This window comes from Vibrio sp. TRT 2004, from assembly GCF_050113735.1.
GTDB lineage: Bacteria > Pseudomonadota > Gammaproteobacteria > Enterobacterales > Vibrionaceae > Vibrio.
On sequence record NZ_JBNJOH010000033.1, the window covers coordinates 1 to 49243 of the forward strand.

A 49243-nucleotide genomic window follows, 5' to 3' on the forward strand; every position below is an offset into this window, starting at 1 on the left:
AATTACCCTGCTGGCATAACAGAAGCGTATGGGGTTAACTACCAAGAGGACTGGACCAGTATGATGCTGCCGTATGGTGGATTGCTGCAATCTCGATACAAGATGGAAAAATATCGAGAGTATACCTATCCAGACTACGATGGCTATGCAATACCTTTGGGTGTTCCGGTCAACTTCACCCCTGATCAACTTGGCTCAGGCATAAAGTCCTTACCCGATGAACTCTATCTCTATTGGGGGAGCCACGGTTTTCGCTACGCCACTGTCGTTAAGGTCACCGCGCAAATTAAAGCAGCGATGGTCACGCCATACCCTAGTGTCATATCCTCTAAGGAAGGAGCAACATGCTATCAAACCGTATTTATGTTTGGCTTTCTCCCTGATGGACGAACAAAACTATGGCTTGATGGATGCGGAATACTCACCTATGTCGGTGAATACTCGGCAACAAAAGCGGTGCCAGTCCCTCCACCGGCACCAAAAAAAGAACCAGAGCCACTGACGCCAGAACAACTCAAGGAAAGAGCGGAACGTTACGAGAGACTTGGCATTACCGAGTTGATGGCGGATAAACCTAAACAAGAGCCACCAAAAATTCATCCGCGGCCATCGCTTGATGACCCGATCCCGTGGGATAAAGTCAATCAAGTCTGGTATAACCCGGGCTACAAAGTACAGAATCTAGCCGATGTTGTTCCAAGCACACCAGAGTAGCCATCAACCACGAGGAGTACGACGGTGAATAAACGCTATCTCGCGATCACAACCATTGCCATACTCGCTCTAATCGCTGGCTTAGTCGGACGTACTAAGCCAAACTACCCTGATGACCCAAGGTTTAGGCCTTGGCGAATTGGCGCCGCAATCTCTTATAATTACCCTGCTGGCATAACAGAAGCGTATGGGGTTAACTACCAAGAGGACTGGACCAGTATGATGCTGCCGTATGGCGGATTGCTGCAATCTCGATACAAGATGGAAAAATATCGAGAGTATACCTATCCAGACTACGATGGCTATGCAATACCTTTGGGTGTACCAGTCAACTTTATCCCTGATCAACTTGGCTCAGGCATAAAGTCCTTGCCCGATGAACTCTATCTCTATTGGGGGAGCCACGGTTTTCGCTACGCCACCGTCGTTAAGGTCACCGCGCAAATTAAAGCAGCCATGACAAAACCCTACCCACATATTAGATTAGAGAATCAAAACTGCTATCAAACCGTATTTATGTTTGGCTTTCTCCCCGATGGACGAACAAAACTATGGCTTGATGGATGCGGGGTACTCACCTATGTAGGTGAATATTCGGCAACAAAAGCGGTGCCAGTCCCTCCACCGGCACCAAAAAAAGAACCAGAGCCACTGACAGCAGAACAGATCGAGCAATTTGGACACCTTCTGTTTGACACGAAACCCAAAAAGAGACCACAACCACCCAAGATGTACCCAAGGCCATCACTTGATGACCCGATCCCGTGGGATAAAGTCAATCAAGTCTGGTATAACCCAGGCTATAAAGTACAGAATCTAGCCGATGTTGTTCCAAGCACACCAGAGTAGCCATCAACCACGAGGAGTACGACGGTGAATAAACGCTATCTCGCGATCACAACCATTGCCATACTCGCGCTAATCGCTGGCTTAGCCGGACGTACTAAGCCAAACTACCCCGATGACCCTAGGTTTAGACCTTGGCGAATTGGCGCCGCGATCTCTTATAATTACCCTGCTGGCATAACAGAAGCGTATGGGGTTAACTACCAAGAGGACTGGACCAGTATGATGCTGCCGTATGGTGGATTGCTGCAATCTCGATACAAGATGGAAAAATATCGAGAATATACCTATCCAGACTACGATGGCTATGCAATACCTTTGGGTGTTCCGGTCAACTTCACTTCAAGACAAATTGGCACTGGCATAAAATCCTTGCCCGATGAACTCTATCTCTATTGGGGGAGCCACGGTTTTCGCTACGCCACTGTCGTTAAGGTCACCGCGCAAATTAAAGCAGCGATGGTCACGCCATACCCTAGTGTCATATCCTCTAAGGAAGGAGCAACATGCTATCAAACCGTATTTATGTTTGGCTTTCTCCCTGATGGACGAACAAAACTATGGCTTGATGGATGCGGAATACTCACCTATGTCGGTGAATACTCGGCAACAAAAGCGGTGCCAGTCCCTCCACCGGCACCAAAAAAAGAACCAGAGCCACTGACACCAGAGCAGATCGAGCAATTTGGACACCTTCTGTTTGACACGAAACCCAAAAAGAGACCACAACCACCCAAGATGTACCCAAGACCATCACTTGATGACCCGATCCCGTGGGATAAAGTCAATCAAGTCTGGTATAACCCAGGCTATAAAGTACAGAATCTAGCCGATGTTGTTCCAAGCACACCAGAGTAGCCATCAACCACGAGGAGTACGACGGTGAATAAACGCTATCTCGCAATCACAACGATTGCCATACTCGCTCTAATCGCTGGCTTAGCCGGACGTACTAAGCCAAACTACCCTGATGACCCAAGGTTTAGGCCTTGGCGAATTGGCGCCGCGATCTCTTATAATTACCCTGCGTCGGTTAACGAAGCCTACGGTGTCAATTACCAAGAGGACTGGACCAGCATGATGCTGCCGTTTGGCGGTTTGGGTTCACCGTTACGCTACAACATGGATAAATATCGAGAATATACCTATCCAGACTACGATGGCTATGCATTACCCCTAGCGCTACCAATAAACTTTACCTCAAGGCAAATTGGCACTGGCATAAAATCCTTGCCCGATGAACTCTATATTTATTGGGGGCTCAACGGGTTTCGCTACGCCACCGTCGTTAAGATCACCGCGCAAATTAAAGCAGCGATGGTCACGCCATACCCTAGTGTTATATCCTCCAAGGAAGGAGCAACATGCTATCAAACGGAATTTATGTTTGGCTTTCTCCCTGAAGGACGAACAAAGTTATGGCTCGATGGATGTGGGATACTCACCTATGTAGGCGAGTACTTGGCAACAAAAGCGGTGCCAGTCCCTCCCCTCCCAGAAAAAGAGCTAGAGCCACTGACACCAGAGCAGATCGAGCAATTTGGACACCTTCTGTTTGACACGAAACCCAAAAAGAGACCACAACCACCCAAGATGTACCCAAGACCATCACTTGATGACCCGATCCCGTGGGATAAAGTCAATCAAGTCTGGTATAACCCGGGCTATAAAGTACAGAATCTAGCCGATGTTGTTCCAAGCACACCAGAGTAGCCATCAACCACGAGGAGTACGACGGTGAATAAACGCTATCTCGCGATCACAACCATTGCCATACTCGCGCTAATCGCTGGCTTAGTCGGACGTACTAAGCCAAACTACCCTGATGACCCTAGGTTTAGGCCTTGGCGAATTGGCGCCGCGATCTCTTATAATTACCCTGCTGGCATAACAGAAGCGTATGGGGTTAACTACCAAGAGGACTGGACCAGTATGATGCTGCCGTATGGCGGATTGCTGCAATCTCGATACAAGATGGAAAAATATCGAGAGTATACCTATCCAGACTACGATGGCTATGCAATACCTTTGGGTGTTCCGGTCAACTTCACCCGTGGTCAACTTGGCTCAGGCATAAAATCCTTACCCGATGAACTCTATCTCTATTGGGGGAGCCATGGTTTTCGCTACGCCACCGTCGTTGAGGTCACCGCGCAAATTAAAGCAGCGATGGTCACGCCATACCCTAGTATCATATCCTCCAAGGAAGGAGCAACATGCTATCAAACGGAATTTATGTTTGGCTTTCTCCCTGATGGACGAACAAAGCTATGGCTTGATGGATGCGGGATACTCACCTATGTCGGTGAATATTCGGCAACAAAAGCGGTGCCAGTCCCTCCACCGACCCCAGAAAAAGAACCAGAGCCACTGACGCCAGAGCAACTCAAGGAAATAGCGGAACGTTACGAGAGACTTGGCATTACCGAGTTAATGGCAGATAGACCTAAACAAGAGCCACCAAAAATCCATCCTAGACCATCACTTGATGACCCAATCCCGTGGGATAAAGTCAATCAAGTCTGGTATAACCCAGGCTATAAAGTACAGAATCTAGAAGATGTCATTCCGAGCACGCCAGAGTAGCCATCAACCACGAGGAGTACGACGGTGAATAAACGCTATCTCGCGATCACAACGATTGCCATACTCGCTCTAATCGCTGGCTTAGCCGGACGTACTAAGCCAAACTACCCTGATGACCCTAGGTTTAGGCCTTGGCGAATTGGCGCCGCAATCTCTTATAATTACCCTGCTGGCATAACAGAAGCGTATGGGGTTAACTACCAAGAGGACTGGACCAGTATGATGCTGCCGTATGGTGGATTGCTGCAATCTCGATACAAGATGGAAAAATATCGAGAGTATACCTATCCAGACTACGATGGCTATGCAATACCTTTGGGTGTTCCGGTCAACTTCACCCCTGATCAACTTGGCTCAGGCATAAAGTCCTTACCCGATGAACTCTATCTCTATTGGGGGAGCCACGGTTTTCGCTACGCCACTGTCGTTAAGGTCACCGCGCAAATTAAAGCGGCTATAGTGAAGCCTTATCCCGAATATCCTGAAGAGCCCGAGGGGCCTACATGCTACCAAACTGATTTTATGTTTGGCTTACTTCCAGACGGGAGAGCGAAAATGTGGCTCAAAGGATGCGCTTATATCACCTACATTGGAGAATACTCGGCATCAAAAGCGGTGCCAGTCCCTCCACCGGCACCAAAAAAAGAACCAGAGCCACTGACACCAGAACAACTCAAGGAAAGAGCGGAACGTTACGAGAGACTTGGCATTACCGAGTTGATGGCGGATAAACCTAAACAAGAGCCACCAAAAATTCATCCGCGGCCATCGCTTGATGACCCGATCCCGTGGGATAAAGTCAATCAAGTCTGGTATAACCCGGGCTACAAAGTACAGAATCTAGCCGATGTTGTTCCAAGCACACCAGAGTAGCCATCAACCACGAGGAGTACGACGGTGAATAAACGCTATCTCGCGATCACAACGATTGCCATACTCGCTCTAATCGCTGGCTTAGTCGGACGTACTAAGCCAAACTACCCTGATGACCCAAGGTTTAGGCCTTGGCGAATTGGCGCCGCGATCTCTTATAATTACCCTGCTGGCATAACAGAAGCGTATGGGGTTAACTACCAAGAGGACTGGACCAGTATGATGCTGCCGTATGGCGGATTGCTGCAATCTCGATACAAGATGGAAAAATATCGAGAATATACCTATCCAGACTACGATGGCTATGCAATACCTTTGGGTGTACCAGTCAACTTTATCCCTGATCAACTTGGCTCAGGCATAAAATCCTTACCCGATGAACTCTATCTCTATTGGGGGAGCCACGGTTTTCGCTACGCCACTGTCGTTAAGGTCACCGCGCAAATTAAAGCGGCTATAGTGAAGCCTTATCCCGAATATCCAGAAGAGCCCGAGGGGCCTACATGCTACCAAAATGATTTTATGTTTGGCTTTCTCCCTGATGGACGAACAAAACTATGGCTTGATGGATGCGGGATACTCACCTATGTCGGTGAATACTCGGCAACAAAAGCGGTGCCAGTCCCCCCCCTCCCAGAAAAAGAACCAGAGCCACTGACACCAGAACAGATCGAGCAATTTGGACACCTTCTGTTTGACACGAAACCCAAAAAGAGACCACAACCACCCAAGATGTACCCAAGACCATCACTTGATGACCCGATCCCGTGGGATAAAGTCAATCAAGTCTGGTATAACCCGGGCTACAAAGTACAGAATCTAGCCGATGTTGTTCCAAGCACACCAGAGTGAAAGTGAGTGGCGAGTGGCGAGTGGCGAGTGGCGAAAAAACTAAAGGGTTGACTCTATAAGTCAACCCTTTCATGTCACTGTCAGTTAGTAAAAACTTGCGGCTCTTTTAGCGCGGCGAAATGTTGGATAAACATTGCACATGAACCGTGATCTCTTCACGGTCATGATACAGATGCTTAGCTTGCAGACGGAACTTAACACCGTTTTCAATCATAAATACTTTCAAGTTTTCAATATCTTGCAGTACTTCATCGTAACGGCCTTTCATCGGTAGTTTGAGGTTAAAGATGGCCTCTTTAGCCCAACCACTGATGATCCACTCACCCATCAATTGTGCTACACGTGATGGCTTTTCAATCATGTCACAGACTAACCAAGTAACGTTCTTACGAGCTGGCTCGAACTTGAAACCATCTTCTTGGTGATGCTTAACCTGACCCGTCTCCATTAAACTATCCGCCATCATGCCGTTATCAACCGAGTGAACAAACATTGAACGTTTAACGAGCTGATAGGTCCAGCCACCTGGACAAGCACCTAAATCAACACCCCACATACCTGCGGCTAAACGCTCATCCCATTCTTCACGAGGGATAAAGACATGGAAGGCCTCCTCTAGCTTAAGCGTAGAACGACTCGGTGCATCTGCCGGGAATTTTAAACGCGGGATCCCCATAAAGAATTGAGAGTTATTCTCTGGTAGAGAGTAACCTACAAAACAGTGCCCAGAGGCAACAAAACAGATATGCAGAACAGGTTTTTTAGGGCTATCTTTTGCAAAAAGAATACCTTTACCACGTAACGCCTGACGCATTGGGACAGTGAATTTACGACAGAACTTAAGCAATTCTTTGGCTTCATTGGTATCTGGTGTTTCAATGCGGATATCACCACAACGAGGCATACTAGCAACATCGTTCAACGCTTCAAGCATTGGAGAAATACGGTCTTCTCGTGGGAGATCTTCTATTTCAGTGGCTACCGCAAACATCTGACGAGCAAAAATCAGCGCTTTAAAATCCAGCTCTTTAACCAGTTTTTCTGCATCACCATCTTGGTAGCACTCAAACAGCACATAACCTGTATTCTTCTTGAGGCGTGGGAAACCAAACACTTCTAACTGAGTGGCTCTATCTTGGATTTCTCCGGCACACTCTTTTTCAAAGCCACTACGGCAGTAGAGCATTAACTGTTTCACTGATTCACCTCTTTAGTCTGTAGTGCTGCGTAGACAAACAGTCCCCACCCAAGCATAAAGGTTAAACCACCCAATGGCGTAATTGGACCAAACCATTTGATACCGGTTAACGCAAGTGCGTAGAGGCTGCCGCTAAAACAAAAGATGCCGATGATAAAGCAAATCGCTGCAAGGGCGAAATATTTTTGTGACTTTGGCTGCAATTTAAACTGCAGTAATAGACCACAAACCACAATCGCCAACGCGTGAATAAACTGATACTGAACGCCAGTGTTGAACACACCGATAAGATAAGGTGACAGTATCGACTTGAGGCTATGGGCCGCAAAAGCACCTAATCCAACCCCTACCCCCATTAATGAGCCACCGAATGCCAATAGGTATTTACTTTTCACCGTACACCTCAAGTATAAAAGCAGCGAGATTGTCCACTGCCAAAGCAATATTGCTTTGCTCGCTGTGGCCTGAACGTACTCGCGGCTTAAAGCTATGATCGCCATCTGGGATAAACACGGTCTGAACGCTTTGTGATAGACAAAAGTCTTTCAACTCCTCGCGTTTACCAAACGTATCTCGTTCTCCTTGCAAAACAAGGCATGGCTTAGACAGCGTTGCTAAGTGTTCGCCTTTGTAGTTTTCCGGCTTACCAGGAGGATGAAATGGAAAACCTAAACACGCGACGCCAGCCACCAAAGGGGCATCTGCGAGTAAACTTGCCATGCGCCCCCCCATCGATTTGCCGCCAATCACAACGGGAGTATCCCCAGCAAGCTCACCAATCACTTTTTGAAAGGCCTCAAGCAGCTTAGGCGCTCTATCTGGCGGACGCTTCTTACCATCTTCCGCTCGCTTGACCATGTATGGAAAGTTAAACCGTATAACCTGAATACCTTTGTCTGCAAGTCCTTTAGCAACCGAATTCATAAACTCATGATCCATCCCTGCCCCCGCACCATGGGCGAAAATAAACAGAGGATCGGATGACTTGCCATCACGTAAATAATCAGTCATCCAGCAACTCCTCTTGCTCACTCTGTGCTTTCGCTAACATCCAATCACGGAAAGTCGCAATTCGCCCCATATCGGCTTGTTTCTCGTGGCAAACCACATAAAACGCATTTTTAGATAGCAATACTTCATCGAATGGCGCAATTAAACGACCCGCTTCCAGCTCAGGTTGTGCCAGAACATTGTTTCCGAGAGCGACACCTTGGCCATGAGCAGCGGCTTGTAACACCATGGTTGAGTGACTGAATATCGGTCCGTGATTGACATTTACCCCTTCAATACCATTTTGTTTCGCAAACTGTTTCCAATCTTTACGAGATGTGTCGTGCAGCAAGGTATGCTGCTTTAGATCACTTAGAGTTTCTAATGGTTTGTTACCTAAAAGTAACGATGGTGAACAAAGTGGGATCAAGAATTCTTGGTAGAGTTTATCGGCACGTAAGCCAGGCCAGTTACCTCGACCATAATAGATAGCAACATCAACATCATCAGTCAGTGAACCCTCATCCATATCCACTGCCTTGATACGTACATCGATATCCGGTTCTTGCTGGTTGAAATCGGCCAGTCTAGGCACTAGCCACTGGATAGCAAAACTAGGTGGCAAACTGATTGTTAACGCCCCCTTCTCACTACGCTCTAGCACTTTGTCAGTAGCTTCTGCTAAAGATGTAAAAATATCCTTTATATCGAGAAAGTAGCTTTGCCCTTCTTCTGTTAGTAGTAACGAGCGATTTCGACGTCGAAACAGCTTTAAGCCGAGGAATTCTTCTAGCGCTTTAATTTGGTGACTAACCGCAGCCTGAGTCACAAACAACTCCTCTGCCGCACGAGTAAAGCTCAAGTGACGAGCAGCAGCCTCAAACACTTTCAATGAATTTAAGGGAGGTAATCTTCTAGACATAGCAGCCTTCTAAAAAGTGGATTAGTTTTTTTAATCTGAAACATTATAAAATGTCCATTGCCTGACGACCAGAGAAATTCTATATTTCACCCCGCAATGAGGAGTCAGAACGGCTTGGTTCCCTTTTGAATCAATTGACTTCTTGTTGCGATGTTGTGTTTGCAAACTCGTATTTCGAGTTAGGTAGGTTTCTACCAGTTTCGTTGAAAACAACGAAACATATACTTCCTGTATTTATTTTGACCTGTCTGTCAAATTTTTTAGCACCGCCTCTATGGCGGTGTTTTTTTATGCGCGAAATTTATAGATATAAAAAAAGCGCAAATCGAGTGACCGATTTGCGCTTTTTAATAACCTTGAATTTACCGAGATTAAGGGCGGTAAACCTTCACGTTATGGAAGCCCTGCTCTTGTAGGTAAAGAGCCTGTAGGCGGCTCATTACGCCTCGGTCACAGTACAGCAGGTAAGTCTTCGACTGGTCTAGATCACCAAACTGAGTGCCTAGTTTGAAGAATGGAATGTGCTTAACCTCTACCCCGTCAATTTCTAACGGGTTATCGTCTTCCTCTTCAGGGCTACGAATATCAAGTACAATCGCATGCTGTTCAATTGCTTGAACTTGCTCAACTTCAGGAGCCGCTTTTTCTGTCTCTTTAGCAATATCACGAATATCCATCACTCGCGCGTCACGGACAACTTGCTCAAGGATATCGAAATCGAATTTCTCTTCTTCAGCGTCCAGTTTCGCTTTAATCGCTTTAACCGTTGGCTTCTTAGAAATCACACCACAGTACTCTGGCATTGTTTTCGCGAAGTCTTCAGTGCCGATATCACGAGCTAGGTTAATGATGTCTTCTTTATCCCAGTTGATCAGTGGACGTAGGATTAGCGTATCAGTCACATTATCGATATGACGTAGGTTGGTCAGAGTTTGGCTTGAAACCTGACCGAGTGCCTCACCAGTCACCAAAGCTTCAATCTTAAATTTCTCTGCCACCATACCCGCAGCACGCATAAACATACGCTTAAGGATAACGCCCATTTGACCGTCATCCACTTTCTCTAAAATCTCGCCTACAACAGGCTCAAAGTTTACGGAAATAAAACGTACTTTTGCCGAAGAACCGTATTTGTTCCATAGGTAGTAAGCGACTTGCTTAACGCCAATTTCGTGTGCTGGACCACCTAGGTTAAAGAAACAGTAATGTACTTTAGAACCACGTTTGATGTGCAGGTAGCTAGAGACGCCCGAATCAAAGCCACCAGAGATCAAGCTAAGAACATCTTCTTGTGTTCCCAGAGGGAAACCACCAAGACCTTTGTGACGAGCGATTACTTGATTTAGCTTTTCATTTGCGACTTCAAGTTTCACGGTCACATCTGGGTTGCGTAAACGAACACTCGCACTTTCTACCGCTTGGTTCAGACCACCACCGACGTAACGCTCTAATTCAATTGAAGTAAAGTCATGTTTACCACGGCGCTTAGCACGTACCACAAAGGTTTTCCCTTCAATAAGTGGACGATTTAGCTCTAACACCTGTTCGTAGATGTCATGCAGATCTTTGAACTCTGACTGCTGAACTTCCAGTACATGGTGGATACCTGGAGTTTGCGTCAATACTTCAAGAGTCTCTTTGTAGTATTCAGATGACTCAGAAGTCACTTCAATATGGTCACGGCGGTTAAAGACAGCAACAGACTCTGTACGACTCTTGACGATGTTACGGATATTGCATTCAAGAATCTTTGTGAAGCGCTTACGCACAGACTCACTTTTTACAAAAATTTCTGGATGGGGCTTTACGATAAATTTCATAATTCACTTCACAAGTTAACTGTTTCGCTAGTTTAATGCTCTATTAGAGCGTAGCAGCGGTCTTTCGCCATGTACTGCCTCTAAGGGCGCAAGATTATACATGAAGCAATGCCCATAAAAAAGACGAGCTTTTTGCTCGTCTTTTTAGCTTGCTATTGTAAAGCAGGAACTTCGTCACTCAGAAGTGGTTCACCTTGCATAATACTGATTTCTACTCGTCGATTTCTTGAACGTTGAGCTTCAGTATCATTTGGCCCCAACGGCTCTGTATCTGCCATACCTCTCACTTGGAGACGTTGGTGATTAAAACCACGTACCTTCTCCATTTCTTGAGCAACAGAGACAGCACGCTGCGCCGACAGATCCCAGTTAGATCGGTAGAGTTCAGAATCAATACGTTGATTGTCTGTATGTCCTGATACTCTCACAACCCCCGGAATGTCTTTAACCAAATCCGCTATCTGACGCACCAAAGGTCGGAACTTAGGTTGTAAGAATGCTGAACCTTCTGGGAACGCACCTTTTTCTCTAATACGTATATCTATTTGCTGACCGAGATTTTCAACTTCAATCGCGCCTTGCTCTATCTCGCGTTCTAGAGCTTTCTTGATACTTTCCATTACAGTTTCAAGCTCTTGAGACATCTCAGCAGACTGTTGCTGCTCATTATCCGACTCAGAATTTTGATTGTTCTGCGTTGAAGTATCTGGTGATTGTCCACCAGTTAAGGAGCCTTGATCCCTTTGAGTACCACCAGCTCTATCTGATTCACCTTCGTGAAATTCAAGCGTCTGCTGAGTAATATCGATGGTCTGTTGCATAATCACGTCAATCGGTGTTGGCTCAGGGCGACCTGGCCTAAACTCTTGCGCAATGATACTGGTACCTTTAGGGATATCTTTCACTTCAAGACGGTTTTGAACACCAAATGCAAACTTCATCGAACCTGCGATCTGTTTGAACTTCAGTACGTCCATCTCCGAAAACGAAAGAAGCAGTACGAAGAAACACATCAATAGTGACATCAAGTCTGCAAATGTTCCCATCCAAAGCGGGAGGCCGGGCGGCGGACATTTGCAGTCGTTATCATCATCCATAACTGCGTCCTTACTCGTTATCTACGTCAAGAGCACGTTTACCTTCATTGAGGTAGTTTTTCAGATAACTATCTATCACTCGAGGGTTTTGGCCATCTTGGATTGCTAAGACGCCATCCATAATCAGACGACGATTCAATTTTTCTTGCTCACGGCGCAGTGAAAGCTTGTCGGCAATCGGGAAAAACAACATGTTAGACAAGATCGCACCGTATAAGGTTGTCAAAAGCGCAACCGCCATTGCAGGACCGATCGCTTTTGGATCGTCCATGTTAGACAGCATCGCAACCAGACCAACCAGTGTACCGATCATCCCCATCGCAGGCGCAACGTCACCGAATGCTCTGAAAACACTCGAACCAAAATCATGTCGCTCATCCGTCAGCGCGATGTCTTTTTGCAGCGCGGCACGAACAACATCAGCATCGTGACCATCGACGAGTAAGTCGATGCCTTTTTGCATAAAGCTGTTACTGATCTCCATCTCCTCAAGGGCGAGAAATCCACCTTTACGAGCTGCGTCAGCCATTTCAACCACTTTAGCGATCAAATCTTCAGGCTCATCAGCTTTGAACATAAAGGCTTTGCCGGCGATCTTGGCGGCACCAAAAAACTGCCCCATAGTGAACTTCATCAACACCACGAAGGTAGAACCACCCACCACGATAAGTATTGATGTGACATCGACGAACATCATAATGCTTCCGCCGAGTATCATCGCCATGACAACGAAAGCCAAACCGCCAATCAGTCCTATCAGCGTTGCTAAATCCACAGAGCACTCCTCATGCTATCTTTGAGCTTCTAACAAATTATATCGGCAACATCTTCAGATCTTTAGTATTTTATTGATACCGCATTCACATAAATATAGATGCTTACCCCATTCTGAGTACTAGGCCTTTAACCCTATTATTTACTTGGCTACATAAAATGAACGCTTCAACTCCATTTTTCTGACAAATTTACTCGGTTAAATTTGACCATCATTAATGGCTAAGGTAACTTTCGAGCATCTTTACCTGTGTAGAAAAGTTATGGCGAGCAAAAAACCGGAAAACATGACCTTCGAAGCGACGATTGAAGAGCTCGATGCGATTGTAGAAAACCTCGAAAATGGTGATTTAGCATTAGACGATGCACTCAAGAACTTTGAGCGTGGTATTACGCTTGCTCGCGCAGGCCAAGCCAAACTCAGTGATGCTGAACAACGTGTCAGTATCTTGTTACAAAACGATGACGAATCGCCACTGAGTGATTTCGATGCTCTACCAGAGTAATTGCACGAGAAGATGTCTGTTATGCAAGAGGCACTATCCTCACTACAACAACGAAACAATGCCCAGTTAGAAAACTGGCTGAAGTCATTGCCCCATCAAAACCTACCTCTTATCGAGGCGATGCGTTATGGCTTATTGCTTGGTGGCAAACGCGCCCGTCCGTTTCTGGTCTATATTACTGGCCAGATGCTCGGATGCGAACTTGACGACTTAGACACTCCCGCTTCCGCTGTTGAGTGCATCCATGCTTACTCGTTAATTCATGATGACTTACCGGCTATGGATGACGATGAACTGCGTCGTGGTCAACCAACCTGCCACATCAAGTTTGACGAAGCGACCGCTATCTTGACGGGTGATGCACTGCAAACCCTTGCGTTTACCATTCTCGCAGAAGGCCCTTTGGCTCCACATGCAGAAAGGCAACGTATTCAGATGGTTAAGGTGCTTGCCGATGCTTCCGGTGCCAATGGTATGTGTATGGGCCAAGCCCTAGACTTAGCCGCAGAAAACCGCAGCGTAACGCTCGAAGAGTTGGAAGAGATTCACCGCAACAAAACGGGGGCGTTAATGAAATCAGCCATTCGTTTAGGCGCGTTAGCCGCCGGTGAAAAAGGAGCGCAAGTCCTGCCGCTTCTAGATCAATATGCCGATGCTATTGGTCTCGCTTTCCAAGTCCAAGATGACATTCTAGATATCATTAGTGATACTGAAACCTTGGGTAAACCACAAGGTTCTGACCAACAATTAAACAAAAGTACCTATCCCGCTTTGCTAGGATTGGACGGAGCTATAAACAAAGCTCACACTCTGTTAAATGAAGCTCTTCAAGCTTTGGACGCAATCCCATACAATACAGAGTTACTCGAAGAGTTCGCCCGATACGTCATCGAGCGCAAGAACTAACACTATAAGCGCGCATTTATATGACTCTTGATATTTCGAAATATCCGACACTGGCTCTAGCAGATACTCCTGATGAGCTGCGCAGCCTTCCTAAGGAAGTGCTGCCAAAGCTGTGTGATGAATTACGCACTTACTTACTTAATTCAGTAAGTCAATCCAGCGGCCACCTCGCTTCTGGTCTAGGCACAGTTGAACTGACTGTGGCGCTTCACTACGTCTACAACACACCTTTTGATCAATTGGTGTGGGATGTTGGTCACCAAGCGTACCCGCATAAAATCCTAACGGGTCGTCGCGACCAAATGCCAACGATTCGCCAAAAAGATGGTTTACACCCCTTCCCATGGCGTGAAGAGAGCGAGTACGACACACTATCAGTCGGCCACTCTTCGACATCGATCAGTGCTGGCCTTGGTATGGCTATCAGCGCGGGTAAAGAAGGCAAAAACCGCAAAGTCGTTAGTGTGATCGGCGATGGTGCTATCACCGCAGGGATGGCATTTGAAGCCATGAACCATGCGGGTGATGTCCACCCTGATATGCTGGTGATCTTAAACGACAATGAAATGTCGATTTCTGAGAACGTTGGTGCTCTGAACAATCATTTAGCTCAAGTACTATCAGGAAGCTTGTACACCTCGATCCGTGAAGGCGGTAAAAAAGTACTGTCAGGTGTCCCCCCGATTAAAGAGTTGGTTCGTCGTACTGAAGAACATCTTAAAGGCATGGTGGTACCAGGTACCCTATTTGAAGAGTTAGGTTTTAACTACATCGGCCCTGTCGATGGCCATGACGTAAATGAGTTGGTCAAAACTCTAAAGAACATGCGTGAACTAAAAGGTCCGCAGTTTTTACATATCATGACCAAAAAAGGCAAAGGCTACGAGCCAGCAGAAAAAGACCCGATTGGCTACCACGGCGTGCCTAAGTTCGACCCGAGCCACAACTCTCTGCCAAAAAGCAGCGGTGGACTGCCAAGTTACTCGAAAATTTTCGGTGACTTCCTGTGTGATATGGCGGCTCAAGATCCTAAGCTTATGGCGATCACTCCCGCTATGCGTGAAGGTTCTGGGATGGTTCGCTTCTCTAAAGAGTATCCTGACCAATACTTCGATGTTGCGATTGCTGAGCAACATGCAGTGACCTTGGCTACAGGTATGGCCATTGCTGGCGATCACCCTATTGTGGCGATTTATTCTACCTTCTTGCAGCGTGGCTACGATCAGCTCATTCACGATGTTGCCATCATGGATTTACCGGTCATGTTTGCTATAGACCGTGCAGGGCTGGTTGGTGCGGACGGTCAAACTCACCAAGGAGCCTTTGACCTGAGCTTTATGCGCTGTATCCCGAATATGGTCATCATGGCGCCGAGCGATGAGAACGAATGCCGTCAAATGCTCTACACTGGTCATCAACATACTGGCCCATCGGCTGTCCGCTACCCTCGTGGTACAGGCATGGGCGTTGACATAGAGAAACAGTTTACGGCATTAGAAATCGGTAAAGGCCGCCTAGTTCGTCAAGGTGAGAAAATCGCTATCCTCAACTTCGGCACCTTCTTAGGTAATGCACTTGAGGCCGCACAAGCACTCAATGCCACGGTAGCGGATATGCGCTTTGTCAAACCACTCGATGAAGAGTTGATTAAACAGCTTGCCGCTGAACACGACGTCATCGTCACCATCGAAGAAAACGCCATCGCTGGCGGTGCAGGTTCTGGCGTAGTCGAATTTATGATGAGAGAGAAACTTATCAAGCCAGTACTCAACCTTGGCCTCCCGGATAAGTTCATTCATCAGGGTACTCAAGAAGAGCTGTATCAAGAGCTTGGCCTTGATGGCAAAGGTATCGAAGTTGCTATTCGTCAATATTTAGCAAGCTAGTTAAACAGCCCGCAACCTATCCAATGCCCTCTCAATGAGGGCATTTTTGTCTCCGCTCTCCTACGATCTTAGATCGCAATTACCAAAGTAAGCATTAACATTTGGGAATAATATTCCAGAACAATGACTGTAATTTGCTGCGTTGCCTACTTGTAGGCACACTTTTTTTGATATGTGAATCAAAACTATAACGAGGCAAAACCATGAATCACAAATACATTCTCACCAAACAGTCACAATACGCTGGTGAACACGAAATTCATAATGCCACAACGGGTTGTACATATATGCCAAGGGTGGAGAATCTCATCAAACTAGGGCTTCATTCCTCAAGTCAAAGCGCCTTAGAGCATGCAAAAAACACATTCCCTGAGCTTAAAATAAACGGCTGTTATTATTGCTGCCACGCCTGTCACACGTCATAGCAAACCATAAAGAAACCACTCACGTTGCTCAATACTGGCGCGTGCCACCTTTACTAGTCCATTAGGCTAGAATCAGCTCGTCATTACATGATGACGAGCTTTTTTATCGAGAAAGGTCAATCTCAACGTGATCAGTTTAAGGCGCTGACCAGCCAAACTCAGCACACAGTTTTTGCCACGTTTCATCTAACCCCGCTTTAATGGTAATTTCTCGCTGAGTAAATGGATGAACAAACTTAAGGGAAGAAGCGTGAAGCAAGAGTCTATGCGAGTCGTACACTTCTCTAAACAACTTGTTGTGTTTACCGTCACCATGTGTCGTATCACCAACGATTGGATGGCGTAGATGAGCCATATGGCGTCTGAGCTGGTGTTTTCGTCCAGTCAGTGGCTTCATCTCCATTAAGCAGTAACGAGTGGTCGGAAAGCTCCCCGTGGAATGGGGTATTTCGACTTGAGCCAGTGGTTGATAGTCAGTGATCGCTTCTTGTGCTTCTTTATCTTGGCTAGCATGCTTATCTGCAATTTTGTCCAACTCAACCTTAAGTGCATAGTCGAGACGACCGGATTCCATGATCCAACCGCGAACAATCGCATGATAGGTTTTTTCCATCTCGTGATTCGCAAACATCGGCATCACTTGAGACGCAACCTCACTTGATAATGCAAAAATAAGAACACCGGAAGTTGGTCTATCCAAGCGATGAAGCGGAAAGACATGCTGACCAATTTGGTCACGCAATGTTTGCATGACAAATTGAGTTTCGTGCTTATCCAGCCAGCTGCGATGAACTAACATACCAGCAGGTTTGTTGACAGCAACGAAATACTCGTCTTGATATACGATCTCCAGCACTAGCGGCATTCCTCATCTAACTTTTGAATAATTGTAACTAAAGGTGTTAATTGCGGCTGTTCTTTCCAGCACTCCTCAAAGTAAGGCGCAATTGAAAATCCGCTCGGTAGTGGCTGATTTTGTTCTATCAGCAAACGGATACGGGCAATGAAGATCCACTGCAACCACTCGCTTGGCGTTAAGGTGTCAATGGCAAACGGCTGCTGACTACTCAGTGCCTGTTTGCTTGGGGGTGTCGCTTGCCACTGACCAAGTTGTTGCATCAACAACTCTAACTCGTCGATAAGCTCGGTCAATTGTTTCACTTTTGTCATTAATCTTTGTTTGGAACCTTGAAAATTGGCAATAGAATACCATTTATAGAGTAAATAAAGTTAGGACAATTGCTTCAATGGAAACCATTCATACTCTCACTCAACTCCTTACCGACAGTGATTGCCAATATCAGGTCTTTGATCTTGGACGTCGTATTAAACAGATCGACGCAAAGGTCTTTGCTGACGCTGAAAAAGGCCAGCTTGCCTATCCCTATCCAATGCAGCGTAAGGCACACATCGCTATCGCCTACTGGAATCAAGAGCAGCAGCCTTGGATTTGGTTTCTAAAATTTGAATTAGATGAGCGTGGCTTACTTAAACAAGCAGATATTGGTAACTTCATCAAATATGTCATTGAAGCAATGGGCACGCGTCTTAGCCAAGAGCTAAGTGAAGAGCAACAAGACAAACTGGCAAACAATCCCTATACCTTTAAGCCGGCGGACGACAAAATGGCGGTCTTTCATAGCCAAGTCCGCGCGGTGTTGAATTTACCTTGCAGCCAGTACTACGAACATGCGCAATTATACTTTGCAGGCGGGTTGGAATGGGATAAATGGCACACAGTTGGTTTACAAGGGGTGACTGATATCTGTGCGCGACTTGGGCAGGAACAAAATGGCGTCAATGTCCGTAAGGCACTAAAACATCTGCCTTCCGAACCTCTCTATGCCTTGCTAGGTGCGCTTGAACATACCGAGTTACCAACAAAACTCGCACAAAACCTTGCCGAAATGGCTCAGACACAGATTGACAGTCACGATCCAGATCTCTTCCTACTCTCCGCGCTCACGAGAGCCTTATCCGGAGCAGAGGAAGCCATCGCTCAACCTATCATTGGTAAGATTCTTTCAAGTGCGCGTTTGAGTCATCAAGAGGTACTGATTGGTATCGCGGGACGATGCTGGCACTGGTTAAGAGAGGCCGATATTGCCGAACAATTCCTACTGCGCCTCGCACAGACGGGCAACCAGACACTGTTTAACCAGCTATTCGCCGATTTGGTGATGCTCCCTGAGCTGCGTATGGTACTGCTTCCTTTGCTTCACTCCAGCCCATCAGAAGAGTTAGCAAAAGCACTGATTAACCTACAGCAAGCCGCTAAGGCGTAATGATGATTTATGACCTGTTCGCCATCCTCGCACTTGCCATTATATGCCTAATTTTTTGGCAACAAAGACGGCAGGCAGAGTTAGCGAAAAGTATCGCCTCTCGAAAATGTAAAGAGCTCGATTTGCAGTTGCTGAGCGTGGCGCTTAAAGGTCACAAACTGAAAACGCCAGACGGTGTCTGGCGTTGGCATTCGGTTTATCAGTTCGAGTTTTCATCGCTTGGTGATGACTGCTATCAAGGCCACATCTTTATGCAAGGTTTCCAACTAGCCAAGGTGGAGTTGCCGCCACATCGGATGTAAAGACAAACTCATCATAGGGACCAAACGTATCTTGTTTGTGGGCATTCAATACGAAACCAAGTTTCTTGAGAATTCGAATCGACGCCTCATGATCGACATTGGCGGTAGCGATAACTCGCTCTAAGTTCAAATCTCTTGCTGCTTTGGAAAAGAAAGCCTGCACCACTTCACTGGCAATACCTCTGCCCCAGTACTCTTTGTCAAAGATATAACCAAGCTCAGGAAGCGTGTCTAAATCAGAAATAAACACGTGTCCCATGTACTCTCTTGTGTGACTATCAAGCACTGCCATCGCAAATATGGTGCGATCATTGAGTACTTTCTCAAACTGTTTTTTAGCAGAAGATACCGTCTGTGCTCCATTCATCTGAGCACGGTTAATAGCACAACAGTTGAGCATCAAAAATTCAGATTGTAGAGAGTCGTTATAAGGGATCAATAACGATCGGCGAGTCACTATCGTCATGACACATCCTTGTAAGCAGCAATAATTGTCTTTTAAAACAAAGCCGAGAAGTTAAACCAACTGATGGCAATCTTTATTGATCTAGAACGTTTTTTGGCACGTTGTTGTTTGAGTTTTTCTAAAGGTGAGATCTAAGAAAAGCCCCGATACGTTAGTATCGGGGCTATAGTCTTACTCGCAGCAGTCCGGCTACAAAAGTTGCTCCATGCATCTTCCATAATAGTTACTGAATCCTTCAGTATTGTCCTAACTTCGCCGTCCTAGCGGTGTCCTAATCATCCTGATAGCTAACATCCCCGTCAGCTCACTTCACTTGTTCCTTGAGCGGTGTCCTTAGTATCATCCTGATACTGTCCTGACCTCATCCTCGAGGTGTCCATTGCCTTTCCTTAGTCACCAACCATCCTAGCTAGTGAACGTATCCATACAATGTCCTTTCGCTCCATGCCTGATCAACTATCCTAGTCAACCATTCTTCTTCCTGAAGACTCCAATCCTTGGTTTTCCTGTTCCGAGTCAGCATCCTACCGACAGGTTCTAATTTACCCTATTAGCGTTTAGGTACAATCCATCTGTAAAAAATAATTTTTGACTTCGTTGTTCACAAAAGCACCAAAGCATTAAGTATCAATAGCTTATAATAAATAATCCATCTATCCGCCCGTTTAAAACACAGATTGTCTTACAACACTTGTAAGACATATCTCACACGACTTTTCTTAATTTTCCATTAGTCAATAAATCATAGGACCAGTATTATTACCCTTATCAGCACAATGGAGGTTTTATGCTTACTCAAGACGTTAGCCAAGAGCTAAGAAGTATCCTTGAACAGTTACAATCAGAAGGGAAAGAGCCAACGGTTGCTCTGGTGAAGGCTAGATTGAGCACGACTGTACCCATGCCAGCGTTGATCACAACAATCAAAAGCTGGAAAAGCGCAAACCACGTACCCAAGGTAGAAGTCGCCGCTCAAAGCTCAGGTTCTGAAATGGAGCGAATAGCTGAACTCGAAGTGCAAGTCGCGAACTTAACAGAAAGACTTATAGCGCTGGAGAAGAAGTTCGATATCTAAGTGGATATCACTGGACTGATTCATTTGACAGCGATGGAAGCCGTAAACCACTCTTTTAAACACAAACAAAAAAGGCTTGGCGTATTGCCAAGCCTTTTAGTATCCACGGTTGAATTACCAACCTGTTACTTCGCGTAGACCTTTACCGATATCAGCAAGAGACTTAACCGTCTTAACGCCCGCAGCTTCTAGTGCAGCGAACTTGTCTTCTGCTGTACCTTTACCACCAGAGATGATCGCACCAGCATGGCCCATACGCTTGCCTGGAGGAGCAGTAACACCAGCGATGTAAGAAACGACTGGCTTAGTGACGTTCTCTTTAATGAACGCTGCCGCTTCTTCTTCAGCCGTACCACCGATTTCACCGATCATTACGATAGCTTCTGTTTCAGGATCTTCTTGGAACAACTTCAGAATATCAATGAAGTTTGAACCTGGGATTGGGTCACCACCAATACCGACACAAGTCGACTGACCAAAACCTTCGTCAGTAGTTTGCTTAACTGCTTCGTAAGTGAGTGTACCTGAACGAGATACGATCCCCACTTTACCTTTCTTGTGGATATGACCAGGCATGATACCAATCTTACACTCGTCAGGAGTGATAAGACCCGGACAGTTAGGACCGATCATGCGAACGCCAGTTTCTTCTAGCTTCACTTTCACGTCGATCATATCTGTTGTAGGGATACCTTCAGTGATAGTTACGATTAGCTCGATGCCCGCATCAATCGCTTCAAGGATGGCATCTTTACAGAAAGGTGCTGGTACGTAGATAACTGTTGCTGTTGCGCCAGTTGTTTCTACTGCTTCACGTACTGTGTTGAATACAGGAAGACCTAGGTGTGTTTGACCACCTTTACCAGGAGAGACACCACCAACCATTTGTGTGCCGTATGCGATAGCTTGCTCAGAGTGGAAAGTACCTTGACCACCAGTGAAACCCTGACAGATTACTTTCGTGTCTTTATTAATTAGTACAGACATTATTTGCCCTCCGCAGCAGCAACAACTTTCTGAGCTGCGTCAGTTAGAGACTCAGCTGCAATGATATCAACATCAGAATTAGCAAGAACTTCGCGACCTAAGTCTGCGTTAGTACCTTCTAGACGAACAACAACAGGTACGTTTACACCTACCTCTTTAACCGCACCAATAATACCTTCAGCGATCATGTCACAACGTACGATACCACCGAAGATGTTAACGAGTACTGCTTTAACATTGTCATCAGAAAGGATGATCTTAAATGCTTCTGCTACACGCTCTTTTGTCGCGCCACCACCTACATCTAGGAAGTTCGCTGGCTTACCACCGTGTAGGTTTACGATATCCATCGTACCCATTGCTAGGCCAGCACCGTTAACCATACAGCCAACGTTACCGTCTAGGGCTACGTAGTTCAGCTCCCACTGAGCTGCGTGCGCTTCGCGCTCATCTTCTTGCGAAGGATCGTGCATTTCACGTAGCTTAGGCTGGCGGTACATTGCGTTAGAGTCAATGTTGATCTTACCGTCTAGACACAGCAAGTTGCCTTCGCTAGTAATGACAAGAGGGTTGATCTCTAGTAGAGCTAGGTCGTACTGAGAGAACATGTTGCCAAGACCCATGAAGATCTTAACAAACTGCTTAATTTGGTCGCCTTCAAGACCTAGCTTGAACGCTAGCTCACGGCCTTGGTAAGCTTGAGGGCCTACTAGTGGATCGATAGCTGCTTTATGAATCAACTCTGGCGTTTCTTCTGCAACTTTCTCGATTTCAACACCACCTTCAGTTGAAGCCATGAATACAACTTTACGAGTTGCACGGTCAACAACCGCACCTAGGTAAAGTTCGTTAGCAATGTTTGATGCTTCTTCAACTAGGATTTTTGTTACAGGCTGGCCATTCGCGTCTGTTTGGTAAGTCACTAGGTTTTTACCTAGCCACTTTTGTGCGAACTCTTTAACGCCGTCTTTCGTATCGTGTAGCTCTACGCCACCCGCTTTACCACGTCCACCTGCGTGAACCTGACATTTAACTACTTTCTTCTCAGTAGAGATACGACCCGCCGCTTCAAAAGCTTCTTGTGGTGTATCACACGCGTAACCTTCCGGTACAGGCAAACCGAATTCTGCAAACAGCTGTTTGGCTTGGTATTCATGCAAATTCATTTTGATATTCCGTTTATTTTATTATTTCCATAACGGCGCTGTTTTAGCACTCGTCTGTAGGGTCTTCTCAAATCAATCGCGATCTATTTTCTAGTAGCTTAACGATTCAAATGAAGGCCAGACAGTTGAGCTAGTCTAGCCTTTAAAACTATCGCACGCCTAGCCAGAATGACTGACTAGACGTTTTGGCGATATTAAACGTCTAATAGCAGACGTGCTGGATCTTCTAGCAACTCTTTAATCGTCACTAGGAAGCCCACTGATTCACGACCATCGATTAAACGGTGATCGTAAGACAGCGCAAGGTACATCATCGGCAGAATTTCTACTTTGCCATCAACTGCCATTGGGCGATCTTGAATCTTGTGCATACCAAGAATCGCTGATTGTGGCGGGTTGATGATTGGCGTAGACATCAGTGAGCCAAATACACCACCGTTAGTGATAGTGAAGTTGCCCCCCATCAAGTCTTCAACCGTCAGTTTTCCATCACGGCCTTTGATGGCTAGATCTTTGATACCTTTTTCGATATCAGCGAAGCCTAGTGTGTCACAATCTTTTAGAACTGGAGTGACTAGACCGCGTGGCGTAGATACCGCCATGCTGATGTCGAAGTAGTTGTGGTAAACGATATCATCGCCATCAATCGATGCGTTGACTTCAGGGTAACGTTTCAGTGCTTCTGTCACCGCTTTCACGTAGAAAGACATAAAGCCTAAACGAATACCGTGACGCTCTTCGAACTGGTCTTTGTATTGCTTACGAAGATCCATGATTGGTTTCATGTTTACTTCGTTGAACGTCGTTAGCATTGCTGTGCTGTTTTTCGCTTCTAGAAGACGGTTGGCTACCGTCTTACGTAAACGCGTCATTGGCACACGCTTCTGGCTACGAGCAGCCGCTGGCGCATCAACAGCAGGAGCATCTGTTTTTGGTGCCGCTTTAGCGTTCGCAAGATGTGCTTCAATATCTTCACGAGTGATACGACCGCCTACACCAGTGCCTTTGACTTGGCTAGCTTCGAGGCCGTGTTCAGCAAGAAGACGACGAACTGCTGGGCTTAGTGCATCGTTGCTCTCTTCAGTTAGAGACGCTTTATGACGCTTATCTGGAGACGCTTCTGACTCTTCAGTCGTGTCCGTAGTCGGCTCACCCGCTACCGCTCCTGGCTTAATACGAGCAATCAACTGCTTAGAAAGTACTGTTGCGCCTTCTTCTTCAATAATGGCTTCCAGAATACCCGCTTCAGGTGCTGGTACTTCAAGTACTACTTTGTCTGTCTCGATATCAACCAGTACTTCATCACGCGCAACTAAGTCGCCTGGTTGTTTGTGCCATGTTGCCACTGTTGCATCAGCGACAGATTCAGGTAAATCTGGAACCAGAATTTCAATTGTCATATCTGTTTCTTCCTTTAACTTCTAGCTCTTAATCCGAAGTTTTTGTATTCACGTTAAGTGCGTCTTCAACCAACGCTTTCTGTTGTTTCAAGTGTACTGACATGTAACCTACTGCAGGTGATGCTGATGCTGGGCGACCAGCGTATTTAAGATCTGCACCTGCTGGGATGGCAGCACGGAAGTTGTGTTGGCTACAGTACCAAGCGCCTTGGTTTTGAGGCTCTTCCTGACACCAGACAAAATCTTCTACATTGGTGTATTGCTCAATGACAGCCTTAACTTCATCCAATGGGAATGGGTATAGCTGTTCAATACGAACAATCGCCACGTCATCCTGTTCATTGTTACGACGCTGCTCGAGCAGATCGAAGTAAACTTTACCAGAACAGAAAACAACGCGTTTCACCTTCGCAGCTTCTAGGTCATCAATCTCACCAATCGCCGCTTGGAATGTGCCTTCTGCTAACTCTTCAATGGTTGAAGTACATAGCGGATGACGAAGCAGAGATTTTGGAGACATAACCACAAGTGGACGGCGCATCGGTCTTACAACCTGACGACGAATCATGTGGTAAACCTGAGCCGGAGTTGAAGGAACAACAACTTGCATATTTTGTTCAGCACATAACTGAAGGTAACGTTCTAAACGAGCAGACGAGTGCTCAGGACCCTGACCTTCATAACCGTGCGGTAGTAGCATTGTTAGGCCACATAGACGTGCCCACTTCTGCTCACCAGATGAGATGAACTGGTCGATAACAACTTGTGCACCGTTAGCAAAATCACCGAACTGCGCTTCCCAAATCGTTAAGCCGCCAGGCTCAGCCGTCGCGTAACCGTACTCAAACGCAAGTACTGCTTCTTCAGATAGCACTGAGTCGAAGACCTCGAACGGACCTTGCTTATCATGAATGTTCGCTAGCGGAACAAACGTACTAGCATCATTTTGGTTATGCAGTACCGAGTGACGGTGGAAGAAAGTACCACGACCAGAATCCTGACCTGAGATACGAATACGCTTACCGTCATCAAGCAAAGTGGCGTAGGCAAGTGTTTCTGCCATACCCCAGTCAATTGCCTTCTCACCACTTAACATTGCTGTACGGTCATTGTATAGCTTGTTAACGCGGCTCTGTAGTTTGTGGCTTTCTGGATACTGACAAATACGCTGACCAAGCTCGACTAGACGACCTTTGTCAAACTCGTTTTTCCACTCAACGTCCCAGTCATGTCCAAGATATGGCGACCAGTCAACAGAGTGTAATGCCATCGGGCGCCACTCTTTAACAACCACTTCGCCGCGGTCTAGAGCGTCACGATATTCATTCACTAGCTGCGTCGCTGTATCGATCCCGAAGTCACCGCGCTCAATCAACACGTCTGCGTAAAGCTTACGTGGCGTTGGGTGCTTCTTGATCTTTTGATACATCAGTGGCTGAGTCGCATTTGGCTCATCAGCTTCGTTGTGACCGTGGCGACGGTAACAAACAAGATCGATCACCACATCGCGCTTAAATTCATTACGGTAATCAAGAGCGATACGAGTAACGAAGGCGACCGCTTCTGGGTCATCAGCGTTAACGTGGAAAATTGGCGCCTGAACCATCTTAGCGATGTCAGTACAGTACATAGTCGAACGGGTATCGTTCGGGTTTGACGTAGTGAAACCTACTTGGTTATTAACTACGATACGAACCGTACCGCCAACACGGAAACCGCGAGCTTGCGACATGTTGAAGGTTTCAGCTACAACACCCTGACCTGCGATCGCTGAGTCACCATGAATGGTAATAGGAAGCACAGTTGAACCATCAGTATCACCTAAACGATCCTGACGAGCACGAACCGAACCGATAACTACTGGGTTAACAATCTCAAGGTGAGACGGGTTGAATGCTAGCGCTAAGTGGACATCGCCACCTGGTGTTGCGAAGTCAGCAGAGAAACCTTGGTGATATTTAACATCACCCGTACCCCATGAATCGCCATGCTTACCCGCAAACTCATCAAATAGGTCTTGTGGTTTCTTACCAAGAACGTTAACCAGCATGTTAAGACGTCCGCGGTGAGCCATACCAATAACGACTTCGCGCATACCGCTCTTACCGGCATGACGGATTAACTCTTTAGTCATTGGGATTAGCGCATCACCACCTTCAAGCGAGAAACGTTTTGCACCTGGGAATTTTGCTCCTAAGTAACGCTCCAAGCCTTCCGCTGCTGTCAGCTCTTCAAGAAATTCTTGTTTTTCTTCCTTGCTGAACGTTGGTTGGCCAACGACTGATTCCAAACGCTGCTGGATCCAACGTTTTTGCTCAGTGTCAGTCATGTGCATGTATTCAGCACCAACCGAACCACAATAGATTTTGTTCAGCGAAGAGTGGATGTCTCTCAACTTCATTGTATCTTTGCCAATAGCAAAAGAACCTACGTTGAAAGTTTCTTCAAGATCATCTTGTGTAAGATTATGGAATGAAGGATCTAGCTCCGCCACTGGTGGACGTTGCCATAAACCTAAAGGGTCAAGCTGAGCCGCTTCGTGACCACGAAAGCGATAAGCATTGATTAATTGAAGTACTTTTACCTGTTTAGCGTCGACATCAGGATCACTAACTTGGACATTGTAATGCTTCGTTTCTTGAGCGAGTCGTCGGAAGTAGTCACGGACACGTGAGTGTGGTTGTTCGACCACCTCTTCTGATGGCTTAGGTAAACCATCAAAAACACGTTTCCACTCCTCACTTACCAGATCGGGATCACTTAGATACAGTTCGTAGAGGTCCTCTACATACGTTGCATTGGCGCCAGCCAAGTGTGAAGACTCGAGCCACGCCTTCATCACGCCGTTGTGCATATTTTCCCTTAACCAGTAGTTTTCACGTTTGCTTCGGTCTACGCCGAGCTATTAAGAGCCGACCTAGGATAGGTCGGCAATTTGTTGTTAATTACACCGAACGATTAACCAGCATCGTTTTGATATGACCGATAGCTTTCGTCGGATTTAGTCCTTTAGGACAAACACTTACACAATTCATGATGCCGTGGCAACGGAAAACGCTAAATGCGTCATCAAGATTTGATAGACGTTCATCTGTTGCTGTATCGCGGCTATCAATTAACCAACGGTAAGCGGCTAGTAGACCAGCTGGACCAATAAATTTGTCAGGGTTCCACCAGAAAGACGGACATGAAGTTGTACAACATGCACACATGATACATTCGTACAGACCATCTAGATGAGCACGCTCGTCAGGTGTTTGCAGATTCTCACGTGATGGCGGCAGAGCACCGTCATCAATCAAGAAAGGCTTAACTTTCGCATAGTTATCGTAGAACTGCGTCATGTCAACAATAAGATCTCGAACCACTGGCAGACCTGGTAGTGGGCGAATCACAATCTTGTCTGCTTTAAGAGCAGATAGCGGTGTGATACACGCAAGACCATTCTTACCGTTCATGTTCAGACCGTCTGAACCACATACGCCTTCACGGCATGAACGGCGGAATGAGATGCTTGGATCTTGCTCTTTCAGCAGGATCAAAGCATCCAGTAGCATCATGTCAGAACCATCTTCCACTTCAAGTGTGTAGTCTTTCATGTATGGCTTTTGGTCGACGTCCGGATTGTAGCGGTACAAAGAGAAATTCAGTTTCATATTCTTATTCTCCTTTCCTTAGTACGTACGAGCTTTCGGTGGAAACGCTTCACGGTGAACCGGTTCCATGTTTACGTCACGCTTGCTCATGCCTTCCGTTTCTGGATTGTAGATAGAGTGACATAGCCACTGCTCATCATCACGATCTGGGAAGTCAAAACGAGCGTGCGCACCGCGGCTTTCTGTACGGTAGTTTGCCGCTACAGCAGTTGCGTAAGCTGTTTCCATTAAGTTTTCTAGCTCAAGACACTCAATACGTTGCGTGTTGAACTCAGTTGACTTGTCAGCAAGGTGTGCGTTCTTCAGACGCTCACGGATTACCTTCAGCTCTTCTAGACCTTTAGCCATAGCATCGCCTTCACGGAATACCGAGAAGTTGTTCTGCATACATCTTTGTAGATCTTTACGAATTTGCGCTGGGTCTTCACCCTCAGTGCTGTTTTCCCAACGGTTGTAACGCTCTAGAGAACGTTCGATATCCGCTTCTGTCGCTGGTTTCGCTTCCGCTTGCTTCGCTAGAGTTTCACCTAGGTGCAGACCTGTTGCACGACCAAATACGACTAAGTCTAGTAGTGAGTTACCACCTAGACGGTTAGCACCGTGAACCGATACAGACGCAATCTCACCACAAGCAAATAGGCCTTGAACCTCAACGTCCGCGCCATTTGCATCTTGCTTGATTGCCTGACCAGATACCTGAGTTGGGATACCACCCATCATGTAGTGACAAGTTGGGATGACTGGAATTGGCTCTTTAACTGGGTCAACGTGTGCAAACGTACGAGACAGTTCACAAACACCAGGTAGACGTGACTCTAACGTCTCTTTACCTAGGTGATCCAGTTTCAGTTTAATGTGAGGACCCCATGGACCATCGCAGCCACGGCCTTCACGAATTTCGATCATCATTGAACGAGCAACAACGTCACGACCAGCAAGGTCTTTCGCGTTTGGTGCATAACGCTCCATAAAGCGCTCGCCATCTTTGTTTAGGAGGTAACCACCTTCACCACGACAACCTTCAGTTACAAGAACACCTGCACCAGCGATACCCGTTGGGTGGAACTGCCACATTTCCATATCTTGCATAGGTACGCCAGCACGTAGTGCCATACCAACACCATCACCCGTGTTGATGTGAGCGTTAGTTGTTGATGCGTAGATACGACCTGCACCACCCGTTGCTAGGATGGTCGCTTTAGCTTTGAAGTAACAAACTTCACCCGTTTCCATACATAGCGCTGTACAACCTAGAACAACACCATCTTCATTCTTAACAAGGTCAAGTGCATACCACTCAGAGAAAACCGTTGTTTTGTGTTTGATGTTTTGTTGGTAAAGCGTGTGTAGAAGCGCGTGACCTGTACGGTCAGCAGCCGCTGCGGTACGAGCAGCCTGCTCGCCACCAAAGTTTTTCGACTGACCGCCAAAAGGACGTTGGTAGATAGTACCGTTGTCAAAACGAGAGAAAGGTAGACCCATTTTCTCTAGTTCGATAACTGACTCAGGACCGTTCTTACACATGTACTCGATAGCGTTTTGGTCGCCGATGTAGTCTGAACCTTTAACGGTATCGTACATATGCTGTTCCCAGTGGTCTTCATGTGCGTTACCTAACGCAACCGTGATACCGCCCTGTGCTGATACCGTGTGAGAACGAGTAGGAAAAACTTTAGAAAGCAACGCACATGATAGGCCTTGCTCAGAAATTTGTAGCGCAGCACGCATGCCTGCACCACCAGCGCCGATTACAACGGCATCAAATTCGCGAACTGGAATAGACACTTACGCACCCCACAGAATAAATAGACCAGAGAAGAAGTAACCAAACAGTACAGCGATAATGCCTAACTGTAGGCCGCCACGAAGCTTAGCGCACTTGATGTAGTCAGTAAGAACTTGCCACAAGCCAATCCATGCGTGGATTAAAACACAAACTAACGCTAGCATCGTGAACACTTTAGTGAATGTGCCACCAAAGAACTGAGTCCAAGATACGTAAGAAATATCCGTGAAAGCACAGAAGCTAACCAGATAAATAGTATAAAGTGTCATGATGATCGCAGTCGCACGAATCAATAGGAAATCGTGGACACCATTACGACCAAAAGATGAAATATGTTTTACCATACCATTACCCCCGCCAATAGAGACAGAACGGCTGTAGCTGCGAATGCAACCTTAGCGCTCATTGCACCAGATTCCAGCTCTTCAAAATGACCCATATCCATCAGTAGGTGACGAACACCACCAGCGATGTGATAGGCCAAAGCCGTTAAGATGCCCCATAAGATAAACTTCACAAAGAAACCGTCTACAATATCAACAGCCTCTGCATAACCGACTGGGGAGGATAGCGAAATGGATAATAACCACAGCAAAATTCCGACAGCCACAAACGTAATCACACCGGAGACACGGTGTAAGATAGATGCGATTGCAGTGATCGGAAAGCGAATGGTCTGTAAATCTAAATTAACAGGTCTTGACTTTCTTTCTTTCACGGGCTTGCTCACTCAGCTCCATTGAGCATTTATAGTTATGAACGAATTTTGATTGCAAACCTACAAAAGTTAACATTTATTTAACAGTTGACTGCAACAATTGTCGGAGTATTTTGTAAAATAATTGTTAACAACAAGGATTAAAACTTCACCTCACACTTGTTTCAAGCCTTGAATTTATAAGGTTTCCACCAAAATTTACTGCGCCACTATACGGCTGGCAACATTCTAATACAATTGATGTAACAATTTTTGCTACACAGACCAGATTTTTAACGTTACACCTTCAAAAAATCATAACAAGTGCACACATCAGAGGAGAAAAATTGACTTTGATAACGAACACACGTACAAAAATGTCACACAAACATCCTGGACGGATTAAATAATAAACAAAGGAGATTGTTATGGCAGATAAGAAAGCTACCCTTCACGTTGAAGGTCAAGCGCCTATCGAGCTACCAATTACTGAAGGTGTTTTAGGCACACCAGTAATTGACGTTCGTAAACTGGGAGCAAACGGATTTTTCACTTTTGACCCAGGTTTTCTTGCCACTGCATCCTGTGAATCTCAAATCACCTACATCGATGGCGGCAAAGGTATTCTTTTGCACCGCGGTTACCCGATTGATCAGCTAGCTAATAATGCTGATTATTTAGAAGTATGTTACATCCTTCTTTATGGTGAAGCCCCTACACGTGAGCAATACGAGCAGTTCAAAACAACAGTCACTCGTCACACTATGGTCCATGAGCAAATCGCAAGCTTCTTCCACGGCTTCCGTCGTGATGCTCACCCAATGGCTGTAATGTGTGGTGTTGTTGGCGCATTAGCTGCTTTCTACCACGATTCACTCGACATTAATAATGACGTACACCGTGAGATCACGGCATTCCGACTATTGTCAAAAATGCCAACACTTGCGGCAATGTGTTACAAGTACTCAGTTGGTCAGCCGTTCATTTACCCACGTAATGACCTAAGCTATGCAGAGAACTTCCTACACATGATGTTCGCTAACCCATGTGAAGAGTATGAAGTTAATCCTGTTGTTGCTCGCGCAATGGACAAGATCTTCACTCTACACGCAGACCATGAACAAAACGCATCGACGTCTACTGTACGTCTAGCTGGTTCTTCAGGCGCTAACCCGTTTGCATGTATTGCGGCTGGTATCGCATCACTTTGGGGCCCTGCTCACGGCGGTGCTAACGAAGCGTGCCTGAAGATGCTTGAAGAGATCGGTAGCGTAGACAACATCCCTGAGTATGTTGCACGCGCGAAAGATAAAGATGACCCGTTCCGCCTAATGGGCTTCGGTCACCGCGTTTACAAGAACTACGATCCACGCGCAACTGTAATGCGAGAAACGTGTCACGAAGTGCTTAAAGAGCTAAACATCCAAGATCCACTGCTTGATGTAGCAATGGAACTTGAGCGTATTGCCCTTTCTGACGAATACTTCGTATCTAAGAAACTATACCCGAACGTAGATTTCTACTCAGGTATCATTCTTAAAGCGATTGGTATTCCAGTTTCTATGTTTACGGTAATCTTTGCTCTATCACGCACGATTGGCTGGATTGCACACTGGAACGAAATGCACAGCGACCCACTTAACCGTATCGGTCGTCCTCGTCAGCTTTACACAGGTGAAGTTCAACGTGAATTCTCGCCTATCCACGAGCGTGAATAAAACTGATAGTTTCTAAATAGACAAAGGGTTGATGTGAAAACATCAACCCTTTTTTATGAATTCGAGAAAGTGATGGCGAATAAAAGGTGAGTTCCATCAACGCCTCACCTCACAATAAGCTCGACTACCGAAGGGCACAGCCCATCCTTTTCCTAAACTGGATTATCAATGTCGATAAATGTCACATCTAATCCATGCTCCTGTGCCAACCATTCACCCAGAGCTTTGATCCCGTAACGTTCAGTGGCATGGTGGCCGGCAGCAAAGTAGTGCACCCCCATTTCACGAGCCGTGTAGGTCGTACGTTCAGATATCTCACCGGAAATAAACGCATCAAGTCCGAGACGAACTGCCAATTCAATGTAGTCCTGACCACCACCGGTGCACCAGCCGATGGTCTCAATGAGTTTACTGTCATCTTCAGGTGCGATGTGGAGAGGTTGGCGATTAAGCACTTTATCAATTTTATGGGCGAACTCACCACCAGACATAGGCGGGTTTAGGCGACCAAACATTGCGACAGATTGTTCATGACCTTCCATTCCCCCTTCGACCTCAATGTCGAGCAGGCGTGCAAGTTCCGAGTTGTTACCTAATTCAGGGTGAATATCTAAAGGCAGATGGTAACCCAGTAAGTTGATATCATTTTTTATCAGGCTACGAATGCGTTTCCCTTTCATGCCACGAATTGGTTCAGGTTCGCCTTTCCAGAAATAACCATGATGGACAATAATTGCATCCGCATTGAGTTCGATCGCTTTATCAATCAATGCCTGTGAAGCGGTTACGCCCGTCACGACTTTCTCAATGGTCTCTTTGCCTTCAATTTGGAGCCCGTTTGGCGCATAGTCCTTGATCAACTGCGGAGACAGCTTCTCATTCAGAATCTTTTCTAGTTTTAAGTTGTTCATTCTCTTGTCCGATCGATGACTGTTTACTTAGTTGCTTCAAAGTGTATTCCAACCATAGCAACGATACCAGCAGCTCGTTACAATAGTGCCAAACCCAAATTATCAGGTCTTTGGATGAGCCAACTCGAACGTTTCTATCACTGGATAGCGGCTGCGCCTTCACTATTTGAATTAAAAGCCCCTTTCGAGAGCCTTGAACACTTGATACCTCCCCCACTGGAAGCGAGTGAATATCGTGGTAATCCTAGACTCGGTTTTCTCTATCAATATTTGTGTACAGAACTACTCAAGCATAGCGGTCACTATCAGTTAGAAGCCGAAGAGATTCAGGTCAACCAGCCGTCAGGTCAGACGCTTGGTGCCATTGATCTCATTTTAAGCAACACTATTGAGCAACGATTGGAGCATTGGGAAGTCGCCATAAAGTTCTACCTATTGCACCAAGGTACATGGTATGGGCCGAATGCTCACGACCAACTCGATATCAAACTCAATAGAATGTTATCTCATCAACTCAAGATGAGCGCTCGTCCAGAGTTCTTAACACAGTACCCACAATATGAAGATCTGTCAGAGCACTTACTCCTGCAAGGTCGACTTTATATCAATCCTTTTTCCCCTGAAGAGGTTCCTCAACAGTGTTTAGGCTATCGATTGAATCACAGTCAGATTAGTGGCTATTGGTGTTATCAAAGTCAGTGGGAGCAGATTGGAGAGCCACTCTACCCACTTGAAAAACCACAGTGGGCCACGGGGACGGATCTATTTGATACCCCGATAGATAAACCGAACGGGCGCTTTGTGCATGCACAGAGTAAAGAAGGACAGTTTTGGTTTGTTGTGCCGGATAGTTGGCCAGGGGCGAGTAGCGAGTAGCGAGTAGCGAGTAGCGAGTAGCGAGTAGCGAGTAGCGAGTAGCGAGTAGCGAGTAGCGAGTAGCGAAAAATTAAAGGGCTGACGCTCGGCGTCAACCCTTTCTTGATACTGAAACTGCAACTTCAGACCATTGCTCGCCTTCTAGAAGGACGAAGCGTAGCCTAAGAGGCACCTTCGCTTTAAAGCCCAGCTTTAGCGAAAACCTGATTCACAATCTCTTGCGCTTCGGCTTCGATCTGTTTCAGGTGTTCTGCACCTTTAAAGCTCTCGCAATAGATTTTGTAAATATCTTCAGTACCTGACGGACGCGCTGCAAACCAGCCGTTTTCAGTCGTTACTTTAAGACCGCCAATCGCTGCGCCATTGCCCGGAGCATGAGTCAGACGCGCTGTGATAGCATCACCCGCTAAAGTCTCCGCCGTCACCATTTCAGCTGAAAGCTTCTTCAGTACCTCTTTTTGCGGGCCGTTCGCCACAGCTTGAATACGGTTGTATTCAGAAGTGCCGTGCTTAGCTGCAAGCTCTTCATAGTATTGCTGAGGATTTTTGCCAGTTACTGCGGTAATTTCAGCGGCTAGCAGACATAAAATAATGCCATCTTTGTCGGTTGACCAAGGCGTACCGTCCTTACGTAAGAAAGACGCCCCTGCACTCTCTTCACCACCAAAGCCAAACTTACCTTCGTAAAGGCCATCTACAAACCACTTAAAGCCCACAGGTACTTCGCATAGTTCACGACCTAAGTCCGCGACAACTCGGTCAATCAAGGCACTTGATACTAGCGTCTTGCCTACCGCGACATCTTTACCCCAGCCTTCACGATGACGATATAGGTAGTCAATACACACGGCTAAGAAGTGGTTCGGGTTCATTAGGCCTTTCGGTGTAACAATACCGTGGCGGTCGTAATCTGGGTCATTACCAAACGCTAAATCATACTCATCTTTAAGTGCTAAGAGGCCAGCCATCGCGTAAGGCGACGAGCAGTCCATACGTACCACGCCATCTTTATCTAGAGACATGAACTGGAACGAAGGATCAATCGCTTCACTGACCAAGGTTAAATCTAGATTGTACGCTGTTGCGATCTGACGCCAGTAATCAATGCCACTCCCCCCTAATGGATCGACACCAATTTTAAGATTCGATTTTTGAATCGCTTCCATATCGATCACATTCACTAAGTCATCGATGTATGGTTTCACAAGATCTTTTTGAATGAATAGCTCTGACGCTTTTGCTTGTGCTAACGGCATGCGTTTCACGCCTTGAAGCCCTTCAGCAATCAGTGCATTCGCACGATCTTGGATAGCCTGAGTCAGTTCACCTTCGGCAGGGCCACCATGTGTCGGGTTGTACTTAATACCACCATCTTGTGGTGGGTTATGGGAAGGCGTAATAACGATACCATCGGCTTTATCTTGGTTTACTAAATTGTGCGTCAGGATTGCATGAGAGACACCAGGTGTCGGGGTATAGCCGTTATTTTCCTGTACAATCACTTGCACACCATTGGCGACTAGCACTTCTACCACTGTCGAAAACGCAGGCTCAGAAAGTGCGTGAGTATCTTTACCCACAAAAAGTGGTCCTGTCGTTCCTTTTTCAGCACGTACTTCAGCAACAGCTTGAGCAATCGCCAGAATATGGTGCTCGTTAAAGGTCACTTTATCCGCCGTACCGCGATGGCCAGAAGTACCAAATTCAACTTTGTGTGCTGTGTTTGAAGGATTAGGTTGGAGAAGGAAGTAATTTGAAACTAACGCTGGAATATTGTGTAGATCTTGCTGCTGAGCTTTTTGTCCCGCTCGTGGGTGCATCGCCATTTTGACATCCTTTCTAAAATACAGAGAAATAAAAAAACCTCATAATACGTGAACTATATAACGCATTATGAGGTTTGAATCAGATAATTTTGATTTTTAAATCGAGTTTGTCACTTTCTCGATGAGATCTGATGGGAAACTCATTCGCGTCATAAGTTGCTCAACCATCTGTCTTTTTCGACTGGTATTATTATTGGTAATAACCCAAAAAGGTGAACCTGGAATCGCTTTTGGCTTAGTCGTATTACCGTTGGCAAGTAGGGTCTGCTCGTTATCCGCGAAGTAAACTCGCTTACGGCCTTTAACTTGCGTTGCTTCAGAGAAACCATTTGGATTAATGTGATGCAGCGTAGATAAAACAAGCATGAAGCGATCAATCGCTTTTTTAAGACCAGCAAACTCATCGGAAATAAGCAGAGAACGCATCTCTTTGACACTGTCTACTGTCTCTTCTTTAATTGCATCTTTGCTAACCACTACACCCTTTGGTTGCGTCGCTACCTGCGGTTGGCTTGCTACCGAGCTCTGTACATCCGTCATCAATAGACGGCGTAAGATATCCGAAGCACTCTCGCCAATATGCTGGGTTTGACTTGCGATGTAACGGTATAGATCCTCATCAACCTCAATTGTTTTCATTCGCTTTTCACAATCTCTATGTTTAAACTCTGGGGGATTATAGCGAGATCTTTAAAGAGACTCTACGGTTAACCGGTAACGAATAAAATAAAATGTCACATCTGCTCAACTACAAAGTCGAAGGTGAGGGTCACACCATAGTTTTGATCCACGGTTTGTTTGGTAATTTGGACAACCTTGGGCTATTGGCTCGAGATTTGCGCCAAGATCATCAAGTGGTTAGTGTCGATCTAAGAAACCATGGTCAATCGTTTCAGAGCGAAGAGCACAGTTATCCGCTCATGGCGGAGGATGTCTACCAATTACTGACATCACTGGAGTTTGAGTCCTACACTCTTATTGGTCATTCAATGGGTGGAAAAGTGGCCATGAAGGTAGCTGAAATGGCAGCAGATCGAGTTGAAAAACTGATCGTTTTAGACATGGCGCCAGTGAAATACACGCAAAACCGTCACGACAATGTTTTCCAAGGATTACAGGCTGTTACCGCGGAAAAACCAGCTAACCGCAAGCAAGCTCTCGATATCCTCGCACAACATATTGAACTCGAAGGCGTGCGACAATTTCTTGGCAAGTCCTTATACAACAACGGCACTCATCTCGCGTGGCGTTTCAATGTAGAGAGCTTATTGGCTAACTATACGGAAATACTCGGCTGGCAACCTATCGAATCCATTGACACTCCGACCCTCTTTATCAAAGGAGGAGATTCAGATTACCTCACTGGTGAACATCAACCGCTCGTCCAGCAGCAATTTCGTCACGCCAAAGCTCATGTGATCGCGAATACTGGTCACTGGCTTCATGCAGAAAAGCCAGCTGAAGTGCTGCGTGCAATACGTAAATTTATTGCTTAAAACAGAATGAGAGGTCAGTTGTGCTCTGACCGTTAACTTTAGTGAGCAACAATGGTATAGTGCGGCGCAAGTAATTTGGCACAAAGGGATTCCATGCTTTACGACTACATGAATATGCTCGAGTCTATTGGTCTCGATCTACTTTTCGCGTCTATCTTTTTCTTGATTGGTATGGCGATAAAAGATGTCTTAAAAGCGGGTAATGTTCCCCCTTTCGGTCGTCGCATTGTATGGTTAGTCCTATTTCTTGGCTGTGCTGGGTTTATTGCTAAAGGCATTATCCAGCTAAGTTGGGAAGGTGGTGGTCTAGGCTGATCAAGTCGGGTCACAACAGATAATAGTTAAAGGTAACGAATCTATGGCAAGTGTAGGCATCTTCTTTGGTAGCGACACAGGTAACACTGAAGCTGTTGCAAAGATGATTCAAAAGCAACTAGGTAAACAACTGGTTCATGTTCAAGATATTGCGAAAAGTAGCAAAGAAGACATCGATAACTTCGACCTTCTTCTTCTTGGTATCCCAACATGGTACTACGGCGAAGCGCAATGTGACTGGGACGACTTCTTTCCAGAGCTAGAGCAAATTGATTTCTCAACTAAGCTAGTTGCGATCTTTGGTTGTGGTGATCAGGAAGACTACGCAGAGTACTTCTGTGATGCAATGGGTACAGTACGTGACATTGTTGAAGCGAAAGGCGGCACTATCCTTGGCCATACTTCTACTGAAGGCTACGAATTCGAAGCATCAAAAGGTCTAGTCGAAGGCGACGACAGCCTATTCGTTGGTCTATGTATTGATGAAGATCGTCAACCAGAACTGACTGAACAGCGCGTCATCAACTGGTGTAAGCAAATCCACGAAGAGATGTGCTTAGCAGAGCTAGAAGACTAATCGCAATTCAAGTTGTTTAAAACCTCCCATTGGGAGGTTTTTTTATGCTGTCTGTTGTTCACCCTCATCCCTGAATTGGGGTTTCTTCCTCACGTATAGCTTGCGCTGCACTTCAGAAACAATGTTGCCCTGTTTATCTTTGACATAGATAACAAACTCGGGGAAACATTTCTCACCTTCCGCCGTCTGCGACAGAATGTTTTGCAATTGATCGTCTGTCACTCGAAATTCGGCAAACAGATCACTCTGGCCGGGCTTAATGAAGTTGATACTGGCTTCCTTATCCCAAACGTAATACCGTTCACCCAGAATCCCCATCAGCATCAGAGAGTAAGTTGGATCGGTTAAAGAAAAAATACTGCCACCATATTGGGTTCTGTTGGCATTTTTGTTCCACCAACGCAGCTTCAATTTCATTTTAACTTCACGAAAGTCATCACTGATCGATAGGATTTTAATGCCAGCCCCCCAAAACGGAGGCCATGAGTTGAGAGCAAATTTAACCACACCTGGCTTATAGATTTTCGCCAAAGACTTATTCATTGTTCTTCCCTAACTGTGTCTAATTGCGAATTGTTAACTGATTGTAACTGGTCGGATGTCCTTTATCAGTGACTTTGCACTAGTTTATAGAAAAATACTAGTAACCCCTTGAAGTTCGTGGTTTATTGTTGATGTCTACTACCCTATAATGATAGGAATATTGAATTCTGTTAATTACTGCAGATCATCAACAGGAAAGTATATGTCAGACAATAACCAAGCGCTCAAGGATGCTGGTCTAAAGGTAACCCTTCCTAGACTTAAGATTTTAGAAGTCCTACAGCAGCCAGACTGCCAACATATTAGCGCTGAAGATTTATATAAGAAGCTGATTGATCTAGGGGAAGAGATCGGTCTAGCTACCGTTTACCGCGTATTAAACCAATTTGATGATGCAGGTATCGTAACTCGCCACCACTTCGAAGGTGGTAAATCTGTGTTTGAACTGTCTACACAGCACCATCATGACCACTTAGTGTGTCTTGATTGCGGTGAGGTTATCGAATTTTCGGACGACGTAATTGAAGAGCGTCAGAAGGAAATTGCTGCCAAATACAACGTGACGCTAACCAACCACAGCCTATACTTGTACGGTAAGTGCAGTGATGGTACGTGCAAAGGCAATCCGGACGCGCACAAAGCTAAATAATAAAAAAGCACCCTAGGGTGCTTTTTTAACAAGCATAGTGCTCATCTCTGAAGCGAAAAAAATGCCAGTCTCAAGACTGGCATTTGTGGTCACTTTGGTTGTGATTACTGAGCTTCGATCTTCGCCCAAGTATCACGCAAACCAACGGTGCGGTTAAAGACCAACGCATCGGCTTTAGAGTCTTTAGCATCGGCGCAGAAGTAACCCATACGCTCAAACTGATAACCTTTCTCGCCCTCTGCATCCGCTAGGCTAGGCTCAACAAAGCCGTTTAGTTTTACCAATGAGTCTGGGTTAATTGTCTCAGCGAAGTTATCTGCTGCTGCTGGGTTTGGCACGGTAAACAGACGATCATACAGACGAATTTCAGCTGGTAGGCCTTTATCTGCTGATACCCAGTGAATAACACCTTTCACTTTACGACCATCCGCAGGGTTCTTACCTAGCGTTTCATTGTCGTAGCTACAGAAGATAGTTGTGATGTTACCTTCTGAATCTTTCTCTACGCGTTCCGCTTTGATCACGTAAGCACCACGCAAACGAACTTCTTTACCAAGAACTAGACGCTTGTACTTTTTGTTACCTTCTTCACGGAAGTCTTCACGTTCGATCCAAAGTTCACGAGTAAATGGCACTTCACGCTCGCCCATTTCAGGTTTGTTTGGATGGTTCGCGACAGTCAGTGACTCAATGTTACCTTCTTCGAAGTTTTCAATAACAATCTTAACAGGATCTAGCACCGCCATCGCGCGTGGTGCGTTCTCATTCAGATCATCACGAATACAAGACTCTAGTGAGCCCATTTCGATCATGTTTTCTTGCTTAGTTACACCGATACGTTTACAGAACTCACGGATTGAAGCAGGCGTGAAGCCACGACGACGTAGACCTGAGATTGTCGGCATACGCGGGTCATCCCAACCATCAACCAGTTTTTCTGTGACTAGTTGGTTCAGCTTACGCTTAGACATTACTGTGTATTCAAGATTCAGACGGCTGAACTCGTACTGACGAGGTTGGCAATCAATAGTGATGTTCTCAAGAACCCAGTCGTACAGACGGCGGTTGTCTTGGAACTCTAACGTACAGATTGAGTGTGTAATGCCTTCTAACGCATCAGAAATACAGTGCGTGAAATCGTACATTGGGTAAATGCACCATTTATTGCCTGTTTGGTGATGTTCAGCAAAACGAACACGGTAAAGCACAGGATCGCGCAGTACGATGAAAGAAGACGCTAGGTCAATCTTAGCTCGTAGACACGCCTTACCTTCCTCGAAACCGCCGTCTCGCATCTTTTCAAATAGCGCTAAGTTTTCTTCAGGAGTACGGTCACGGTACGGGCTTGGCTTACCTGGTTGAGTAAGTGTGCCACGGTACTCTCGGATCTGCTCAGGACTTAGCTCTTCAACGTACGCTAAGCCTTTGTTAATTAATTCCACTGCGTAGCCGTAAAGCTTGTCGAAATAGTCTGATGAATAACATACTTCACCATCCCACTCGAAGCCTAACCAGCTCACATCATTCTTAATTGACTCAACGTATTCAACGTCTTCTTTTTCTGGGTTTGTATCATCAAAACGAAGGTTACATTTACCCTGATAGTCCTGAGCAATACCGAAGTTCAAGCAAATTGACTTAGCGTGACCGATATGCAGATAGCCATTTGGCTCTGGCGGGAAACGAGTATGCACGCTTGTGTGTGTACCATCCGCTAAATCTTTATCGATGATCTGGCGAATGAAATTCGATGGACGAGCTTCAGCTTCACTCATCTATAGCACCTCAATTGTTGTAGTATTGTCAGAGAAATTGATCTTCGAACAGGCGTGAGCATGTTCAAAGCATATAACGACTAATGATCCACAATTCTTAATCAATACACAACTACAACCGAAGCTTTATTCGCAAATAATCCCTGTTTTATATTGATAACAGTCAAAAGCTGGTTAGCTTTTCATCGAATCCATTTTGTTTAGCTTCAAACGCAAGAAAGCCTCCCAAAGGAGGCTTTCGTCACTTACCAATTAACCAGAGGTTATTATGGAAGTTTTACATCAGATAGGTCTTCGTTAGCACCGATTGCTTTCATTTCGCCAGCAACGATTTCAGCTAGAGGACCAAGGATAACTTGAAGGTTGTTCTCACCTAGTTTCACAACACCCTTAGCACCAAGCTTCTTAAGTACAACTTCGTCAGCTACAGAGCGGTCTTTTAGAGTAAGACGTAGACGAGTGATACAAGCGTCAATTGAAGTTAGGTTGTCATGACCACCTAGAGCTTTCAGGTACTGACGTGCTAGGTCGCCGTTTTTAGCATCGCCTGCTGGAGCAGCTGACGCTTCTTCGTCGTCATCTTCACGACCTGGAGATTTCAGGTTGAATGCGCGGATAGCGAACGTGAAAGTGAAGAAGTATAGAGCACCGAAGCCTAGACCGATTAGCAGTAGAGTGAACGGTTTAGTTGCTAGACCCCAGTTCAGTACGAAGTCGATTAGACCAGCAGAGAAACCAAAGCCGTGTAGCGTACCAAACATGTTAGCAACAACTAGAGATAGACCAGTGAATACAGCGTGCATTGCGTATAGAGCTGGAGCTAGGAACACGAACATGAATTCTAGCGGCTCTGTGATACCAGTTAGGAATGAACAGAAACCTACTGAGAATAGTGCACCACCAACTTGGCTACGTTTTTCAGCTGGAGCTGCGAAGTACATAGCTAGAGCCGCACCTGGTAGACCGAACATCATTACAGGGAAGAAGCCGTTCATGAATACGCCAGCAGCTTTGTCGCCACCGAAGTAACGGTGTAGGTCACCAGACTTAACTGTTTCAGTTACTTCTTTAACAGTTGCAGTGATTTCTGGAGTTACAGCGTTAGCAAATTCAAATGTGTGAGTTTGACCAGCAACAAGAGTCTTAGCTAGAGCTGGGTCAACACAAAGCTGTTGTAGTGCAGGTAGAGCCTGACCAGCAGCTTGAGCACCAGTAACTAGAACTTCTTGACACGTACCCATACCGAACCAGAAGTATGAGTTAAGAACGTGGTGAAGACCTACAGGGATTAGCGCACGGTTAAGAGTACCGTAAACGAACTGACCAATTGCGCCAGAAGTCGAAACTGCGTGTGCAAGAGCGTCAAGACCACTTTGAATGCTTGGCCATACAACACCTGCGATTGCACCTGCAACTAGAGCGAATAGACCTGCCATGATAGGGACTAGACGTTTACCAGAGAAGAATGCCAACCACTCAGGAAGACGGGTTGCATGGAAAGCGTTGTATGAGTGACCCGCAATAATACCGCCGATGATACCACCGAAGAATGACATGTTGATGTCAGCATTAATTGTTGTTGCTGTTGCTGTTAGCACGAAGTATGCAACGGCACCAGCTAGGCCAGCAGCGCCTTGACCATCTTTAGATAGACCAATTGCGATACCAAGACCAAATAGAAGTGGTAATTGACTGAAGATTGCTCCACCCGCTTGCGCCATGAATGGAATATCTAGTAGGTCGCCTTGACCTAAACGTAGTAAGAGCGCCGCAACTGGAAGCGTTGCGATAGGAAGCATAAGAGCTTTACCTAACTTTTGCGCATATCCAAGAATATTCACCTTAAGTTCCCCCTATAGGATTTTGTTTTTGGCTGAGCTACTTTTTTTAGTCGCTCAATTTAGTCCTGCTCAGTTTATGACATTAATTTTGCTCCGCAAATTAAAACCTCATCATTTGTGATCATAATCACCAGAAACAGCCAATATCCAAGGTTTTTGCTAGCGAGATCATAAAACTTATTTTACAATCCAAAAAAATAGCATTCATTACCCGATATTCGCGGTATTCTTACATTATAGATAAGAGCTACGATTACTGTTATATAAGGCACCGCCTACATTTATCGAGCCAATATGACACGTATGTTCCACCAGCATCGACCACGGTGACTGACGTGATTTAGAAGACCCAATTGTCCGTTTGCTAAAGATATTTTGCGATCTAATTGAAGCGTACGAATAAAGTGCCACCTTGTGACGAGAAGGGCTCAATTAGTCACCTAAAAGTATTAAGAATCTAACCTATAAGGATTAGCTAACTATGTATGCGCTAACTAACTGTAAAATCTATACTGGCAGCGATGTGCTCGTTGACCATGCTGTCATCATTAACAACGATGTTATTGATTCAGTATGCCCTGTATCTGAACTTCCTCAAGGTATCGAAACTCGCGACCTAAATGGTGCTAATGTCAGCCCAGGCTTTATTGATCTACAGTTAAACGGCTGCGGCGGTGTGATGCTCAATGACGAAATCACTGCTGAAACAATGCAAATCATGCATCAAGCTAACCTAAAGTCAGGCTGTACAAGCTTCCTCCCGACTCTTATCACCTCTTCTGACGAAGATATGCGTCAAGCGGTTGCAGCAGCGCGTGAATACCACGCAAAATACCAAAACCAGTCTCTAGGTCTTCATCTTGAAGGACCGTACCTTAACGTCATGAAGAAAGGGATTCATAGCGTCGACTACATTCGCCCTTCAGATAACAATATGATTGACTTCATGTGTGACAACGCAGATGTCATTGCAAAAGTCACGTTAGCACCGGAACACAACGACTTGGCTCATATCGAGCGCCTTAAACAAGCAGGTATTGTTGTGTCTATCGGTCATACCAATGCGACGTATGCTGAAGCACGACGTGGGTTTGAGGCTGGTATTACCTTCGCAACACACCTATTCAACGCGATGACACCTATGGTTGGTCGTGAACCAGGTGTCGTCGGTGCCATTTACGACACGCCAGATGTCTATGCAGGTATCATTGCTGATGGGTTCCATGTCGACTATGCAAACATTCGAATCGCTCACAAAATTAAGGGCGAAAAATTAGTATTAGTGACCGATGCCACAGCTCCTGCAGGCGCTGACATGGATTACTTTATTTTTGTTGGTAAGAAAGTATATTACCGAGATGGTAAGTGTGTTGATGAAAATGGCACACTAGGCGGCTCAGCACTCACTATGATTGAAGCAGTACAAAATACTGTTGAGCACGTCGGTATCGCTCTGGACGAAGCACTGCGTATGGCTACTCTGTATCCTGCAAAAGCAATCGGTATGGCAGACAAACTTGGCCTTGTGAAAAAAGGTATGATTGCCAACCTGACTGTTTTTGACCGTGACTTCAACGTCCAAGCGACGGTTGTTAACGGACAATACGAGCAAAATTAAGAATGAATGGCGGACAAATAGGTAACGTAGATTTAGTAAAACAGCTAAATAGTGCAGCAGTTTATAGACTGATTGACCAGCAGGGCCCTATTTCTAGGATCCAAGTTGCAGACGTCAGTCAACTGGCTCCTGCCAGTGTTACAAAAATTACCCGCCAACTCCTCGAGCGCGGCCTAATCAAAGAGGTCGCGCAACAAGCTTCTACCGGTGGACGTCGCGCGATATCACTCACAACAGAAGTAGAGCCATTTCACTCTGTCGCGATTCGTCTAGGGCGAGATTACATTCAGTTCAGCCTTTATGATTTAGGTGCCAAAGAGCTTGCTTCAGACTACAACGAATTCTTCTACACCACCGAGGAAGAGTTGGTTGAAGGTTTGCTGTCTCACTTAAAGACTTTTATTCAAACCCATCAAACAAGCATCAATCAATTGATCGCTATTGGCGTCATTCTACCGGGTCTGGTGAATCCAGAAACCGGTGTTGTTGAATACATGCCAAACATCACTATTGATAACCTTGCACTATCGGATGTGATTGAAAAGACTTTCCATGTCCAATGCTTTGTCGGCAACGACGTGCGTGGTATGGCATTGGCAGAACATTACTTTGGTGCGAGTAAAGATTGTCAGGATTCAATCTTAGTCAGTGTTCACCGAGGAACCGGTGCAGGTATCATCGTTAATGGTCAGGTATTCCTTGGCTATAATCGCAACGTAGGTGAGATTGGTCACATCCAGATCGACCCACTGGGCGAGCAATGCCAATGTGGTAATTTTGGCTGTCTTGAAACGGTTGCAGCTAACCCTGCCATCGTTGAGCGCGTAAACAAGCTGATTAAACAAGGCTATGAGTCCAGTCTGACTGCGCTTGAAACTATCCGTATATCTGATGTCTGCGAACACGCCAACCTAGGTGATGAGTTAGCAAAACAGAGTCTGGTTCGCGTGGGTAATCAACTTGGTAAAGCAATTGCAATTACCATTAACTTATTCAACCCACAAAAAGTCGTTATCGCGGGTGATATCACTCAGTGTGAAGAGATCGTCTTCCCAGCCATCCGCCGTAATGTCGAAAATCAATCTTTGACCACATTCCATAGCGGATTACCGATTGTAGCCTCTCAAATCGACAAGAAACCGACCTTAGGTGCGTTTGCTATGGTTAAGCGTGCCATGTTAAATGGCGTTTTGTTACAAAAATTGTTAGAAGATTAATCTTCTGCACCAGTAAGCAACTAATTGAGTTAGAATAACGGGCTACGAATATGTAGCCCGTTTTTTTAGGACGAAATCGCAACTATATGGAACTCATTTTAATTTCAGCCGCTTTCCTAGCTGGCTTTATTGCGCTCAAATGTAACCTACCTCCACTGGTCGGTTTTTTGTTAGCAGGCTTTGCTTTACATGCATTTGGCTATCAATCTAATGAAACCATCATCACTTTGGCCGATTTAGGAGTCACGCTACTTCTGTTTACCATTGGCTTAAAGCTCGATATTAAAACCCTACTCTCCAAAGAAATATGGGCAGGGGCAACGGTTCATAACCTACTCTCTACTGCCCTCTTCAGCGTTGTTCTGTTCTGCTTTAAGTTTCTTGGCGTAAGTTCATTAGCAGCAATGTCAATGGACCAACTGCTGCTACTTGGCTTTGCGCTCTCTTTCTCAAGTACCGTATTTGCAGTGAAATCGCTGCAAGAGAAAGGGGAAATGAACGCGACCTACGGTACCATCGCCATTGGTATCTTAGTCATGCAGGATATTTTTGCTGTTGTCTTCTTAACTGCATCAACGGGTAAACTCCCCGAGTGGTATGCTATTGGTCTATTCGCGTTACCACTTCTCAGACCTCTGTTTTACAAGATGCTTGACTGGGTAGGCCATGGTGAGATGTTGGTTCTACTTGGAATCTTCTTTGCACTCGTCGCAGGTGCGGGGTTATTCGAGTTGGTTGGAATGAAGCCAGATTTAGGCGCACTGATCCTCGGAATGCTGCTTGCTGGGCATAAAAAAGCGTCAGAGCTATCTAAATCGCTTTTCAACCTCAAAGAGCTGTTCTTAGTCTGTTTCTTCCTCAATATTGGCCTGTCAGCTCAACCAACGCTATCAGGCCTTGCGTTGGCGTTACTCTTCTTGATGCTACTGCCTCTCAAGGGCATCCTCTATTTTCTGGTACTTAACGGCTTTAAGTTCCGTGTCCGTACGTCTCTATTGGCATCATTAAGCCTATTCAACTTCAGTGAATTCGGCCTTATTGTTGGGGGACTGGCGTATAAAATGGGTTGGATGAGCAGTGACATTCTGGTTGCCTTGGCGATATCTGTATCAATTTCATTTGTCTTATCCGCCCCTATCAACCGTCACGGTCATGCATTGTATCAACGCTCTGGTCGTTGGTTGCGCGAGCACGCAGCAGAAACGCTAAACACACGTGACCAGTTAATCAACCCTGGACACGCTCAAGTACTTATCCTCGGCATGGGTCGAATTGGTACAGGTGCTTACGATGAACTGCGTAAACGTTATGGAAAAATCAGTTTAGGTATTGAAGTACGTGAAGACGCTGCACACGTTCATAAAAGCCATGGTCGAAACGTTATTGCAGGCGATGCGACCGACCCGGACTTCTGGGAGCGCATCTTAGACACCGCAAATGTTAAGCTGGTGCTATTAGCTATGCCGCACCACCAAGGTAATCAAATCGCGCTCGAACAGTTAAAGCGCCGTAACTTCCAAGGTCAAATTGCTGCGATTGCAGAGTATCCCGATCAGTTGGACGCACTCATTCAAGATGGTGTCGATGCGGCATTCAATATCTACAATGAGGCAGGCAGCGGTTTTGCCCGCCATGTTTGTGAACAATTACAACCTTCGTTCTCGAAGCATAAATAAAACTTAGGCAGCAATTTCGCTGCCTTTTTTATGCCCAGCGAACAAAAAACGACCTTTAGTGAAAATTATTCACCAAAAACATACTTTAATTAAACACCATCTAACACAATGGCTTTTTATTGATTTTTTTTATCATTGAAGGTTGATTTTTTTAATCAGAATGGCAAATTGAACTTAACAGATTAAATAAAATTTAAAGGGAAGTTGTATGTGTTCAATTTTTGGTATTTTAGACATCAAAAGTGATGCAGAAGCGCTACGTCCAGTCGCGTTGGAAATGTCTAAAAAGCTTCGCCATCGTGGCCCAGACTGGTCTGGTATCTACTCATCACCAAAAGCCATTCTTGCGCATGAGCGCCTTGCAATCGTAGGTCTAAACAGTGGTGCGCAACCTCTATACAGTCCAGACAAGAAACACATCCTTGCGGTTAACGGCGAAATCTACAACCACAAAGAGATCCGCGCTCGTTATGAAGGCAAGTACGACTTCCAAACAGACTCAGACTGTGAAGTGATCTTAGCCCTGTACCAAGATATGGGTGCTGATTTACTTGAAGAACTGAACGGTATCTTTGCGTTCGTACTGTACGATGAAGAGAAAGATCAATACCTGATTGGTCGTGACCACATCGGTATCATTCCTCTTTACCAGGGCTACGACGAGCATGGTAACTACTATGTCGCTTCAGAAATGAAAGCATTAGTGCCTGTATGTAAAACCGTGAGTGAATTTCCTCCAGGCAGTTACTACAGCAGCACAGACTCTGAGCCACAACGTTACTACATTCGTGACTGGAATGAGTACGCGGCCGTTCAAGGTAACAGCAGCAGCAAAGAAGAACTAAAAGAAGCGTTGGAAGCCGCGGTTAAACGCCAACTGATGACCGACGTTCCTTACGGTGTTCTACTCTCTGGTGGCCTCGATTCATCAATCACTTCAGCGGTCGCGAAGCGCTTTGCGGCTATGCGTATCGAAGATGATGAGAAATCAGAAGCATGGTGGCCTCAACTACACTCATTTGCGGTTGGCTTAGAAGGCGCACCAGATCTTAAAGCTGCACGTGAAGTGGCTGAAAAAATCGGTACCGTTCACCACGAAATGACTTACACCATTCAAGAAGGTCTAGATGCCATTCGTGACGTGATTTACCATATCGAGACATACGACGTAACGACGATTCGTGCATCGACACCAATGTTCTTGATGGGACGTAAGATCAAAGCGATGGGCATCAAGATGGTGCTATCAGGTGAAGGCGCGGATGAAATCTTTGGTGGCTACCTCTACTTCCACAAAGCACCAAACGCTCAAGAGTTCCACGAAGAGACAGTACGTAAACTGCTTGCACTTAATATGTTTGACTGTGCTCGTGCCAACAAGTCTCTTGCGGCTTGGGGTGTCGAAGGCCGTGTACCTTTCCTAGACAAAGAGTTCATTGATGTCGCAATGCGTCTCAACCCAGCAGACAAGATGTGCGGCAATGGTAAGATGGAAAAACATATCCTGCGTGAGTGTTTCGAACATTACCTACCAGACTCAATCGCATGGCGTCAGAAAGAGCAGTTCTCAGATGGCGTTGGCTACAGCTGGATTGACACACTAAAAGAAGTGGCTGAAGCGAAAATCACAGACCAACAAATGGAAACGGCGTCTTACCGCTTCCCATACAACACACCAACAACTAAAGAAGGCTACGTATACCGTGAGATCTTTGAAGAGTTGTTCCCTCTGCCATCAGCAGCAGAATGTGTTCCTGGCGGTCCATCGGTAGCCTGTTCTTCAGCGAAAGCGATTGAATGGGATGAGTCATTCAAAAATATGGCTGACCCTTCAGGACGTGCGGTTAAGAGCGTACATAACGACGCTTACTAAGCCAGCAGCAACTGATTCAAAGGCACCTATTTAGGTGTCTTTTTTTATTTTCAGCCCTAAACCACCTACTTCAGTAGGTGGTTATCATTCAGTGAGGCTTTGCCTGTAGTTCTACCC

General features: G+C 45.8%; 47 protein-coding genes. 23 read left to right on the forward strand and 24 right to left on the reverse strand.

All coding sequences use genetic code 11. The features are described from left to right. From ACQEXR_RS13590 to ACQEXR_RS13620, 7 genes are all read left to right on the forward strand, one after another. Positions 1 to 714 (forward strand): DUF2931 family protein (locus ACQEXR_RS13590; protein ID WP_427020539.1); only part of this gene is annotated, 714 nt, incomplete at its 5' end. Between the two features lie 24 nt (positions 715 to 738). Next, entirely contained in the window at positions 739 to 1563 is an 825-nt protein-coding gene (locus ACQEXR_RS13595) for a DUF2931 family protein (RefSeq protein WP_427020540.1), read from the forward strand. 24 nt (positions 1564 to 1587) lie between these two features. Continuing rightward, on the forward strand, positions 1588 to 2418 hold the full coding sequence (locus ACQEXR_RS13600; protein ID WP_427020541.1) for a DUF2931 family protein: 831 nt from the start codon (positions 1588 to 1590) through the stop codon (positions 2416 to 2418). Between the two features lie 24 nt (positions 2419 to 2442). Continuing rightward, the gene (locus ACQEXR_RS13605; protein WP_427020542.1) at positions 2443 to 3273 is read left to right on the forward strand and encodes a DUF2931 family protein; all 831 of its coding nucleotides are present in this window, start codon (positions 2443 to 2445) and stop codon (positions 3271 to 3273) included. A 24-nt stretch (positions 3274 to 3297) separates the two neighbouring features. Then, positions 3298 to 4146: a DUF2931 family protein gene (locus ACQEXR_RS13610; RefSeq protein ID WP_427020543.1), complete on the forward strand. Its 849-nt coding sequence runs from the start codon at positions 3298 to 3300 to the stop codon at positions 4144 to 4146. Between the two features lie 24 nt (positions 4147 to 4170). Next, entirely contained in the window at positions 4171 to 5019 is an 849-nt protein-coding gene (locus tag ACQEXR_RS13615) for a DUF2931 family protein (protein WP_427020544.1), read from the forward strand. Between the two features lie 24 nt (positions 5020 to 5043). After that, the gene (locus tag ACQEXR_RS13620) at positions 5044 to 5871 is read left to right on the forward strand and encodes a DUF2931 family protein (RefSeq protein WP_427020545.1); all 828 of its coding nucleotides are present in this window, start codon (positions 5044 to 5046) and stop codon (positions 5869 to 5871) included. A 106-nt stretch (positions 5872 to 5977) separates the two neighbouring features. Here ACQEXR_RS13620 and rlmM read toward each other — a convergent pair whose 3' ends face one another. The 7 genes from rlmM to pomA all read right to left on the reverse strand — a co-directional run bounded on the left by rlmM (position 5978) and on the right by pomA (position 12673). Then, positions 5978 to 7069: a 23S rRNA (cytidine(2498)-2'-O)-methyltransferase RlmM gene (rlmM, locus tag ACQEXR_RS13625; protein WP_427020546.1), complete on the reverse strand. Its 1092-nt coding sequence runs from the start codon at positions 7067 to 7069 to the stop codon at positions 5978 to 5980. Further along, complete coding sequence (locus ACQEXR_RS13630; protein ID WP_427020547.1) at positions 7066 to 7464, reverse strand: DUF423 domain-containing protein; 399 nt, start codon at positions 7462 to 7464, stop codon at positions 7066 to 7068. Before ACQEXR_RS13630 ends, rlmM begins: the two co-directional genes overlap by 4 nt. Further along, entirely contained in the window at positions 7454 to 8080 is a 627-nt protein-coding gene (locus ACQEXR_RS13635; RefSeq protein ID WP_331417960.1) for an alpha/beta fold hydrolase, read from the reverse strand. Before ACQEXR_RS13635 ends, ACQEXR_RS13630 begins: the two co-directional genes overlap by 11 nt. Further along, on the reverse strand, positions 8073 to 8981 hold the full coding sequence (locus ACQEXR_RS13640) for a transcriptional regulator GcvA (RefSeq protein WP_138971806.1): 909 nt from the start codon (positions 8979 to 8981) through the stop codon (positions 8073 to 8075). Before ACQEXR_RS13640 ends, ACQEXR_RS13635 begins: the two co-directional genes overlap by 8 nt. Before the next feature lie 371 nt (positions 8982 to 9352). After that, positions 9353 to 10801, reverse strand: coding sequence for a tRNA uracil 4-sulfurtransferase ThiI (thiI, locus tag ACQEXR_RS13645; protein WP_138971804.1), 1449 nt, complete (start codon positions 10799 to 10801; stop codon positions 9353 to 9355). A gap of 152 nt (positions 10802 to 10953) precedes the next feature. Next, positions 10954 to 11898: a flagellar motor protein MotB gene (locus ACQEXR_RS13650; RefSeq protein ID WP_138971803.1), complete on the reverse strand. Its 945-nt coding sequence runs from the start codon at positions 11896 to 11898 to the stop codon at positions 10954 to 10956. Between the two features lie 10 nt (positions 11899 to 11908). Next, positions 11909 to 12673, reverse strand: coding sequence for a flagellar motor protein PomA (gene pomA / locus ACQEXR_RS13655; protein WP_138971802.1), 765 nt, complete (start codon positions 12671 to 12673; stop codon positions 11909 to 11911). Between the two features lie 262 nt (positions 12674 to 12935). Here pomA and xseB point away from each other — a divergent pair, with 262 nt between their 5' ends. From xseB to dxs, 3 genes are read left to right on the forward strand one after another with little or no spacing between them, the layout of a single operon-like run. Beyond that, a complete protein-coding gene (gene xseB, locus ACQEXR_RS13660; protein ID WP_138971801.1) occupies positions 12936 to 13178 on the forward strand; it encodes an exodeoxyribonuclease VII small subunit in 243 nt (80 codons plus the stop codon). A 21-nt stretch (positions 13179 to 13199) separates the two neighbouring features. Further along, positions 13200 to 14084, forward strand: coding sequence for a (2E,6E)-farnesyl diphosphate synthase (ispA, locus tag ACQEXR_RS13665; protein ID WP_331417961.1), 885 nt, complete (start codon positions 13200 to 13202; stop codon positions 14082 to 14084). Between the two features lie 20 nt (positions 14085 to 14104). Further along, a complete protein-coding gene (gene dxs / locus ACQEXR_RS13670; RefSeq protein WP_138971800.1) occupies positions 14105 to 15970 on the forward strand; it encodes a 1-deoxy-D-xylulose-5-phosphate synthase in 1866 nt (621 codons plus the stop codon). A 561-nt stretch (positions 15971 to 16531) separates the two neighbouring features. On the opposite strand, the gene truC is transcribed toward dxs, so the two are convergent. Further along, positions 16532 to 17260 carry a tRNA pseudouridine(65) synthase TruC gene (gene truC / locus ACQEXR_RS13675; protein ID WP_426952402.1) on the reverse strand — a complete coding sequence of 243 codons (729 nt, stop codon included), beginning with the start codon at positions 17258 to 17260 and terminating at the stop codon, positions 16532 to 16534. After that, entirely contained in the window at positions 17251 to 17565 is a 315-nt protein-coding gene (locus ACQEXR_RS13680; RefSeq protein WP_426952400.1) for a YqcC family protein, read from the reverse strand. The genes truC and ACQEXR_RS13680 overlap by 10 nt, the downstream gene beginning before the upstream one ends. 77 nt (positions 17566 to 17642) lie before the next feature. Between ACQEXR_RS13680 and ACQEXR_RS13685 the strand changes: the two genes are divergently transcribed. Then, positions 17643 to 18680: a DUF3549 family protein gene (locus ACQEXR_RS13685; protein ID WP_427020548.1), complete on the forward strand. Its 1038-nt coding sequence runs from the start codon at positions 17643 to 17645 to the stop codon at positions 18678 to 18680. Positions 18681 to 18682: 2 nt separating this feature from the next. Next, positions 18683 to 18982 carry a DUF3301 domain-containing protein gene (locus ACQEXR_RS13690; RefSeq protein ID WP_427020549.1) on the forward strand — a complete coding sequence of 100 codons (300 nt, stop codon included), beginning with the start codon at positions 18683 to 18685 and terminating at the stop codon, positions 18980 to 18982. Here ACQEXR_RS13690 and ACQEXR_RS13695 read toward each other — a convergent pair. Then, a complete protein-coding gene (locus tag ACQEXR_RS13695; protein ID WP_427020550.1) occupies positions 18930 to 19448 on the reverse strand; it encodes a GNAT family N-acetyltransferase in 519 nt (172 codons plus the stop codon). The genes ACQEXR_RS13690 and ACQEXR_RS13695 overlap by 53 nt on opposite strands. Positions 19449 to 20235: 787 nt before the next feature. Here ACQEXR_RS13695 and ACQEXR_RS13700 point away from each other — a divergent pair. Next, on the forward strand, positions 20236 to 20523 hold the full coding sequence (locus ACQEXR_RS13700) for a hypothetical protein (RefSeq protein WP_426952396.1): 288 nt from the start codon (positions 20236 to 20238) through the stop codon (positions 20521 to 20523). A gap of 114 nt (positions 20524 to 20637) precedes the next feature. Here ACQEXR_RS13700 and sucD read toward each other — a convergent pair whose 3' ends face one another. The 8 genes from sucD to sdhC all read right to left on the reverse strand — a co-directional run bounded on the left by sucD (position 20638) and on the right by sdhC (position 30248). After that, positions 20638 to 21510 (reverse strand): succinate--CoA ligase subunit alpha, encoded by an 873-nt coding sequence (gene sucD, locus ACQEXR_RS13705; protein ID WP_138971793.1) that lies wholly within the window; start codon positions 21508 to 21510, stop codon positions 20638 to 20640. Further along, the gene (gene sucC, locus ACQEXR_RS13710; RefSeq protein ID WP_138971792.1) at positions 21510 to 22676 is read right to left on the reverse strand and encodes an ADP-forming succinate--CoA ligase subunit beta; all 1167 of its coding nucleotides are present in this window, start codon (positions 22674 to 22676) and stop codon (positions 21510 to 21512) included. Before sucC ends, sucD begins: the two co-directional genes overlap by 1 nt. Before the next feature lie 194 nt (positions 22677 to 22870). Then, positions 22871 to 24076, reverse strand: a complete 1206-nt coding sequence (odhB, locus tag ACQEXR_RS13715; protein ID WP_427020551.1) for a 2-oxoglutarate dehydrogenase complex dihydrolipoyllysine-residue succinyltransferase — start codon at positions 24074 to 24076, stop codon at positions 22871 to 22873. A gap of 28 nt (positions 24077 to 24104) precedes the next feature. Further along, complete coding sequence (sucA, locus tag ACQEXR_RS13720) at positions 24105 to 26930, reverse strand: 2-oxoglutarate dehydrogenase E1 component (RefSeq protein WP_331417968.1); 2826 nt, start codon at positions 26928 to 26930, stop codon at positions 24105 to 24107. 91 nt (positions 26931 to 27021) lie between these two features. Next, positions 27022 to 27732 carry a succinate dehydrogenase iron-sulfur subunit gene (locus tag ACQEXR_RS13725; protein ID WP_138971789.1) on the reverse strand — a complete coding sequence of 237 codons (711 nt, stop codon included), beginning with the start codon at positions 27730 to 27732 and terminating at the stop codon, positions 27022 to 27024. A gap of 18 nt (positions 27733 to 27750) precedes the next feature. Beyond that, positions 27751 to 29517, reverse strand: a complete 1767-nt coding sequence (sdhA, locus tag ACQEXR_RS13730; protein WP_269378202.1) for a succinate dehydrogenase flavoprotein subunit — start codon at positions 29515 to 29517, stop codon at positions 27751 to 27753. Next, positions 29518 to 29862 carry a succinate dehydrogenase, hydrophobic membrane anchor protein gene (gene sdhD / locus ACQEXR_RS13735; protein ID WP_138971787.1) on the reverse strand — a complete coding sequence of 115 codons (345 nt, stop codon included), beginning with the start codon at positions 29860 to 29862 and terminating at the stop codon, positions 29518 to 29520. It abuts the gene before it with no gap. After that, positions 29856 to 30248 carry a succinate dehydrogenase cytochrome b556 subunit gene (gene sdhC, locus ACQEXR_RS13740; protein WP_006881303.1) on the reverse strand — a complete coding sequence of 131 codons (393 nt, stop codon included), beginning with the start codon at positions 30246 to 30248 and terminating at the stop codon, positions 29856 to 29858. The genes sdhD and sdhC overlap by 7 nt, the downstream gene beginning before the upstream one ends. Positions 30249 to 30643: 395 nt before the next feature. Between sdhC and ACQEXR_RS13745 the strand changes: the two genes are divergently transcribed. Then, positions 30644 to 31933 (forward strand): citrate synthase, encoded by a 1290-nt coding sequence (locus tag ACQEXR_RS13745; RefSeq protein WP_269378199.1) that lies wholly within the window; start codon positions 30644 to 30646, stop codon positions 31931 to 31933. Positions 31934 to 32085: 152 nt separating this feature from the next. Here ACQEXR_RS13745 and ACQEXR_RS13750 read toward each other — a convergent pair whose 3' ends face one another. Continuing rightward, entirely contained in the window at positions 32086 to 32844 is a 759-nt protein-coding gene (locus ACQEXR_RS13750; protein WP_331417969.1) for a Nif3-like dinuclear metal center hexameric protein, read from the reverse strand. A gap of 114 nt (positions 32845 to 32958) precedes the next feature. Here ACQEXR_RS13750 and ACQEXR_RS13755 point away from each other — a divergent pair, with 114 nt between their 5' ends. Beyond that, positions 32959 to 33720, forward strand: coding sequence for a DUF1853 family protein (locus tag ACQEXR_RS13755; RefSeq protein ID WP_331417970.1), 762 nt, complete (start codon positions 32959 to 32961; stop codon positions 33718 to 33720). 179 nt (positions 33721 to 33899) lie between these two features. Here the strand turns inward: ACQEXR_RS13755 and pgm are convergent, their stop codons facing one another. Beyond that, the gene (gene pgm, locus ACQEXR_RS13760; protein ID WP_427020552.1) at positions 33900 to 35546 is read right to left on the reverse strand and encodes a phosphoglucomutase (alpha-D-glucose-1,6-bisphosphate-dependent); all 1647 of its coding nucleotides are present in this window, start codon (positions 35544 to 35546) and stop codon (positions 33900 to 33902) included. Between the two features lie 96 nt (positions 35547 to 35642). Beyond that, positions 35643 to 36185, reverse strand: a complete 543-nt coding sequence (gene seqA / locus ACQEXR_RS13765) for a replication initiation negative regulator SeqA (RefSeq protein WP_138971782.1) — start codon at positions 36183 to 36185, stop codon at positions 35643 to 35645. A gap of 92 nt (positions 36186 to 36277) precedes the next feature. Here seqA and ACQEXR_RS13770 point away from each other — a divergent pair, with 92 nt between their 5' ends. The 3 genes from ACQEXR_RS13770 to fldA all read left to right on the forward strand — a co-directional run bounded on the left by ACQEXR_RS13770 (position 36278) and on the right by fldA (position 37934). Then, positions 36278 to 37042 carry an alpha/beta fold hydrolase gene (locus tag ACQEXR_RS13770; protein ID WP_427020553.1) on the forward strand — a complete coding sequence of 255 codons (765 nt, stop codon included), beginning with the start codon at positions 36278 to 36280 and terminating at the stop codon, positions 37040 to 37042. Positions 37043 to 37135: 93 nt separating this feature from the next. Further along, the gene (locus ACQEXR_RS13775) at positions 37136 to 37357 is read left to right on the forward strand and encodes a DUF2788 domain-containing protein (protein WP_053440537.1); all 222 of its coding nucleotides are present in this window, start codon (positions 37136 to 37138) and stop codon (positions 37355 to 37357) included. 43 nt (positions 37358 to 37400) lie between these two features. Further along, complete coding sequence (gene fldA / locus ACQEXR_RS13780; RefSeq protein ID WP_138971779.1) at positions 37401 to 37934, forward strand: flavodoxin FldA; 534 nt, start codon at positions 37401 to 37403, stop codon at positions 37932 to 37934. 42 nt (positions 37935 to 37976) lie between these two features. Here the strand turns inward: fldA and ACQEXR_RS13785 are convergent, their stop codons facing one another. Next, positions 37977 to 38477: a DUF4442 domain-containing protein gene (locus tag ACQEXR_RS13785; protein ID WP_331417974.1), complete on the reverse strand. Its 501-nt coding sequence runs from the start codon at positions 38475 to 38477 to the stop codon at positions 37977 to 37979. Between the two features lie 202 nt (positions 38478 to 38679). On the opposite strand from ACQEXR_RS13785, the gene fcrX reads away from it, so the two are divergent. Further along, entirely contained in the window at positions 38680 to 39126 is a 447-nt protein-coding gene (fcrX, locus tag ACQEXR_RS13790; protein ID WP_138971777.1) for a ferric iron uptake transcriptional regulator FcrX, read from the forward strand. 104 nt (positions 39127 to 39230) lie between these two features. Here fcrX and glnS read toward each other — a convergent pair whose 3' ends face one another. After that, positions 39231 to 40901, reverse strand: a complete 1671-nt coding sequence (glnS, locus tag ACQEXR_RS13795) for a glutamine--tRNA ligase (protein ID WP_331417976.1) — start codon at positions 40899 to 40901, stop codon at positions 39231 to 39233. Positions 40902 to 41167: 266 nt separating this feature from the next. Continuing rightward, positions 41168 to 42742 (reverse strand): N-acetylglucosamine-specific PTS transporter subunit IIBC, encoded by a 1575-nt coding sequence (nagE, locus tag ACQEXR_RS13800; protein ID WP_426952385.1) that lies wholly within the window; start codon positions 42740 to 42742, stop codon positions 41168 to 41170. 481 nt (positions 42743 to 43223) lie between these two features. Between nagE and nagA the strand changes: the two genes are divergently transcribed. The 4 genes from nagA to asnB all read left to right on the forward strand — a co-directional run bounded on the left by nagA (position 43224) and on the right by asnB (position 49126). Further along, positions 43224 to 44360: an N-acetylglucosamine-6-phosphate deacetylase gene (nagA, locus tag ACQEXR_RS13805; protein ID WP_427020554.1), complete on the forward strand. Its 1137-nt coding sequence runs from the start codon at positions 43224 to 43226 to the stop codon at positions 44358 to 44360. Positions 44361 to 44362: 2 nt separating this feature from the next. Next, entirely contained in the window at positions 44363 to 45577 is a 1215-nt protein-coding gene (gene nagC / locus ACQEXR_RS13810) for a DNA-binding transcriptional regulator NagC (RefSeq protein ID WP_138971774.1), read from the forward strand. A gap of 86 nt (positions 45578 to 45663) precedes the next feature. Beyond that, positions 45664 to 47253, forward strand: coding sequence for a cation:proton antiporter (locus tag ACQEXR_RS13815; RefSeq protein WP_426952380.1), 1590 nt, complete (start codon positions 45664 to 45666; stop codon positions 47251 to 47253). Between the two features lie 208 nt (positions 47254 to 47461). Continuing rightward, a complete protein-coding gene (gene asnB / locus ACQEXR_RS13820) occupies positions 47462 to 49126 on the forward strand; it encodes an asparagine synthase B (protein ID WP_269378188.1) in 1665 nt (554 codons plus the stop codon). The last annotated feature ends 117 nt before the right edge of the window (positions 49127 to 49243 follow it).

Bases quoted from the DNA above. Each gene is read 5' to 3' on its own strand.
- sdhD (WP_138971787.1), bottom strand. From the start codon at position 29,862: ATGGTAAAACATATTTCATCTTTTGGTCGTAATGGTGTCCACGATTTC.
- ACQEXR_RS13680 (WP_426952400.1), bottom strand. From the start codon at position 17,565: ATGACAAAAGTGAAACAATTGACCGAGCTTATCGACGAGTTAGAGTTG.
- ACQEXR_RS13695 (WP_427020550.1), bottom strand. From the start codon at position 19,448: ATGACGATAGTGACTCGCCGATCGTTATTGATCCCTTATAACGACTCT.
- pgm (WP_427020552.1), bottom strand. From the start codon at position 35,546: ATGGCGATGCACCCACGAGCGGGACAAAAAGCTCAGCAGCAAGATCTA.
- dxs (WP_138971800.1), top strand. From the start codon at position 14,105: ATGACTCTTGATATTTCGAAATATCCGACACTGGCTCTAGCAGATACT.
- sucA (WP_331417968.1), bottom strand. From the start codon at position 26,930: ATGCACAACGGCGTGATGAAGGCGTGGCTCGAGTCTTCACACTTGGCT.
- ispA (WP_331417961.1), top strand. From the start codon at position 13,200: ATGCAAGAGGCACTATCCTCACTACAACAACGAAACAATGCCCAGTTA.
- nagA (WP_427020554.1), top strand. From the start codon at position 43,224: ATGTATGCGCTAACTAACTGTAAAATCTATACTGGCAGCGATGTGCTC.
- truC (WP_426952402.1), bottom strand. From the start codon at position 17,260: ATGCCGCTAGTGCTGGAGATCGTATATCAAGACGAGTATTTCGTTGCT.
- seqA (WP_138971782.1), bottom strand. From the start codon at position 36,185: ATGAAAACAATTGAGGTTGATGAGGATCTATACCGTTACATCGCAAGT.
- fcrX (WP_138971777.1), top strand. From the start codon at position 38,680: ATGTCAGACAATAACCAAGCGCTCAAGGATGCTGGTCTAAAGGTAACC.
- ACQEXR_RS13690 (WP_427020549.1), top strand. From the start codon at position 18,683: ATGATTTATGACCTGTTCGCCATCCTCGCACTTGCCATTATATGCCTA.
- sucD (WP_138971793.1), bottom strand. From the start codon at position 21,510: ATGTCTGTACTAATTAATAAAGACACGAAAGTAATCTGTCAGGGTTTC.
- ACQEXR_RS13640 (WP_138971806.1), bottom strand. From the start codon at position 8,981: ATGTCTAGAAGATTACCTCCCTTAAATTCATTGAAAGTGTTTGAGGCT.
- odhB (WP_427020551.1), bottom strand. From the start codon at position 24,076: ATGACAATTGAAATTCTGGTTCCAGATTTACCTGAATCTGTCGCTGAT.
- ACQEXR_RS13685 (WP_427020548.1), top strand. From the start codon at position 17,643: ATGGAAACCATTCATACTCTCACTCAACTCCTTACCGACAGTGATTGC.
- ACQEXR_RS13725 (WP_138971789.1), bottom strand. From the start codon at position 27,732: ATGAAACTGAATTTCTCTTTGTACCGCTACAATCCGGACGTCGACCAA.
- ACQEXR_RS13770 (WP_427020553.1), top strand. From the start codon at position 36,278: ATGTCACATCTGCTCAACTACAAAGTCGAAGGTGAGGGTCACACCATA.
- asnB (WP_269378188.1), top strand. From the start codon at position 47,462: ATGTGTTCAATTTTTGGTATTTTAGACATCAAAAGTGATGCAGAAGCG.
- ACQEXR_RS13700 (WP_426952396.1), top strand. From the start codon at position 20,236: ATGCTTACTCAAGACGTTAGCCAAGAGCTAAGAAGTATCCTTGAACAG.
- fldA (WP_138971779.1), top strand. From the start codon at position 37,401: ATGGCAAGTGTAGGCATCTTCTTTGGTAGCGACACAGGTAACACTGAA.
- ACQEXR_RS13785 (WP_331417974.1), bottom strand. From the start codon at position 38,477: ATGAATAAGTCTTTGGCGAAAATCTATAAGCCAGGTGTGGTTAAATTT.
- sucC (WP_138971792.1), bottom strand. From the start codon at position 22,676: ATGAATTTGCATGAATACCAAGCCAAACAGCTGTTTGCAGAATTCGGT.
- ACQEXR_RS13650 (WP_138971803.1), bottom strand. From the start codon at position 11,898: ATGGATGATGATAACGACTGCAAATGTCCGCCGCCCGGCCTCCCGCTT.
- ACQEXR_RS13755 (WP_331417970.1), top strand. From the start codon at position 32,959: ATGAGCCAACTCGAACGTTTCTATCACTGGATAGCGGCTGCGCCTTCA.
- ACQEXR_RS13775 (WP_053440537.1), top strand. From the start codon at position 37,136: ATGCTTTACGACTACATGAATATGCTCGAGTCTATTGGTCTCGATCTA.
- ACQEXR_RS13750 (WP_331417969.1), bottom strand. From the start codon at position 32,844: ATGAACAACTTAAAACTAGAAAAGATTCTGAATGAGAAGCTGTCTCCG.
- glnS (WP_331417976.1), bottom strand. From the start codon at position 40,901: ATGAGTGAAGCTGAAGCTCGTCCATCGAATTTCATTCGCCAGATCATC.
- nagC (WP_138971774.1), top strand. From the start codon at position 44,363: ATGAATGGCGGACAAATAGGTAACGTAGATTTAGTAAAACAGCTAAAT.
- ACQEXR_RS13815 (WP_426952380.1), top strand. From the start codon at position 45,664: ATGGAACTCATTTTAATTTCAGCCGCTTTCCTAGCTGGCTTTATTGCG.
- ACQEXR_RS13635 (WP_331417960.1), bottom strand. From the start codon at position 8,080: ATGACTGATTATTTACGTGATGGCAAGTCATCCGATCCTCTGTTTATT.
- xseB (WP_138971801.1), top strand. From the start codon at position 12,936: ATGGCGAGCAAAAAACCGGAAAACATGACCTTCGAAGCGACGATTGAA.
- thiI (WP_138971804.1), bottom strand. From the start codon at position 10,801: ATGAAATTTATCGTAAAGCCCCATCCAGAAATTTTTGTAAAAAGTGAG.
- ACQEXR_RS13745 (WP_269378199.1), top strand. From the start codon at position 30,644: ATGGCAGATAAGAAAGCTACCCTTCACGTTGAAGGTCAAGCGCCTATC.